Origin of the sequence: Actinomyces acetigenes (assembly GCF_031296635.1) — a bacterium.
In the GTDB taxonomy this organism is placed as follows: domain Bacteria; phylum Actinomycetota; class Actinomycetes; order Actinomycetales; family Actinomycetaceae; genus Actinomyces; species Actinomyces acetigenes.
In genome coordinates this window covers 1-57,671 of sequence record NZ_JASPFC010000016.1, presented here as the reverse complement: position 1 = coordinate 57,671, position 57,671 = coordinate 1, and the positions used below count along the sequence as shown (strand labels likewise).

Annotated in this window: 45 protein-coding genes and 1 pseudogene (1 of these 46 running past the window's edge); 25 read left to right on the top strand and 21 right to left on the bottom strand. The window is 67.1% G+C overall.

Translation table 11 applies throughout. The features are described from left to right. Both rpsR and rplI read left to right on the top strand, forming a co-directional pair. A protein-coding gene (gene rpsR, locus RIV14_RS08070) for a 30S ribosomal protein S18 (protein WP_003783656.1) crosses the window boundary here: on the top strand, positions 1-141 show its 3' portion. The gene continues 96 nt to the left of window position 1, outside the view; 141 of the gene's 237 nt are visible here — the last part of the coding sequence; its start codon lies beyond the left edge, outside the window; it ends in the stop codon at positions 139-141. A gap of 15 nt (positions 142-156) precedes the next feature. Next, complete coding sequence (rplI, locus tag RIV14_RS08065) at positions 157-612, top strand: 50S ribosomal protein L9 (protein ID WP_003783683.1); 456 nt, start codon at positions 157-159, stop codon at positions 610-612. Positions 613-782: 170 nt separating this feature from the next. Here rplI and RIV14_RS08060 read toward each other — a convergent pair whose 3' ends face one another. After that, positions 783-1,709, bottom strand: coding sequence for a type IV toxin-antitoxin system AbiEi family antitoxin (locus RIV14_RS08060; protein WP_075371987.1), 927 nt, complete (start codon positions 1,707-1,709; stop codon positions 783-785). A 281-nt stretch (positions 1,710-1,990) separates the two neighbouring features. Beyond that, entirely contained in the window at positions 1,991-3,424 is a 1,434-nt protein-coding gene (locus RIV14_RS08055; RefSeq protein WP_075371986.1) for an MATE family efflux transporter, read from the bottom strand. Between the two features lie 787 nt (positions 3,425-4,211). On the opposite strand from RIV14_RS08055, the gene dnaB reads away from it, so the two are divergent. After that, the gene (gene dnaB, locus RIV14_RS08050) at positions 4,212-5,636 is read left to right on the top strand and encodes a replicative DNA helicase (RefSeq protein ID WP_075371985.1); all 1,425 of its coding nucleotides are present in this window, start codon (positions 4,212-4,214) and stop codon (positions 5,634-5,636) included. Here dnaB and RIV14_RS08045 read toward each other — a convergent pair. The 4 genes from RIV14_RS08045 to thiD form a co-directional block, all read right to left on the bottom strand. Then, positions 5,627-6,418, bottom strand: coding sequence for a hypothetical protein (locus RIV14_RS08045; protein WP_075371984.1), 792 nt, complete (start codon positions 6,416-6,418; stop codon positions 5,627-5,629). The genes dnaB and RIV14_RS08045 overlap by 10 nt on opposite strands. After that, positions 6,415-7,404 carry an ABC transporter ATP-binding protein gene (locus tag RIV14_RS08040; protein WP_075371983.1) on the bottom strand — a complete coding sequence of 330 codons (990 nt, stop codon included), beginning with the start codon at positions 7,402-7,404 and terminating at the stop codon, positions 6,415-6,417. Before RIV14_RS08040 ends, RIV14_RS08045 begins: the two co-directional genes overlap by 4 nt. Further along, positions 7,401-7,751 carry a PadR family transcriptional regulator gene (locus RIV14_RS08035; protein ID WP_075371982.1) on the bottom strand — a complete coding sequence of 117 codons (351 nt, stop codon included), beginning with the start codon at positions 7,749-7,751 and terminating at the stop codon, positions 7,401-7,403. The genes RIV14_RS08040 and RIV14_RS08035 overlap by 4 nt, the downstream gene beginning before the upstream one ends. A gap of 297 nt (positions 7,752-8,048) precedes the next feature. Next, the gene (gene thiD, locus RIV14_RS08030; RefSeq protein ID WP_075371981.1) at positions 8,049-8,855 is read right to left on the bottom strand and encodes a bifunctional hydroxymethylpyrimidine kinase/phosphomethylpyrimidine kinase; all 807 of its coding nucleotides are present in this window, start codon (positions 8,853-8,855) and stop codon (positions 8,049-8,051) included. Positions 8,856-9,078: 223 nt separating this feature from the next. On the opposite strand from thiD, the gene RIV14_RS08025 reads away from it, so the two are divergent. From RIV14_RS08025 to RIV14_RS08010, 4 genes are read left to right on the top strand one after another with little or no spacing between them, the layout of a single operon-like run. Then, positions 9,079-10,596, top strand: coding sequence for a DUF3375 domain-containing protein (locus RIV14_RS08025; RefSeq protein WP_075371980.1), 1,518 nt, complete (start codon positions 9,079-9,081; stop codon positions 10,594-10,596). Beyond that, a complete protein-coding gene (locus RIV14_RS08020; RefSeq protein ID WP_081381799.1) occupies positions 10,577-11,407 on the top strand; it encodes a DUF4194 domain-containing protein in 831 nt (276 codons plus the stop codon). The genes RIV14_RS08025 and RIV14_RS08020 overlap by 20 nt, the downstream gene beginning before the upstream one ends. Next, entirely contained in the window at positions 11,407-14,928 is a 3,522-nt protein-coding gene (locus RIV14_RS08015) for an ATP-binding protein (RefSeq protein WP_075371979.1), read from the top strand. Before RIV14_RS08020 ends, RIV14_RS08015 begins: the two co-directional genes overlap by 1 nt. Further along, positions 14,925-16,253 (top strand): Wadjet anti-phage system protein JetD domain-containing protein, encoded by a 1,329-nt coding sequence (locus RIV14_RS08010; RefSeq protein ID WP_075371978.1) that lies wholly within the window; start codon positions 14,925-14,927, stop codon positions 16,251-16,253. The genes RIV14_RS08015 and RIV14_RS08010 overlap by 4 nt, the downstream gene beginning before the upstream one ends. A gap of 62 nt (positions 16,254-16,315) precedes the next feature. Here the strand turns inward: RIV14_RS08010 and RIV14_RS08005 are convergent, their stop codons facing one another. Continuing rightward, positions 16,316-16,927, bottom strand: coding sequence for an NAD(P)-dependent oxidoreductase (locus RIV14_RS08005; protein WP_075371977.1), 612 nt, complete (start codon positions 16,925-16,927; stop codon positions 16,316-16,318). A 122-nt stretch (positions 16,928-17,049) separates the two neighbouring features. Here RIV14_RS08005 and RIV14_RS08000 point away from each other — a divergent pair, with 122 nt between their 5' ends. From RIV14_RS08000 to RIV14_RS07990, 3 genes and pseudogenes are all read left to right on the top strand, one after another. Beyond that, on the top strand, positions 17,050-17,628 hold the full coding sequence (locus tag RIV14_RS08000; RefSeq protein ID WP_256699106.1) for a winged helix-turn-helix transcriptional regulator: 579 nt from the start codon (positions 17,050-17,052) through the stop codon (positions 17,626-17,628). Between the two features lie 376 nt (positions 17,629-18,004). Further along, entirely contained in the window at positions 18,005-20,008 is a 2,004-nt protein-coding gene (locus RIV14_RS07995) for an alpha-amylase family protein (RefSeq protein ID WP_075371976.1), read from the top strand. A 216-nt stretch (positions 20,009-20,224) separates the two neighbouring features. Continuing rightward, positions 20,225-20,589: pseudogene (locus RIV14_RS07990) on the top strand (L-serine ammonia-lyase, iron-sulfur-dependent, subunit alpha); the annotation flags it as partial. Positions 20,590-20,917: 328 nt separating this feature from the next. On the opposite strand, the gene RIV14_RS07985 reads toward RIV14_RS07990, so the two are convergent. The 5 genes from RIV14_RS07985 to RIV14_RS07965 all read right to left on the bottom strand — a co-directional run bounded on the left by RIV14_RS07985 (position 20,918) and on the right by RIV14_RS07965 (position 26,824). Beyond that, positions 20,918-22,717: a carbohydrate-binding domain-containing protein gene (locus RIV14_RS07985; protein ID WP_075371975.1), complete on the bottom strand. Its 1,800-nt coding sequence runs from the start codon at positions 22,715-22,717 to the stop codon at positions 20,918-20,920. A 72-nt stretch (positions 22,718-22,789) separates the two neighbouring features. Next, positions 22,790-23,806, bottom strand: coding sequence for a polyphosphate polymerase domain-containing protein (locus tag RIV14_RS07980; RefSeq protein ID WP_081381798.1), 1,017 nt, complete (start codon positions 23,804-23,806; stop codon positions 22,790-22,792). A gap of 52 nt (positions 23,807-23,858) precedes the next feature. Further along, positions 23,859-24,668 carry a DUF4956 domain-containing protein gene (locus RIV14_RS07975; protein ID WP_075371974.1) on the bottom strand — a complete coding sequence of 270 codons (810 nt, stop codon included), beginning with the start codon at positions 24,666-24,668 and terminating at the stop codon, positions 23,859-23,861. 279 nt (positions 24,669-24,947) lie between these two features. Further along, entirely contained in the window at positions 24,948-25,769 is an 822-nt protein-coding gene (locus RIV14_RS07970) for a polyphosphate polymerase domain-containing protein (protein ID WP_075371973.1), read from the bottom strand. A gap of 176 nt (positions 25,770-25,945) precedes the next feature. Beyond that, positions 25,946-26,824 (bottom strand): DUF4956 domain-containing protein, encoded by an 879-nt coding sequence (locus RIV14_RS07965; RefSeq protein WP_075371972.1) that lies wholly within the window; start codon positions 26,822-26,824, stop codon positions 25,946-25,948. Positions 26,825-27,503: 679 nt separating this feature from the next. Between RIV14_RS07965 and nrdH the strand changes: the two genes are divergently transcribed. Genes nrdH through RIV14_RS07945 form a run of 4 tightly spaced genes read left to right on the top strand, consistent with a single transcriptional unit; the run spans position 27,504 to position 30,944 of the window. Further along, on the top strand, positions 27,504-27,749 hold the full coding sequence (gene nrdH, locus RIV14_RS07960) for a glutaredoxin-like protein NrdH (RefSeq protein WP_003788409.1): 246 nt from the start codon (positions 27,504-27,506) through the stop codon (positions 27,747-27,749). 17 nt (positions 27,750-27,766) lie between these two features. Next, positions 27,767-28,177: a class Ib ribonucleoside-diphosphate reductase assembly flavoprotein NrdI gene (nrdI, locus tag RIV14_RS07955; RefSeq protein WP_075371971.1), complete on the top strand. Its 411-nt coding sequence runs from the start codon at positions 27,767-27,769 to the stop codon at positions 28,175-28,177. Then, positions 28,162-30,318 (top strand): class 1b ribonucleoside-diphosphate reductase subunit alpha, encoded by a 2,157-nt coding sequence (gene nrdE / locus RIV14_RS07950; RefSeq protein WP_070662658.1) that lies wholly within the window; start codon positions 28,162-28,164, stop codon positions 30,316-30,318. Before nrdI ends, nrdE begins: the two co-directional genes overlap by 16 nt. A gap of 44 nt (positions 30,319-30,362) precedes the next feature. Beyond that, positions 30,363-30,944, top strand: coding sequence for a hypothetical protein (locus tag RIV14_RS07945; RefSeq protein WP_143224184.1), 582 nt, complete (start codon positions 30,363-30,365; stop codon positions 30,942-30,944). Between the two features lie 174 nt (positions 30,945-31,118). Here the strand turns inward: RIV14_RS07945 and RIV14_RS07940 are convergent, their stop codons facing one another. Next, complete coding sequence (locus RIV14_RS07940; protein WP_075371970.1) at positions 31,119-32,213, bottom strand: bile acid:sodium symporter family protein; 1,095 nt, start codon at positions 32,211-32,213, stop codon at positions 31,119-31,121. Positions 32,214-32,337: 124 nt separating this feature from the next. Further along, entirely contained in the window at positions 32,338-33,048 is a 711-nt protein-coding gene (locus tag RIV14_RS07935; RefSeq protein WP_075371969.1) for a nucleoside/nucleotide kinase family protein, read from the bottom strand. A 498-nt stretch (positions 33,049-33,546) separates the two neighbouring features. Here RIV14_RS07935 and RIV14_RS07930 point away from each other — a divergent pair, with 498 nt between their 5' ends. Beyond that, positions 33,547-35,031 (top strand): sugar porter family MFS transporter, encoded by a 1,485-nt coding sequence (locus tag RIV14_RS07930; protein ID WP_075371968.1) that lies wholly within the window; start codon positions 33,547-33,549, stop codon positions 35,029-35,031. Between the two features lie 13 nt (positions 35,032-35,044). On the opposite strand, the gene RIV14_RS07925 is transcribed toward RIV14_RS07930, so the two are convergent. From RIV14_RS07925 to RIV14_RS07905, 5 genes are all read right to left on the bottom strand, one after another. Continuing rightward, the gene (locus RIV14_RS07925) at positions 35,045-35,509 is read right to left on the bottom strand and encodes an ImmA/IrrE family metallo-endopeptidase (protein ID WP_256699098.1); all 465 of its coding nucleotides are present in this window, start codon (positions 35,507-35,509) and stop codon (positions 35,045-35,047) included. Between the two features lie 52 nt (positions 35,510-35,561). Then, positions 35,562-35,870 (bottom strand): HigA family addiction module antitoxin, encoded by a 309-nt coding sequence (locus RIV14_RS07920; RefSeq protein ID WP_256699096.1) that lies wholly within the window; start codon positions 35,868-35,870, stop codon positions 35,562-35,564. A 160-nt stretch (positions 35,871-36,030) separates the two neighbouring features. Continuing rightward, positions 36,031-38,568: a S8 family peptidase gene (locus RIV14_RS07915; protein ID WP_075371967.1), complete on the bottom strand. Its 2,538-nt coding sequence runs from the start codon at positions 38,566-38,568 to the stop codon at positions 36,031-36,033. Positions 38,569-38,571: 3 nt separating this feature from the next. After that, positions 38,572-39,516 (bottom strand): AAA family ATPase, encoded by a 945-nt coding sequence (locus RIV14_RS07910; RefSeq protein WP_218638383.1) that lies wholly within the window; start codon positions 39,514-39,516, stop codon positions 38,572-38,574. Positions 39,517-40,176: 660 nt separating this feature from the next. Further along, positions 40,177-41,448 (bottom strand): restriction endonuclease, encoded by a 1,272-nt coding sequence (locus RIV14_RS07905; RefSeq protein WP_256699092.1) that lies wholly within the window; start codon positions 41,446-41,448, stop codon positions 40,177-40,179. A 221-nt stretch (positions 41,449-41,669) separates the two neighbouring features. Here RIV14_RS07905 and RIV14_RS07900 point away from each other — a divergent pair, with 221 nt between their 5' ends. The 7 genes from RIV14_RS07900 to RIV14_RS07870 all read left to right on the top strand — a co-directional run bounded on the left by RIV14_RS07900 (position 41,670) and on the right by RIV14_RS07870 (position 49,058). Continuing rightward, complete coding sequence (locus tag RIV14_RS07900; RefSeq protein WP_256699115.1) at positions 41,670-42,608, top strand: hypothetical protein; 939 nt, start codon at positions 41,670-41,672, stop codon at positions 42,606-42,608. An 81-nt stretch (positions 42,609-42,689) separates the two neighbouring features. Then, positions 42,690-43,637, top strand: coding sequence for a hypothetical protein (locus RIV14_RS07895; RefSeq protein WP_075371964.1), 948 nt, complete (start codon positions 42,690-42,692; stop codon positions 43,635-43,637). A gap of 35 nt (positions 43,638-43,672) precedes the next feature. Continuing rightward, positions 43,673-44,656, top strand: a complete 984-nt coding sequence (locus tag RIV14_RS07890; RefSeq protein ID WP_309325104.1) for a hypothetical protein — start codon at positions 43,673-43,675, stop codon at positions 44,654-44,656. Between the two features lie 133 nt (positions 44,657-44,789). Further along, the gene (gene nrdF / locus RIV14_RS07885; RefSeq protein ID WP_070662632.1) at positions 44,790-45,764 is read left to right on the top strand and encodes a class 1b ribonucleoside-diphosphate reductase subunit beta; all 975 of its coding nucleotides are present in this window, start codon (positions 44,790-44,792) and stop codon (positions 45,762-45,764) included. Between the two features lie 111 nt (positions 45,765-45,875). Then, positions 45,876-46,622 (top strand): hypothetical protein, encoded by a 747-nt coding sequence (locus RIV14_RS07880; RefSeq protein ID WP_075371962.1) that lies wholly within the window; start codon positions 45,876-45,878, stop codon positions 46,620-46,622. 166 nt (positions 46,623-46,788) lie between these two features. Further along, positions 46,789-48,204 carry an LssY C-terminal domain-containing protein gene (locus RIV14_RS07875; protein ID WP_256699088.1) on the top strand — a complete coding sequence of 472 codons (1,416 nt, stop codon included), beginning with the start codon at positions 46,789-46,791 and terminating at the stop codon, positions 48,202-48,204. Next, entirely contained in the window at positions 48,201-49,058 is an 858-nt protein-coding gene (locus RIV14_RS07870) for a hypothetical protein (protein ID WP_256699086.1), read from the top strand. The genes RIV14_RS07875 and RIV14_RS07870 overlap by 4 nt, the downstream gene beginning before the upstream one ends. 228 nt (positions 49,059-49,286) lie before the next feature. Here the strand turns inward: RIV14_RS07870 and RIV14_RS07865 are convergent, their stop codons facing one another. After that, complete coding sequence (locus RIV14_RS07865) at positions 49,287-50,273, bottom strand: LacI family DNA-binding transcriptional regulator (protein ID WP_075371960.1); 987 nt, start codon at positions 50,271-50,273, stop codon at positions 49,287-49,289. Positions 50,274-50,522: 249 nt separating this feature from the next. Here RIV14_RS07865 and RIV14_RS07860 point away from each other — a divergent pair, with 249 nt between their 5' ends. The 3 genes from RIV14_RS07860 to RIV14_RS07850 all read left to right on the top strand — a co-directional run bounded on the left by RIV14_RS07860 (position 50,523) and on the right by RIV14_RS07850 (position 56,946). After that, positions 50,523-53,702: a glycoside hydrolase family 2 TIM barrel-domain containing protein gene (locus tag RIV14_RS07860; RefSeq protein WP_075371959.1), complete on the top strand. Its 3,180-nt coding sequence runs from the start codon at positions 50,523-50,525 to the stop codon at positions 53,700-53,702. Next, positions 53,699-55,258 (top strand): MFS transporter, encoded by a 1,560-nt coding sequence (locus RIV14_RS07855; protein ID WP_075371958.1) that lies wholly within the window; start codon positions 53,699-53,701, stop codon positions 55,256-55,258. The genes RIV14_RS07860 and RIV14_RS07855 overlap by 4 nt, the downstream gene beginning before the upstream one ends. Before the next feature lie 293 nt (positions 55,259-55,551). After that, positions 55,552-56,946 (top strand): M20 family metallopeptidase, encoded by a 1,395-nt coding sequence (locus tag RIV14_RS07850; protein WP_075371957.1) that lies wholly within the window; start codon positions 55,552-55,554, stop codon positions 56,944-56,946. A gap of 42 nt (positions 56,947-56,988) precedes the next feature. On the opposite strand, the gene RIV14_RS07845 is transcribed toward RIV14_RS07850, so the two are convergent. Further along, a partial coding sequence (locus tag RIV14_RS07845; RefSeq protein ID WP_428978872.1) for a diacylglycerol/lipid kinase family protein occupies positions 56,989-57,671 on the bottom strand: 683 nt, incomplete at its 5' end.

The following is a 57,671-nucleotide window of genomic DNA, read 5'->3' as shown; positions in this document are numbered from 1 at the left end:
CGGAAGTTCATCTCCGACCGCGGCAAGATCCGCGCCCGTCGCGTCACCGGCGTCTCCGTCCAGGAGCAGCGCAAGATCGCCAAGGCCGTGAAGAACGCCCGCGAGATGGCTCTGCTGCCCTACTCGAGCTCGGCTCGCTGATCGGAGGCACGCGCAATGACTACCAAGCTCATCCTCACGCACGACGTCTCCCACCTCGGCTCCGCCGGCGAGGTCGTGGAGGTCAAGGACGGCTACGCCCGTAACTACCTCCTGCCCCGCAAGCTGGCCACCCCGTGGACCAAGGGCGCCCAGCGTCAGATCGATCAGATGGCCGAGGCGCGCCGCAAGCGCTCCATCGAGTCCCTCGAGCACGCCCAGACTGCTCGCGCCTGGCTGCAGGAGAACGTCGTGACCGTCTCCGCCACCGCCGGTGACAACGGCCGCCTCTTCGGTGCCGTCACCACCGCGACCCTGGCCGACGCCGTCAAGGCCGCTGGCGGCCCCGCCGTCGACCGCCGCAAGATCCAGGTCGTGCCGCCGATCAAGTCGACCGGCCGCCACAGCGCCTCCGTGCGTCTGCACGCCGACGTCGTGGCCCCCCTCGAGGTCAACGTCGTCCCCGCGCGCTGAGCGTCGGGCATCCTTCCGCTGTCGGGCCGGGTCCTCCCCGTGGGGGCTCCGGCCCGACGGCGTCGTGCTGGGTCGTGCCGGCTGTCCGGTTCGTAGGGTAGGTCTCGCGTTCGTACCCTGAACCCCCGAACGCGAGGCATAAGGTACGAACGCGCGGTCGGCGTCGGCGATCATGTCCACAGGTCTGCCACAGGGCGCGCACTGCGGACGACGGTGGCGGGGAAGAGAGCCAGGATCCGGGCGCGCAGAACGTCGAGGTGCTTGAAATCCGCCCAGATGAAGCGCTCGATGCGCCAGCCCATGCGAGTGAGGGCGTCCTGACGCTGCTTCTCCTGCCACAGGCTCTCAGGGGCCTTGTACTTGATCCGCCCGTCGAACTCCGCCAGCACCCGGTACTCCGGCCAGGCCTCATCGGGGAAGTAGAGGCGGGAAGCATCCTTGATCGCCATCTGAATGCGCGGAGCCGGCAGGCCCAGTGCGCGCACGAACCAGTGCAGCAGCGACTCACCCGGCGATTCAGTGAAGGCCGAGGCCATGGCAACGACGGCACGTGCGCGCCGTGCCCCAGCACGTCGGCCCTGCGCCGTGACGGCGGCCTGGATCTGATGCCGCGCGGCCTCAACTCGACGGCTCGACTGCGCGTACTGGTATCGCGACGGACGAGCGATAGCGCGAAGCGCCGACTCGACCACGCACACTGAGTCATGGGCGGGAAGGTCGAAGGCGCAGTCGACCGCGGTCCGCCCCAAGGTGCTTACCGGCAGGCCCGAGACGGTGGTGATGTCCTTCTGCGGCATGCTCAGGCGTCGTCGGCGCAGGTACACAGGACGCTGCGCGCCTGGCGGGAGGGGAAGCTCCTGGTGGGGATGGCGTGGCCGAGAGGGGACGACGACGCTGACATCCGGCTCACGCTCCCGCAACCACAGACCGTGAACGAGGGCCGCGGACTCGTGGCTCAGGCAGCGTGCGGACTCGACCTGAAGGCAGGCGGCCGCGCAGCGAGCCAGACTGAGGCGCTCGCCGGCCTCCCAACGGGGTAGGTCCTGCGCGCCGACATCTCCATAGACACCACGAAGGAGCCTGACGGGGTTGCGCATGGCGGCCGGTGGGCCAGCGGACGCGACAACGGGTGGAAGCTGAGGCGGTTCGGGATAGGGCTCCATGCGGCAAGCGTGACGGGCGGGCGGATGAGGTGGCCACCGCAGCATCGGGGCCCTGTGGATGCAGCAGGGCGCAACGGCACTGTGGCCACTGGGTGACGGCGTCGTGCAGGCTGTCCGGTTCGTAGGGTAGGTCTCGCGTTCGTACCCTGAACCCCCGAACGCGAGGCATAAGGTACGAACGCGTGGGGAGGGACCGGGGCGGTGAGGGAGCCCGATCAGTGGCGCCAGGCGGTACCGCGCGAGCGCAGGTAGGTGGTGGCGCCGCGGGCGGCCATGAAGACCCAGGCGAAGGCGATCCACAGCAGCACCAGGCCCGACCTCGCCCCATCGGCCCCCGGCAGCACGCCGCCCCCGATGAGCAGCGCGAGCGGCACATAGGGCACCAGCGTCACCAGGCCCGCCCGGGCCAGGTAGCGGCCGTCGCCAGCGCCCATGAGCACGCCGTCGAGCAGGAAGACGACTCCGGCGAGTGGTTGCGCGCTCGCCGCGACCAGGAGCGTCGGGGTCGCGGCCGCGATGACGCCCGCGTCGGAGGTGAAGGCGCGGGGCAGCCAGGCCGCGCCCGCCGCCATGAGCGTCCCGATGAGGACCCCCGTCCCGGCGCCCCAGGCCAGCATCCGCTTGAGGAGCTCGTCAATGGACCAGCCGGCGGTCGCCGCAGCGGCCCCGGCCTCCTCCTCGGTGAGGGCCTTAGCCTCAGCCTCCGGTGCGTTGGAGTCCGCGTCCGCCCTCTGGGCCTGTCCCAGGGCGGTGCCGATGAGGGCCTGCGCCGCCACGGCCAGCGCATCCAGGGCGAAGGCCGCGAAGCTCCACAGGGCGTTGACCACCTGGTGGGCGGCCAGCGACACCTCCCCGATAGCGGTCGCCGCCCACACGGTCGCCAGGATCGCCACGCGCAGGCTCAGTGAACGGATGAGCAGGGGCACCCCACTGCCCAGGGACGCCCGCAGGCCCCGGCGGTGGGGGAGCAGACCCACGCCGGCTGCCCGGGCCGCCCGGGTGATCGGAGTGGCCAGCGCCAGCGCCATGGCCGTCTGCGCGATCGCGGTGCCGGCGCCCGAGCCCGCGATCCCCATCCCGACGCCGTAGAGCAGGATCGCGTTGACGACAACGTTGAAGACCGCCCCGCCGGTGGCCACGACGAAGGGCGTGCGCGTATCCAGCAGGCCGCGCAGCACGCCGGTGGCCGCCAGGACGACGAACATGCCGGGCAGCCCCGGGCAGGAGGCACGCAGGTAGGCCACGGCCGCCTGAGCCACCGCGCCGTCGGCGCCCATCGCTGCGGTCAGCCAGGGGGCCGTCAGTCCCAGGAAGGCGCCCGCCCCCAGCCCCAGCAGGAGCGCCAGCCACATGCCGTCAACGCCGGCCCGCAGGCCCTCGGTGCGTCGGCCGGCCCCGAACAGACGCGCCGTCGCCGCCGTGGTGGCGTAGGCCAGGAAGACGAACAGGCCCACCGTCGTCGTCAGGATCGTCGAGGCCAGGGACAGGCCCGCCAGGCTCACCGCGCCGAGGTGGCCGACCATGGCCGAGTCCGCCAGGACGAAGAGCGGCTCGGCAATCAGCGCCCCCAGGGCGGGCACGGCCAGGGACAGGACCTGGCGGTTGAGGCTGCTGGAGGCGGGGCGGCTGGTGTCGGGCACGGCCCCCATTGTGGACCAGGGGTCCGCGCCGAAGCATCAGCGCCTCGGCGGTCCCCGGGCGGTACCGCGCAGGGAGGAGCGCGTGGCCGCCACCGCGGAGCGCCCGAGGGTAGGGTCGGGTGCCGGCTCCGAGCACGGAGGGAGACTGTCAGGGGAGATCCTCACGACCAGGTTGAGGATGAGGTTGAGGATGAGGTTGCCGGGCTGGATCGTGGACGTGACTGAGGCTATGCATCGCCGGGATTGTTCTGGGGGATCACACAACTATTCGAACCCAGGGAAAGTACTAGAAGGCTGAATATTCGCTGGAGATAAGCCTGATGAAGCCGATGTTCGGCCGAGATGGCGGGGTCTGGGGATAACTGGAACGGACCACCCTGTAGAGGAACCACAAACGGCGTGGACCTCAAGTCGAAGATGATGTTTGTCCACAGGTTTACCCACTTGTCCACAGACCACATTGTGATGTCGTGGGAAGAACCTATAGGAAGCCTGAACCCTTCGATCGCCGTGATGACGCCGAAAAGTCGCCCACCTGTGAGTGAGTCGCGCCAGGTGCGCACATCTGTGTCCACAGAGCACCCACCTCTGTCCCCAGGCTCCGGGGGTCTTCCCACAGTGGCGGTGCGGATATCCCCAGGGTGGGTGAACTTGAGAGTTTGCGGGGCCTGCTCGATGGCGTTATGGTCACGCGCGCGCTCCACGCGGGCGAGCGTCTTCCTGACACGGCGGGCCGTCGTCGGGAGCAGTAGGACGAGCCGGGACCAACCGGCGTGACAGTGCGGGAGGTGGCCGGATGGATCACGGCATGGGCGCTCAGGCCGGCTCGGGCGGCGCCGACGGCGGAAGTGTCCGCACCGACAGCTCCGCCTTCGACCGACTCCCGCCCCAGGACCTCGAGGCCGAGATGGCCACGCTCGGCGGCATGCTCCTGAGCAAGGAGGCCATCACCGACGTCATCGACGTCCTGCGCGGCCCGGAGTTCTACCGCTCGGCCCACGAGTCGATCTTCGACGCGATCGTCGAGGTCTACAACCGCTCCGAGCCCGCCGACCCGCTCATCGTCGCCGACGAGCTCTCCAAGCGCGGCGAGCTCGAACGCATCGGTGGCGCCCCCTACCTGGCCACTCTCATGGCCACCGTCCCCACCGCCGCCAACGCCGGCTACTACGCCCGCATCGTCAAGGACAAGGCGCTCATGCGCGGCCTGGTCCAGGCCGGAACCCGCATCACCCAGCTGGGGTACTCCACCGACGCCGGCGACATCGCCGAGCTCGTCACCCTGGCCGAGGCCGAGGTCTACTCGGTTGCCCACCACGAGGGGGAGAAGGAGGACTACGTCGCCGTCTCCGAGCTCCTGGGGGAGGCCAACCTGGAGATCGAGGCCGCCCAGAACCGCGACAACGGGGCGCTGACCGGGGTGCCGACCGGCTTCATCGAGCTCGACGAGCTCACCGGCGGGCTCCACCCCGGCCAGATGATCATCGTGGCCGCGCGCCCCGCCATGGGCAAGTCCACGCTCGCCGTCGACTTCTGCCGCTCGGCGTCGATCCACCACGGGATCACGAGCTGTTACTTCTCCCTGGAGATGGGGCGCATGGAGCTCATGATGCGCATCCTGGCCGCCGAGTCCAGCGTGGACATGAACAAGCTGCGCGGCTCGCGCCAGATGGAGGACCGGGACTGGACCGACGTCGCCGTGGCCTACAACCCCGTCTCCAACGCGCCGCTGTTCATCGACGACTCCCCCAACCTCACCATGCCGGAGATCCGCTCCAAGGCGCTGCGCATGAAGCAGCAGCACAACCTGGGGCTCATGGTCATCGACTACCTCCAGCTCATGAGCTCGGGCAAGCGCGTCGAGTCGCGCCAGCAGGAGGTCTCCGAGTTCTCCCGCTCCCTCAAGCTGCTGGCCAAGGAGCTGGAGATCCCGGTGATCGCCGTCGCCCAGCTCAACCGCGGTCCCGAGCAGCGTACCGGCAACAAGCCCCAGATGAGCGACCTGCGCGAGTCCGGGTCGCTGGAGCAGGACGCAGACATCATCGTGCTGCTGCACCGCCCGGAGTACTACAACAACGAGGAGCGCCCCGGCGAGGCCGACATCATCGTGGCCAAGCACCGTAACGGCCAGACACGCACCATCCCGGTGGCCTTCCAGGGACACGTGTCGCGCTTCGCCAACATGGCGCGCGACGTCACCCCCGAGCCCGCCTACGAGTAGGCCGGCCCGGCAGGGGACGGGGCCGGGAGGCGGACCGTGCGCAAGCGTAGGAAGCCCACGGCCCAGCTCGCCGCGGTCAGCAGGACGGCCATGGCGGCGCCATGCGCCAGCCCCCGGCGTAAGTAGTCGGCCGTGTCGGGCCCCAGGTTCTCCACGACGACGCTGGCCAGCTCCCGGGTCGACCACAGCGGCAGGACGCGGGTCCAGCCCTCGGAAGGATCCACCAGCACCTGCACCGCCATGACTGACAGCAGCAGAAGAGCCCCCTCCAGGTCCCGTGGAACCAGGGCGGCGGCCAGGGAACCCAGGGGAGTGGCGACGGTGGCGGTCAGCAGCAGCATGACCGGCACCGCGCTCGGGTGGGTGAGCTCGTCGCCGATCGTGGCCAGGACGAGGCCGCTGTAGAGCAGGCCGAGAATCCACCCGAGCCCGAGCACCGCGAGGTAGCGGCCCAGCAGCAGGCTCGCGGGTCGAGCTCCGCTCACCACGAGGCGGCGGTCCACTGAGCGGGACGAGACCTGCGTGAACAGCGCCAGCGTCGCCGTCGCCCAGCCCAGGCCGATCGACAGGAGCCGGATCGCGGTCCAGTGCGTCTCCAGGCGCACCAGGTAGAAGGTCAGCGGCAGGAGAGTTGCCAGCGCGAGTGCGCCGCGCCGTCGGGCGAGCTCACGCAGGGTGACGAGCGCGACCAGGCCCGTGGTCGCCGCCATCGTCCGGAACCGGGCGCCCTCGGCGCGATCCCACTCGGTCTGCGGCGTGAACTGGTCAGGCGGCGTGCTCATGCGGACTCCTTTCGCAGCGTCCGTCGGGGCGTTCGGTGGATTGTCCGGCCAGCGTCCTCCTGTGGGGCCGGCAGCTCGACGACGCGGTCAACCAGGTCGACGTCGCGCAGCAGGTGGGTGACCAGCAGGACGCCCGCGCCCGAGGCGCGCCAGGCCGAGATGAGGGCCCACAGGTCCTCGTAGGCCAGAGCGTCAAGCCCCTGGTAGGGCTCATCCAGGAGAAGCAGATCGGGGGCGTTGAGCTGGGCGAGAGCGACGTTGAGCTTCTGCTGGGTCCCACCCGAGAGCGTCCCGGCGGTCTGGTCTCCGCGAGCGGTCCAGCCCAGGCGGGTCAGGAGACGGCGGCCGGTCGAGATGGAGCGGCCTTGCCGGATCCCGCGCGCCGCCCCGAAGAGCCGGAGGTGCTCGTCCACCGTCAGCAGCGGCGCCAAGGAGTCGAGCTGAGGCGCGTAGCCGAAGTTCGGCGTCCTCTCGATGCTCCCACCGCTTGCGCGCAGCAGGCCCGCGCAGAGCTGAAGCAGAGTCGACTTGCCGGCGCCGTTGGCTCCGACGACGGCGATGACCTCGCCCCGGTGGATGGTGAGGTTGATGCCGGACAGGATCGTGCGCCTGCCGCGGCGCGCGGAGACGTCCGTCAGGCGCAGGACCACGGGGGTTGCGGGCGGAGTCTTGGTAGATGCGGTGGTGAAGTCGGTGGTGCCGAGGTCAGCAGTGGCGTGGGGTGACGAGCTGTGTGGGGCTGGGGTGGGTGCTGTTGCCTGGTAGTCCCGCAGCGCAGAGGCGACCTCGCGGGCGTAGAGGACCGCCGGTCCGTACAGGTCGCCGGGCGGCACCCCGGCCGCCTCGGCCTCCGCCCGGGTCGAGGCAGCCGTGCGCTCGACCTCGGAGGACGGCAGACCGTGGGAGGTGAGCTCCACCGTGAAGCTTCGGTACCACTCGGCCGTCGTGTTCTGTGCTGGGTCCCTGGCTTCCTCGGGCCGGCTCATGAGGAGGCCTCCGTGCGTACCCTGCGGCCCTCGATGAGAGCGCCGACCGCCGTGGAGAAGGTGCGCCATTCGGCCCGTCGTGCGGCGAGCTCGGTGTGTCCGGCGTCCGTCAGCTCGTAGTACTTGCGGGCGGGCCCGGAGGTGGAGGGGCGCCAGGAGACCGCGACGAGGCCGCGCTTCTCCAGGCGCATGAGAGCCGGGTAGAGCGTGCCGCCGGGTACCTCGTCCAATCCGGCGGCGGCGAGGCGCTGTGCCAGGGACAGCCCGTAGTCGGCGTGCTCGGCCAGCAGTGAGAGCAGACAGGGTTCCAGGAATCCGCGCAGGAGGCGCGATGCTGATGAGTCCATGGTTGATAGACTACCTAGTTACTAGGTTGTCTATCTACTGGACCGGCGTGCTGGTTCCCAGGGGCCGATCTGTCACGGATGGCGACTTTTAGGTGCGTCGGTGCTGCGTAGCGTCGGTGGGCCTGGGGCGTCTGTGCAGGTCAGGCCGGTGCGGATGGGTCGGCGGCCGCAGCCGTCCGCCTGAAAAGTCGCCCAGAGTGACAAAAACGGGTGTGGATGACGCACATCCGCCGCCGACGGGCTGACAACCGTCGGCGGCGGTGAAACGGGAGGATCGATGAGGACCCGAGGGGCGCCTCAGCCCTGCCGGTACTCGCCCTGGTAGACGTAGAGGAAGGGCATATTGCCGCGCAGGCCGTGCTGGATGGAGGAGGAGACGACCTCCTTGGCGGTGACAGCGGCCTCAAGCGGGGAGGCGCCCTTGGCGAGCTCGGCGGTCACCGCGGCGGCCAGGGTGCAGCCGGCGCCGTGGACGCGCTCGGTGCCCACGGCCTCAACCTCGAGGACCTCCAGGGTGGTGCCGTCGTAGAAGACGTCCAGGGCGGTGCCGGTGCCCAGCGACGGGCCGGCCTTGGCCAGGACATTGGGGACACCCTGGTCGTGGATGCGCTTGGCGGCGTCCTTGAGCTGCTCGACCGTGGTGATCTCCTCCATGCCCGCCAGTGTGGCGGCCTCGAAGAGGTTGGGGGTGGTCATGGAGGCGTGCGGCAGGATCTTGGTGCGCAGGGCGTTGTCCACCTCGAGCGCGCCCCCGAACTCCTGACCCTTGCAGATGAGGACCGGGTCGAGCACCACGGCGGGGAAGTCGTAGGTCTCCAGGGCCTGCTCGACGACATCGATGGTGGGCGCCGTCCCCAGCATGCCGATCTTGACGGCGTCAACGCGGGAGTGGACGGCGGCGCAGGTCTCGATCTGGTCGGCGATGACGCCGGGGTCCACCGGGACGAAGCGGTGGTTCCACCCGTCCTTGGGGTCCATGGACACGATGCAGGTCAGGGCCGTGCAACCGTAGACGCCGAGGGTGTGGAAGGTCTTGAGGTCGGTCTGGGCGCCGGCGCCGCCGGAGGCCTCGGAGCCGGCGATGGTCAGGGCAATGGCAGTCATGGGTCAAGCCTGCACCGGCCGAGGCGCACGAGCCAAGCCGAGCCGGTCGCATGGAACCGGCCCGCAGTCGGCTCGAAGCCCCGGTTCGTGTCGGAGGTGGCCGGTAGCCTGGAAGTGCGTCCAACGTCGAGGGCTGAGTGGCGTGCCCTGAACGGAGTTGACTATACCGGCGCGGGACGCCGAGAACGGCTGTGGATACGTCAGAGGAATCGGGAGGTGCGTAATGGCAGGGACCAGCGGAGTGGTTGCCAGCGCGCTGGAACTTTCCCGTCTCGTATCCGGTGAGCGGGCCGATGCCGGGCTGCATCTTCTGCGCCTGGACCTTGCACCAGTTGCCGCAGCGGTTCTGGCGGCGCACCTGGGCGGGCAGGTGCGGCGTCGACCTGTGGCCGAGCTCCATGAGCTGATCGATGAGGACCTGGCTGCTCTGCGGGAGGCGGGTCTGAATCTGCCGCAACGGGCCCAGGCCTATTGTGATCAGTGGCGCCGGGCCGGGATCCTCCTGCGCGCCTCCGTTTCCGGCAGCCGGGAGGAGACCTACGAGCTCTCCGCCCCGGCGGAGGCGGCCCTGCGCTTCCTCGCTCAGGTGGAACGTCCTCGTGCGGCCGTCACCCAGTCGCGTCTGGCTACTATCTCCAACCAGTTGCGGCGCCTGGTGCGTGACTCCGATCCTTCGCCGGCGGGGCGGCTGGCAGCGTTGCGTGCCGAACGAGACGCCCTGGATGAGGAGATCGCTCGTGTCGATTCCGGCGACTACACCCCGCTTGAGGACGATCAGGGAGCCGAGCGGCTTGAGGAGATCATCGCCCTGGCCGAGCAGGTTCCCGGAGACTTCGCCCGAGTCCGCGCCGAAATGACCGATCTCAACCGTTTGCTGCGGGAGCACATCGTGGCCATGAGTGGCTCGCGCGGCGAGGTGCTCGACGACGTCTTCCGCGGCGTGGACCGGATCGAGTCCTCCGAGGCGGGGCGTTCCTTCCTGGGGTTCTACGAGCTCCTGTCCGATGTGGAGTCCTCGGCGCGACTCGATGACGAGATCGACACGGTCCTGGATCGGGACTTCTCCTCGCGTCTGTCGCCTGAGGACAGGAGGTTCCTGCGTCACTGGCGCTCCACCCTCATGGAGGAGTCCAGCTCCGTGCGTCTGACCATGACCGGCTTCTCCCGGTCCTTGAGACGGTTCGTGCAGAGCCGGGCCTTCGAGGAGCACCGCCGTCTGTCCGTTGAGCTTGCCCAGGCTCAGCGCCTGGCCGCCCGGGTGGCGGCCGGCACCCAGCCGCAGTACCGGATGACGAAGCATCTGGATCTGACCGGTGTCTCCTTGGCCAGCGTCGGGTCCTGGCGGCTGCACAACCCGGCGGAGGGCACAGTCGATGAGGAGATCGTCCTCCATGACGTCTCGGGTCTGGACCTGGAGGCTGTGCGTGCGATCGTGCGTGCCAGCGAGATCGACATGGTTGAGCTCGAGGACGCCGTTGCCGCCTCGGTGGCGCGGCGCGGTGCGGCCACGGTGGCCCAGGTTCTTGAGGACTCGCCCGCAACCCAGGGTCTTGCCAGTGTTATCGGCCTCCTGTTGCTGGCGCGGCGTCGTGGGCAGGTGGTCGACGGCGTCGAGCGCGTGACCTGGATCTCTAAGGCTGGTCGGGAGCGTGCTGCCAGCGTTCCCCGGCTCCTGTTCACCTCCGAGGCCGGGGAACATTGTCAAGCAGAGGGAGCAGTGCATGCAGGCCAACCGACCTGAGAAGCAGGTGGCAGAGCAATCCGTGAACCAGGTCCTCGCCCAATCGGAGGGTCAGATCCAGTGCTCGGAACAGGGACCGGACGGACTCGCCCAGGGCTCCACCGGCCACGCCGCCCTGTGGGAGGGGGATGCCGGAGGGCTGGCCCGGGATACGCGCCGAGCCCTTGTCCGTCTCCTTCAGGGGCCCTACGTCAGCTCGGAGCTCCACCCGGACCTGTGGAACGCCGTTGTCTCCGATGAGCCCAGTGTGCGCCGCTACCTGGCGGACCTCTTCCTCACTTTGGTGATGGACCGTGACGTGGGCGTCGCCTTTGTGCGTAACGTTGAGGATCCCAGCGGGCAGGCGCCCTCCGTCGTGAGATCGCTACCCCTAACACTTGTGGACACGGTGCTCCTGCTGCATCTGCGCACCCTCGTGCTGCGGGGCGAGACCAGCGGGCAGCGCGCCTTCGTTGACCGCTCCGAGCTGCAGGACCACCTCGCGGTCTACCGTCCGCACGCCTCCACTGATCACGCCGGCTTCGCCAAGCGGGTCAATGCCTCGATCAATAAGATGAAGGACGCTTCGATACTGCGTACCACTCAGGTGCCTGACCGTTTCCAGATCTCCCCGGTGCTCAACCTGATCTTCGGCCCTGACGAGGTCGCGGCGATCGCCGCCGAGTACCGTCGGATGCTGGGGGAGGATGCCGGCGAGGCCGACGCCGCCGCCAGCACCGATAGCGCTGATCGTCATGGGCGCCGTAATGACAGTAATGGTGATGATGGCAGTGATGACGCTGCCGCATCGGCTGAGAACAAGGTGAAGTGATGAGCGCGGTGAGCTTTGCGAAGGGCGTGGGCGCAGGCGCTGTCCAGAGCGCCACAGCGGGGCAGCACAGACTCGCCCGGATCCAGGTCTATAACTGGGGCACCTTCGGTGGCTATCACGACCTGCCCGTCCCCCGCTCGGGCCTGCTGCTGACCGGTCCCTCGGGCTCCGGCAAGTCCTCCCTCCTGGACGCCCTGTCCGCCGTCCTGGTGCCCGCCAAGCACCTGCGCTTCAACGCCGCCGCCCAGGACGCCGGCACCAATGACCGTTCCCGCACCGTCCTGTCCTATGTGCGTGGCGCCTACAGGCGGGTCACGCAGGAGACCACCGGCGAGGTTGTCACCGACTACTTGCGGCCCGGTGCCACTCGCAGCGGCATCGCCTTGACCTTCACCCGCCTGCACCCCGCAGATACTTTGACACTGCTCAAGCTCTACCACGTGCGCAGCGGAGCGGACTCGGCCAGCCAGGTCGAGATCCTCGTCGAGGGCCAGCAGGACCTCGTCGAGCTCATAGGCATGATCCGAGAAGGGGTAGACAAACGGAGGCTGCGTCAACATCTGGGAGATAGGGCTCGCTTCTTCCAAGGCTACAGTTCCTTCGCGGCAGCCTTCCGACGACGTCTGGGACTGTCCGGTGAGGTGGCCCAGCGCCTCCTCCACCGCACTCAAGCCGCCAAGAGCCTGACCAGCCTGGACACGCTCCTGCGTGACTTCATGCTCGATACCCCCGGCACCTTCTCCTTGGCTGATGATGCGGTGGAGCAGTTCGCCGAGTTGCGTGACGCGCATGCGGCCGTCGTTGATGCCCGCAGGCAGGAGGAGATCTTGGCTCCTCTGCTGCCTTTGAGCCATACCATCAGCCGGGCGCAACAGGATCAGGAACTTAGCGAGAAACTCTCCCAGAGTGTCGATGCCTACGTCCGCCGGCTGCGCCGGGACCGGCTTGAACAGACTCGGGACCGGGCCCGTGCCGCCGTCACCGCCCTGGACGGGGAGGTTCAGAGCGCTAAGCGTGCCGAGGACAGAGCCCGGGCCGAGGTCCAGGACCTCACCACCGCCAGGGCCGGGGTGGCAGGCAGTGAACTCCCGGTGGTACAGGCTCGCCTCGAGTCCGCCCGCAAGGACCTGGCGCGAGTGGAGGACCAGCTGCGCAACCTGGCCGGGCACCTTGGCGTCCTGGGAACCGAGCCTCCGCAGACGGCCGCCGCCTTTGCCGAGCTTGCCGATCAGCTGGATCGGGAGGCTCATGAGCTTCGGGTCCAGCTGGAGTCTTTCGAGGTGGAGGCGCACGCTGTGATGCGGGACAAGCTCGAGCTCGCCGACCAGCTGAAGGCGCTGCGCGCCGAGGCTGAGCGCATCACCAGCACCCGCTCGGCCATGGCCCCGGACCTGCTCGACGCCCGCGAGCGCATCTCGCGCGCCACCGGTCAGCCGGCTTCGGTCCTTCCTTTCGTCGGCGAGATCCTCACCATCGTGGAGGGGCAGGAGACCTGGCGTGTCGCGGTCGAGGCGGTGGCCTCCGGGTTCGCCCGCACCATGCTTGTTCCCGAGCGCCTCTATCGGCAGGTCGCCGACGCCGTCGACGTCCAACGGCTCGGCACCCGCTTGTCCTACCTTCGGGTCCTGCCCGGTGGTGAGGCTCGCAGTGTCAGTCCCGACGCCTTGGCCCGCAAGCTGCGGCCAGTGGAGGGCACCGACTACGCGCAGTGGCTCGACACCGAGATCCTGCGACGCTTCGACCACCGCTGTGTCGAGGACGCCGCCGCGCTCGCGGGCGTGGAACGGGGGGTCACCCGCGCCGGTCAGGTCAAGTCCTCGCGCACTGCCCACCTCAAGGACGACCGGCGGGACCTGACCAATCCCAGGTTCTGGACGATCGGCGTCGACGCCGCCCAGCGCCTCGACCAGGTCAGTCAGGAGGTGGACCGGCTCCGGCGGCGCGAGCGCGAGGTGAATGCTCAGCTGGAGGACCTGACTCGGCGGACCCGCCAGATGCAGGAGAGACGTGACGCCTGTCTGCGGGCCGCGGAGTCGACCTGGGAGGAGGTCGATGTGACCACGGCCAGTGGCATCGTCGCTGACCTGGAGGCCCAGTGCGGCCGTCTGACCCAGGACCTGCCGGGACTGGTTGAGCTCGACACCCGTCTGGAGGCCGCCCGCGTGGCGGAGGAGCAGGCCCGCGAACGGCACATCAGCCTGCGGGCGAACCTGAAGCAGCAGCGTTCCCGCCTGGAGGAGACCACCAAGGAGCTCGAGCGCCTGGCGGTGGAGGACGAGCCCGACCTGGATGAGTCCCTGAGCGAGGAGCTCGACAAGCGCTTCAGGTCCCGCAAGCGACATCCCACCCTTGATGAGATCGGGCAGGTCGCCACAAGCGTTACCCGCGAGCTGAGCCAGGAACGTCAGCGGGCCCTGCGCCAAGAGAATGAGGCTCTGCGCGACGCCGTCAGCATTATGGTCAGATTCGGGGAGCAGTGGCCGGCGGCGGGAGCGGATGTGCGCCCCGAGCCCGCTTATCTGGATGACCACCTCAAGGTCCTCAAGGATCTACGCGCTGACGACCTGCCGCGTCATGAGCGGCGGTTCTCCGAGCTCCTCCAATCGCAGTCGAGCCAGAATATCGGCCAGCTCGCCAGCGAGATCCGTCGCGCCGTCAGCCAGGTCCGCACCAGGATCGGCCCGGTCAACGATGCGCTCCAGGACACCGAGTACTCACCCGGCCACCACCTGCGCATCGAGGTCTCCGAACGCAGGCTGCCCGTCGTCGCAGACTTCCTGGCAGATCTCGCCACGATCTCGACAGGCTCCCTGGACCTGGCCGATGAGACGCAGCAGGAGGCCGAGGCGCGCTTCGAGCTGCTCAACGCGGTGATGACACGGCTGGCCTCCTCCGAGCAGCGAGACCTGACCTGGCGCAACCAGTGCTTGGATACGCGGCTGCACGTGTCCTTCACCGCCGTCGAGCGCGATGAGCACGGTACCGCAGTGGACTACTACGAAGGGGCGGGCGGGCTCTCAGGAGGCCAGCGTCAGAAGCTGGTTGTCTTCTGCTTGGCCGCGGCTCTGCGCTACCAGCTCACCGAGGCCGGTGACCCCGTCCCCGGTTATGCGCTCGTCGTCCTGGATGAGGCCTTCGACAAGACCGACACCGAGTTCACCCGCGCCGGCCTCGACGTCTTCAGCGAATTCGGTTTCCAGCTCCTGCTGGCCACCCCTATGAAGATGCTCCAGACCCTGGAGGAGCACGTCGGCGGGGCCGCCATGGTCACCAATGACGCCGAGGGACGCTGCTCCCAGCTTTCCCTGGTCCTGTTCGAGAACACCGAGGATACCGAGAGCGTCGGGGACGCTGAGCACGTTGACGACGCCGAGAAGGAGGGGGTTGTGGCGGGGGCCGACGTCGTCGGGGTCACCGACCCGCGGGGGGCGGATACGACGGCGGCCTCGGCATCCGGCACCCACGAGGACAACGAGGAGAACCTCTTCTCAGTCTTCACTGATGAGGAGGGTTCGTTGTGAGGGACCCTGACGACCTGAGCTCGCGAGCAGCTAAGCGCTACAGGCAGGCTCTACCAACCTGGGCCGCCGATCCCAGTAACGCCCGCAATGAGCGGCTTGTTCTTCCGCTCGATGCGCCTACGGAGAAGCAGGCGTTGAACCATTCCGAGGAGGTCACGCGATGGATCGCCTCATGGCGCCAGTGGGAGAGGATGTGGGGTGATCACGGTGGTCGTCTTGAACGCGCCTCGCGGCGCTGGACCTCCATGGGTGTTCAGCAGGTTCCCGTCCGAGCCGTCCTTGACGGAGCGGCCGCCGTGGCCCGTGCCTGCGGCCGGTTGCAGCACTGGCAGCGGGCCGAACGGCGGGCATCTCGAATGCGAGATGTTCTTACTGGGTTGCGTCAATCGCTCCGTGATCAGGATGAGGATCTCGGGGCAACAGGAGAGGGCGGGGCCAAGGCGGTGCCGGGGGATGAACAGGCCGATGCTGCTGCGATCTCAGCGGCCATCGCCTCCGTCATCACCACCGTGGCGGACTACTCGGACGATGACGTCGAGCGACTCCTCGGCGCCGTCACGTGGCTTACCACTCACCCGGTCTCCGGCCTCTATCTGCGTCAGCTTCCGCTGGCCGGCATGGACACCAAGTGGCTGGAAGCCCACCGGCGTGTAGTTCTGCGCCTGCTCGGGGCGCTCCGGGGGGAGGATGCCCGCGATGTGGATCTGGGACTACTCACCCCGCCTCGGCACACGGTGCGGTTGAGGGTCCTCGATGCCGGCCTCGCGCCGTCGGGGTTGCGCGATCTGGCGGCGCCTGTTGCGGAGCTCAACCGGCTCTGGCCCACCCCACGGAACGGTAACCTGCCCCAGCGGTCGGAGTCGGTGCCCGCGACTGTCGTCATTGTGGAGAACCTGACGACCTTTCTCGCTCTGGAGGACTGTCCAGGAACTGTGGCCCTGTGGGGAGCCGGATACGCCGTCGACGCCGTTAGCGACCTGAGCTGGGTACTTCGAGCGCAGCGGGTCCTCTACTGGGGAGACGTCGATGTTGATGGGCTCGCCATCCTGGCCCGTCTGCGATCCCGTCTCCCGCAGGTTCGATCGATCCTCATGGGCCCCGAGGTCCTGGAACGCTACGCCACGCTGGTGGTCCCAGACCCGGCGGCTGACAAGCATGAGGGACGGTCGATCCCCGACGGGCTTACCGCCTCTGAACGGTGGGCGTGGGAGGTTGTGAGTACCCGAGGTATCCGGCTGGAGCAGGAACGCGTCGCCTGGCCGCACGCGAGCAAGGAGGTATGGGAGGCCCTCCAGGACCGTCCCGGCCCGCCAGTGATTGAGTGAGTCGAGGTGGGCGGGACCTCGACGATTCCGCCCACCCCGACAACACGGATGGTTCCACGGGCTCAGGCGTTGGCAATGGTCCAGCGGCGGCCGCGGTGCGCGTCCTTCTCGGCCTCGTCCACCAGGGCGACGGCGAAGTCGGCCACGGAGATCTCGCTGCCCGCGGGCTGGTCGGCGCCCTCGGTGTAGGTGCCGGTGCGCGGCTTGTCGGTGAACTCCGGGGCGGGGGAGAGCAGGGTCCAGCTCAGGGCGCTGCCGGCCTCGCGGTAGAGGTCGAGGACCTCGGCGAAGGCCAGAGCCTCGGGCTTGTACTCCTCGGGGAATCCGGGGGTGTCCACCAGGCGGGTGCCGTCGGGCGTGAGCAGGGAGCCGGCGCCGCCGACGACGATGAGCCGGCCGGTGGGGGCGGCCGCGATGAGGGCCCGGTGGGCGTCAATGACGGGCTGGGCGGACTCCCCGCGGCCGGCGGAGACCGCGATGACGGTGGCGTCGGAGCCGTTGACGAGGTCGACGACGGCCTGCGTGTCTGCCAGGGTGAGGGTGACGTCCTGCGCGGCTCCCTCGGCGTGACGGCCCGAGCGCGAGGCGGAGACGACCTCGTGGCCGCGGCCGGCGGCCTCGGTGACGGTGGCCGAGCCGACCATGCCGGTTCCTCCGATGACGGCGATCTTCATGACTTCCTCCCGGTAGGTGGGGTGCTGGTTTGAGGCGAGTGCGTCGGGTGTCGGCGACCTCGCGATGACTCGATGGTATGATTTGGATACTGAGTACCTCAAAGTAACTAAGGGAGTGTGTTGTGTCACGGACCGAGGGGCTGATGGCTGAACGGCGGGAGGCGGCACGAGGCGGCGTCAGCAGTGCGAGGAGCGCCGGCACCGGCTCTGCTCGCGGCACCGACACCGCGGGTGCGGAGAGCGCGATGGAGCTGTCCTCAGGCGAATCGGGAGAGGTAGCTCCTCGGGGGAGCGCCCCATGCTGTGCGGCTCCCGCCGGAGAGGGAGCTCAGGCGCCGGTCTTCGACTTCGACATCCTCTCGCCCGCCTGCCCGTCGCGCACGGTGCTGCGTCACGTCGTCGACCGCTGGACCCCGCTGGTGGTCATGGTCCTGGCCGATGGGCCGAGCCGCTTCGGCGAGCTGCGCGCGAGGGTCGGCGGGGTGACGCCCAAAGTCCTCACCCAGACGCTGCGATCCATGGAGCGCGACGGCCTGGTGACGCGCACCCAGCTGCCGGGCGTGCCGCCACGGGTCGACTACGAGCTGACTGACCTGGGCCACAGCCTGCAGGCACCCATCGACGCGCTGCGCACCTGGATCCATACCCACTCCGCCCAGATCCTGGCCCACCGCGAGTCCTACGACGCCGTCGGGTCCTGAGGCCCCAGGGCGCTCGGGACGTGAGTGCGCCTGTCTCTGCGGCCGGGGACATTCTGCGCGGTCGGGGGCCTTCCCGGTCAGCCGGGGACGTGTCGCGCGTCCGGGGACAGGATGCCCGTCCCCGACGGCGTCGAATGCCCCCGCCCGGAATGACACGCTCCCGGCCGCGCGCAATGTCCCCGTCGGTGGTGGGCCGGCGGGAGCGGGCGCAAGCGCTGGGCGCCGCTGGCTCAGGAGGTGGGGCCGCGCCCGTTGGTGCCCGTCGGGGGCCGACTGTGCGACCGACTGCGCTACCGCCCCGCCGATGGCCGCCCTGACCGACGGGACGATGAGGAAATCAGTACCGCGACGGCGCCGAATCGGGGACCATGGATTCATGAGCGCCGCCACTTCCCTCCCGCCCTCCCTCAACGACATCGTCTTCCACGTCCTGGACCCGCTTGAGGCGGTCGAGCGGGACATCTTCCTCACGCGCGCTGAGGCCTGGTACCCCGACCTCCTCGACGGGCTCACCACCCTCTACGGCGACGCCGCCGAGGAGGAGGCCCTCAACCTGCTGGCCCTGGCCGCCCGGGCCTACGCGAAGCGCGACTACGAGCTGCGCCGCCTGGACCTGGCCCGCACCCTCGACCCCGCCTGGGCCCAGCACCCCGGCCGCGTCGGCTACGCCGCCTACACCGAGCGCTTCGCCGGCACCCTGCGCGGCGTGGAGGACCGCATCGACTACCTGCGCGAGCTGGGCGTCACCTACCTCCACCTCATGCCCCTGCTCACCCCGCGCCCCGGCGACTCCGACGGCGGCTACGCGGTGGCCGACTACCGCACCGTGCGCCCGGACCTGGGCACCATGGAGGACCTCGAGCACCTGGCCGGCGAGCTGCGCGCCGAGGGCATCTCCCTGGTGGTGGACCTCGTCCTCAACCACGTGGCCGCCGAGCACGAGTGGGCGGTGCGGGCCCGCGCCGGCGAGCAGCGCTACCGCGACTACTTCCTCATCTTCCCCGACCGCACCGAGCCCGACGCCTACGAGCGCACCCTGCCGGAGGTCTTCCCCGACTTCGCCCCCGGCAACTTCACCTGGGACGACGGCGTGGGCGGCTGGGTGTGGACCACCTTCAACTCCTTCCAGTGGGACCTCAACTGGCGCAACCCCCGCGTCATGGCCGAGTTCGCCGGCATCGTCCTGGACCTGGCCAACCGCGGCGTCGAGGTGCTGCGCCTGGACGCCATCGCCTTCACCATCAAGCGCAAGGGCACCGACTGCCAGGGCCAGCCCGAGGTCCACGCCATCACCGAGGTCCTGCGCGCCCTGACCCGCATCGCCTGCCCCGCCGTCGACCTCAAGGCCGAGGCGATCGTAGCCCCCACCGAGCTCCTCCAGTACCTCGGCCAGGGCAAGTACACCGGCAAGGTTTCCGACCTGGCCTACCACAACTCCCTCATGGTCCAGATCTGGTCCATGCTCGCCGCACGCGACACGACGCTGGCTGTCGAGGCCCTCCAGAACCTGCCAGTCGAGCCCTCCTCCGCCACCTGGATCACCTACCTGCGCTGCCATGACGACATCGGCTGGGCCATCGACGACGACGACGCGGCCGCCGTGGGCCTGTCCGGCTACGACCACCGGTCCTTCCTGGCCGACTGGTACAGCGGCGAGTACCCCACCTCCGACGCCGCGGGCCTCGTCTTCCAGCACAACCCGGCCACCGGGGACCGGCGCATTGCCGGGACGGCCGCCTCACTCATCGGGATCGAGGCCGCCGCCCAGGCCTGGGAGGGCGTCACCGACGAGACCCCCGAGCACGAGGCCGAAGCGCTGTGGACCTGGCGCGAGGAGCGGATCCACGCCCTGCGCATGGCCCACGCCATCGTCTACGGCTGGGGCGGCATCCCCGTCCTGTGGAGCGGGGACGAGCTCGCCCAGCCCAACGACCCCAACTGGGACACCGAGCCCGGCCACGAGGCCGACTCGCGCTGGGCCGGTCGCCCCCGCCTCGATAAGGCCCGGCTGGCCAACCGCCACGACCGCTCCACCGTCGAGGGGCGCGTCTTCACCGACCTGGCGCGGATGGCGCAGGTGCGTGCCGGCCTGCCCCAGCTCGACGCCGCCGTGCGCACCCAGGTCCAGGACGTCGACGACCCCGGGGTGCTGGTGACCTACCGCGACCACCCGCGCGGCAGCTTCGTGGGCGTGTACAACGTGACGCCGCAGTGGCGCTCGGTGGCCGCCGACCAGCTCGCCCGGCTCGGCGTCATGGGGGCCACCGACGTCCTGACCGACACGGTCCCCTTCGGCTCCACCACGCTGGACGGGGCGGGGGACGGCCGTGTGCCCGTGCCGCCCTACGCCGCCTGGTGGCTGGTACGCCCCACGGACTGACGGTCTGGGCTTTCATTAACCACGCCCGGAGCGACGAGCGGGCTGTTGTGTCACAAATGGCGACTTTTCGGTCGGCAGCTGTGCTCACAGGGTCGATGCTGAACGCATATGCGCAGGTGAGAAGCCTGCCGGTAGAGACCAGACGAACGACTTGTGTATGAAAAGTCGCCAATCGTGACACCGAAGGCCTATTCGGGGCTGAGATCGCAAAGCTTGGGGGCCGAGGTGGGCTGCCAGGGGGAGGTTGGGTCGGCCTCCTCGATGGCGGCCGCCGGCTTGGCCGAGGCCCTGGGCGGGACGCCCGCCCAGGTGGAGAACGCCGCCGAGATCGCCATGGAGCATAACTTGGGGCTCACCTGCGATCCGGTGGGCGGGCTGGTCCCGATCCCCTGCATCGAGCGCAACGCGGTGGCCGCGGTCAAGGCCATCAACGCCGCCCGCATGGCCCTGTGGGGTGAGGGTCGGCACGCCGTCAGCCTCGATACCGTCATTGAGACGATGCGCCAGACCGGCGAGGACATGCTCGCCAAGTACAAGGAGACCTCCCGCGGCGGCCTGGCCGTCACGTCGTGGAGTGCTGAATAAGTCGCTCTGCAGGAGATAGAGGCGACCATAGGGGCAGTGGTGAGCGCCGAGTCGTCGAGGTCGTACCTTATGCCTCGCGTTCGTACCCTTAACCCCCGAACGCAAGGCCTACCCTACGAACGCGACGGCGGCCTACGCTGTGTTGTCTCATGACATCTGAGACACTGAGGCTTATTCACAGCGTCCGCCGAAGGTGCTGTGACCTGCGCAGATGTCGGCGCCGGCTAGTCCTGTGAATAAGCCTCCTCGACCTATCGTGAACCGACGCGCTTCGGGGGCCGCAGCGTTGCGCTGCGGCCCCCCACCTTCAGTGTCCAGCCCAGGTCAGCTGCTCTGGGCGGTGCTGGACTGACTGCTGGACTGGCTGTTCTGGTTGCTCTGGCTGCCGGACTGCTGGCCGTTGGACTGCTGCCCGCTACCGGACTGCTGGCCCTGCCCGCCACCGGGCTGACCGCCCTGACCGCCCTGGCCTCCCTGACCACCACCCATGGGACCGCCCGTCCCGGCCGACAGCGCCGAGGCCGTCCCCGTCGCCGAGCCGCCCGACGACGTCGCCACCGTGTACTGCTGGCCCTCGGTGAGCCCCAGCACCGTGATCGCCTCGGCCGTGAAGTCCACCTTGAGCGAGGCCACCTGCGAGCCGGAAGCATCCGTGACGGTGAGCGTGTCCCCCGCGCTCACCGACGGCGAGCCCGTCAGCCCCACGAGCTGGCTCTCGCCGTTGGCGTCCACCGAGCCGTCCATCGCGCCGGCCTGACCCGAAATCACCACGATCCCGCCCTTGACGTAGGCCGAGCCGTTGGAGTCGATACCGTCGGAGGAGGCGTAGGAGACCTCCACCTCGCCGCCGCTGATCGTCAGCACCGAGCCGTCGTCGGACTCGGAGTCGGCGTTCTCATGCCCCTCAATGACGTGGTCGCCGTTGGAGGCGTTGATGCCGTCGTCGCCGGCCGCGATGGACAGCTCCCCTCCAGACACGTTGATGAACGCCGCCTGCAGCCCCTCATCGGCCGCGTTGACGGTGACCTTCCCGGAGTCCTGCGTGTAGCTCACCCCGGCGTTGATGCCCTTGGGTGAGGGCGTCGAGGATTCCGTCGTCGACTCCTGCCCGGGCGGGGCCTGCTCCTCAACGGTGGCGTTCGCCTGGCCGCCGCCGGCCGTGATCGTCAGGGTCGTGTCCTTGACGGTGACGTCCGTGGTCGCCGAGATCGCGTCGTCGGTGGAGGTCAGCGTGACGCTCGCCTTGCCCAGGGAGACGAAGCCCTTCGTCTCATCGTCGCCCTCACTGGACTTCAGGGCGTCGTCGCCGGCCTCCACCGTCAGCGTCCCGGACTCGACCACCAGGTAGTCCTTGCCGCGCAGGCCGTCGTCGGCGGCCTTGACCTTGATGGTGGTGCTGCCGGTGATGATGAGGCCGTTCTTGGAGGAGATGCCGTCCTTGTAGGAGCCGGTCACGTCCAGCTGGCCGGTCCCGGTGACGGTGAAGGTGTCGGAGGAGAACAGGGCCGCGGTGGCCTCCTGCCCCGAGGCGTAGCTCGCACCGTCGGTCAGCGTGTTCTTGGAGTCCTTGGCCAGGACCACGATCGCGTTGCCGGCGTCCTGGATGTCGATGGCCGGCCCGTCCGAGCTCGTGATGCTCGCGCCGCTGAGGACCAGGCGCACGTCCGCCTTGGGGGCGTTGACGACGATCCGCCCGTTGCTGAGCTCGCCGCTGATGACGTAGGTGCCACCGCCGCTGATGGTGACGGTGCCCCCATCGACCTTCACGTTGCTCGACGCCGACCCGCTGGCCGAGGCCGACGACCCCGACAGCGTGATCGTGGTGGCCGACGACGTGTCCGGGGTCCCGGCGTCGTCCGCGGAGCTCGAGGCGTCCTGCACCGAGGCGTTCGCCCCCAGGATGTCGGAGACGCTCGCGCCGGTCGACGCCTTGGCGACCGACGAGGAGATCGTCGTCCACGTCGTGCCCGACTCACTCGAGCCCGAGGCGCTGGCGTTGCCGGAGGCCGAGGAGGTCGAGCAGCCGGCCGCCAAGGCGATCGTGGCCAGGAGCGCGACGGCTCCGGTCGCCCGGCGGCGGAGTCGGTGGAGGGGCTTGGTCATCATCGTCTTGGTGGTTTTCATGGTGTCTGGGCCTCTTCTTCTCGGGTTCTTCTCGGGTCCGGTGTCGGATCGTGGGTGGTCTGGGTGCGGTGCTCAGGCGGCGCTCGCGGTGGCGCGCGTGGCGCCGATGCTCTCCAGGCTGGAGCGGTCGGTGCCGAACAGGTCGGCGAGCTCGTGGGTCAGGGTCCGGTACCACCGGTTGGCGGGCAGCTCGGGGTGGAGCAGTGCCATGCCGGTGGCGTACTTCGAGATGCGGGTGGGGCGGTGGCCGGCGTCCCACAGGGCGCGGTCCGCAGGTGAGGGTGTGGCCGGGTTCTTCGTCTCGACGACGGCGACACCCGCTACCGCCACCGGCTCGCCGTCGTCGATGGCCGCGGTCAGGTGGGCCGGGCGCAGGGCCTGCGGGGCCCCGGCGCCGACGGCGGTCCTCTCGCGTGCCACCGGCGTCAGGCGCCGCCAGGTCAGGGCCGTGTCGATGGTGGCCCGGGCCTCGGCCTCAGGCAGGTGCAGGGTGGTGCGCTCATAGGTGGTGGCCAGCACCGGCCGCAGCGCGGCGGCGACCTGCTGGGCCGCGGCCGGGCCGGTGACCCCCGTGCTCGCCAGGCAGGCGGCCACGAAGGCGCGCCCCGAACCGGTGAGGCGGGAGGCGTCGTCGGGGTGGTAGCCCATGCGCCGCTTGACGGTGGTGCCGCGTGCGCCACGGGTCTTGACCTCCAGGAAGCACAGGCCGGAGTCCAGGTAGGTGCGGGTGCGCACCTTGAAGCGCCGACGCCGCTTGCGAGCCGCGAGCATGAAGGCCTCCAGCCCCGGGGTGTCGAAGTAGGTCGAGGCGTAGGAGAAGCGGCGCCTCCCGTCGATGTCCAGGACCCGGGCGTCGGAGGTGAGGCCGTCCACGAGGCTCTGCGCGCGCTCCAGCGGCACCAGGTACTTGCGGTCCACCCGGGTCAGCAGGCCGGCGGCGCCGTTGAGCTCGGCGAGACTGGTGGAGGCCAGGTGGTCGGCGCTCAGGGGGGCCGACGTCGGAGCCTGAGGCGCCACGGAGGAGGCTGCCGGGGAGGGGCTCGCGGTCGTCATCGAGATCCTTGTCGAGATCGTCGTCGAGGTCATCATCGGGGTCCTTGTCTGTCCTGGCCTGTCCTGTCGGGCTCGTTCGGGCCAGCGGTCAGCGCGAGGCCACGGCCGTGGGTGAGGCCGCCTGGCTGCTGGAGCGAGTGACGTACTGGGCGGCCGGCGCCATGGTGAGGGGCTGGGCCTGGACGGCCTGGGGGCGGGCGCCGGTCTGCGCGGCGTTCAGGCGCGTGCCGTTCCAGGACTGGGCGGTCTGCGCCTCGCGGGCGGCGGCGCCGACCGGCTCGGTGGCCGACTGCGGGGCGGGGACGGCGTCGTCGAAGGCCGGGGCGGTCTCGAGCTCGGCGGGGGTGTGACGCGGCACCCGGAAGCGGACGTCGACGGTGGTGGTGTCGTTGACCAGGTCGAGACGCTGGACCTCCACCGAGCGGACCTGCCCGCCCAGGGTGTGCTCCAGGTGGGCGATGAGAGCGGTCTCGTTGGTGATGGCGTGGTCGAGGACGATCACCTGGTGACGGTTGCGGTGCATGAGCGCGGGGTGGTCGCCGATCCACAGGGCGGCGACGACGGTGCCCATGAGGGCCGCCACCATCCCGATGGGCGCGGTCTGGATCCCGCCGAGCAGGCCCAGGGCCAGGGCCGCGAAGAAGTAGGCGACCTCGTGCTGGGCCAGCTCGGTGGAGCGCAGGCGGATGATGGACAGGACGCCGAAGAGCCCCAGGCCCAGGCCGGCCGCGACGCTCGCCGTCGACAGCAGCAGGGTGACGGCCAGGACGCCCACGTTGACGCCGATATAGGCGGCCATGAGGTCCTTGCGCGAGTGGCGTGGGGCGTAGAGGGCCCCGACCAGGACGGTGAGGGCGGTCAGGTCGGCGGCGATGTAGGTCAGGGTGGTCAGGCTCATCGGGAGGCTCCTGTCGGGTCTTTTTCGGACCGGTGACGGGGCCTGACCGCGGGGTAGGCAGCAGGGGTGCGCCCTCAGCGCGCCGCGGCGTTGTGCGGCTCCGTCCGTTGAGAAACAGTCAACGGGCGCATTCCATGAGCGCGCTGTGAACAGGGCATGGGGGAGGCATGACTTACCGCGCCGCGGCATGAGGCGGCCAGCAGCGCCTCCGCAGGCGGGTGGGGCCCGTAACCTTCGGAGGCGCTGGTAAGAGGTGAGGTGGAGGCGTGACGGCGCTGCTCAGGCCGCGAGCTGGCGCGACTGGACCTGACGCCAGTAGCGCCCCAGGTTCCGCTTGATGGTGCGGTTCCACCGGTTAGTGGGCAGTTTCCCGTGCAACAGGGCCATGCCGGTGGCGTACTTCGAGATGCGGGCCGGCCGGTGCCCCTGGTGCCACAGGAGGCGGTCCGTGGGGGAGGCCGTGGAGGGGTTCTTCGTCTCGACGACGTTGAGGTGGCCCACGGAGACACCCCGTTCGAGGCGCTTGCCGTCAGGGCCGAACAGGTCCCAGGTGAGCTGGGTGTCGAAGGTGGCGCGGGCCTCGTCGTGGGGCAGGTGCAGGGTGGTGCGGCTGTAGGTGGAGTCCATGACCGGGACGAGGGCATCGGCGATCGTGCGCGCCTCGTCGGGGGTGCAGGTGCCGGACTCCACGAGGCGCTCGATGACGAACAGGTGACCGTCGGGCGTGATGCGGTCGGCGTCGTCGGGGTCGTACTTGAAGCGGTCCTTGACCGTGGCCTCGCGCGACCCGTTGGTCTTGACCTCCAGGAAGCACAGGCCGGAGTCCAGGTAGGTGCGGGTGCGGATCTTGTAACGCCGACGGCGCTTGCGGGCCGCCAGGAAGTAGGCGTCCAGGCCCGGGGTGTCGAAGTAGGTCGAGGCGTAGCGGAAGTGGCGCAGGCCGTCGATCTGGAGGACCCGGGCCCGCGGGGCCAGGTGGCTGATGACGTGCTGGGTGTCACCCGGGGGCACTAGGTACTTGCGGTCCATGCGAGTCAGGAGACTTGCCTCGGAGTTGAGCTCGGTGAGGGTGATCGTGTTGATGCCGTCGGTGTTCAGCACGGTGCAGTCCTTTCCGGGATCGGCAGTGGCGAGGTGGGGCCGGTGCTGCCGGGCAGCAGCGGTGGCGGTGGTGGGGGGAGGAGGTGGCCGCGTGACGGGCGCACGGTGGGTGCACTGGATGTGCTGGGTGCGCGGCGTTGACGCGGTGGCGCCGCAGGTGAGGCGGGCCGGCTGGGTCAGTTGTAGCGGGGCTGCACCATGGACGGAGGGTTGCCCACCTGAGCGTGCTGCTGGGAGGCGTGCTGCCGGCGGTGGCCGGTGATCCAGTCGTACCGGGGTGGGGCGGTGGCTGCTCTCGCGGCGCTGTCGGCCACGGGGGCCTCGGGCCAGAGTTGCTGGCTGGCGGGCTGAGCCTGAGTGGCGGCCTGAACGAGGGCCTGAGGCGGAGCCTCCCGGACCAGGTGGGGACCCTGCGCCACCTTCTCTTGCTGCACCTGGGTGGCCGGTTGCTGAGCGGGCCTGGCTGCGCGGGAGCGAGGACGCAGCCGGTAGTGGACCTCGACGATGGTGGTGTCATTGACCAGGTCCAGGCTCTTGAGGTCAACGCTGCGCACCTGGGCGCCGAGCAGGTCCTCGAGCTCGGTGATGAGCTCGTTCTCGTCGCTGATGGCCCGGTCAAGGGTGACGACCTGGTTGCGGTTGCGGCGCAAGAGCGCCGGGTGGTCGCCCACCCACAGGGAGGCGAGGATGAGGAGCATGAGGATGGCGACGATGATGAGGTGGCTGATGTGCTTGCCCTTGATGCCACCGAGCAGGCCCAGGGCCAGGGCCGCGAAGAAGTAGGCCACCTCTCCCTGGGCGAGGGAGGAGGAGCGCAGGCGGATGATGGACAGGACGCCGAAGAGTCCCAGGCCCAGGCCGGCTCCGACGCTGTCGCTCGTTGACAGCAGCAGGGTGACGGCCAGGACGCCGACGTTGACGCCGATGTAGGCGGCCACGAGGTCGCGGCGGCCGTGACGTGGAATGTAGAGGGCTCCGACCAGGAGCGCGATGGCCACCAGGTCGGCACCGATATAGGCCAGTGTCAGTGGTAGATCGTGCAACACCTGCTGCATGAGGATGTCCTTGGGGGAGGCGGGTCGAGAACCGTATTATTACGGTAACATAACAATATGTCCACCTATATAAATCATGCTAGGGCGTCGGTCTCGTGCTCGGTGTGAGGCTGCATACCCTGGACGGCCTCCTTGCCTCCCACGACGTCTCCCGGCTTCGTGTTGTAGGTGTGAGGTGCTGGTCGGAGCAATCGCCTTCAGCTGCTTCCGGTCTCGACTGCTTGCTGGGTGTTCGCTGGATGTGACGACACGCCGAACGGGCGTGTCTGAAGGGGTGAATTCTGCGTCTCCGTCCCCAGGGCTGGGGGTAGAGCGCCGACAGCGACCGGCCCTGCCTGTGGCTAAGGCTCGCGAATAGATGTCGTACCCGTGTAGGACCATCGTTGTGCGGATTGCGGGGATGGGGTCGAGGGCCTCTGGCGGGGTGCCCACGGACTGTCTCCACCAGCCGTCCACAGTGAGGTCAGGGTTTTCCACAGAGGGGAGGGGTGGTGTGCACAGGGCCACGTTAGACACAGCATCTTGGGGTGATGGACCCGGATCACCCCAAGGGGTAGTGTCTTGCTCTGCGGGGCCATTTTGGCCTCCCGTGAATGACAAGCGTGTGGTGCCGCCGGCGCAGTCCCTGTCCGGGGACGGGCCGCAGTCACCGCCACCCGATCCTGAGGAAGAGACGGACATGGCGATCACCATCTACAGCAAGCCCAACTGCGTCCAGTGCACGGCCACCTACCGTGCCATGGACAAGGCCGGCCTGTCCTACGAGACGGTGGACATCTCCTTGGACGCCCAGGCCCTCGAGCAGGTCAAGTCCCTGGGGTACGCCCAGGCTCCCGTCGTCGTCGCCGGAGAGGACCACTGGTCCGGTTTCCGTCCGGACAAGATCAAGACCCTTGCCCTGGCCGTCGAGTCCGTCGCGGTCTGAGGCCGCGGGGGCGCGCCGTGAGTAGCGGGCCTCTGCTGGTCTACTTCTCCTCCACCTCGGAGAACACGCACCGATTCGTGGGCAAGCTCGGCTTCCCGACGGCGCGTATCCCCCTGAGGCGCACGGATCTGCCGTTGACCGTGCACGAGGAGTACGTCCTGGTCGTCCCCACCTACGGTGGCGGCTCCGTCAAGGGGGCGGTGCCCAAGCAGGTCATCGCCTTCCTCAACAACCCGGACAATCGGGCGCTGTGCCGGGGCGTCATCGCCTCGGGCAACACCAACTTCGGCCAGGCCTACTGCCTGGCGGGTGACATCATCGCCAGCAAGCTGGGGGTGCCGTTCCTGTACCGCTACGAGCTGCTCGGCACCCCCACGGACGTTGCACGCGTCAAAGAAGGATTGGAAGACTTTTGGCAGACACGCTGACGGACACCGGCTCAGAGACCGTGTCCTCCCCGGAGCTGGACTACCACGCGCTCAACGCGAAGCTGAACCTCTACGACGCGCAGGGCAGGATCCAGTTCGACGCCGACCATGAGGCGGCCCGGCAGTACTTCCTCCAGCACGTCAACCAGAACACGGTCTTCTTCCACGACCTGGAGGAGAAGCTCAAGTACCTGGTTGAGGAGGGCTACTACGAGGGCCACATCCTGGACAAGTACTCCCCGGAGTTCGTCAAGTCCGCCTTCAAGGCCGCCTACGCCCACAAGTTTCGCTTCGAGACCTTCCTGGGCGCCTTCAAGTACTACACGTCCTACACGCTCAAGACCTTCGACGGGAAGCGCTACCTGGAGCGCTTCGAGGACCGCGTCACCATGGTGGCCCTCACCCTGGCCGACGGCGATGAGCAGCTGGCCCTCGACCTCGTCGACGAGATGATGTCCGGCCGCTTCCAGCCGGCCACCCCCACCTTCCTCAACGAGGGCAAGGCCCAGCGCGGGGAGCCCGTGTCCTGTTTCCTGGTGCGCATCGAGGACAACATGGAGTCGATCGCCCGCGGCATCAACTCCGCCCTCCAGCTGTCCAAGCGCGGCGGGGGAGTGGCCCTCCTGCTGAGCAACCTGCGGGAGATGGGCGCCCCCATCAAGCGCATCGAGAACCAGTCCAGCGGCGTCATCCCCGTCATGAAGCTGCTGGAGGACTCCTTCTCCTACGCCAACCAGCTCGGGGCCCGTCAGGGTGCGGGGGCGGTCTACCTGCACGCCCACCACCCCGACATCATGCGCTTCCTGGACACCAAGCGTGAGAACGCCGACGAGAAGATCCGCATCAAGACCCTCTCGCTGGGCGTCGTCATCCCGGACATCACCTTCGAGCTGGCCCGCAACAACGAGGACATGTACCTCTTCAGCCCCTACGACGTCGAGCGCGTCTACGGCATGCCCTTCGCGGACATCAACGTCACCGAGAAGTACCGCGAGATGGTGGACGACGGGCGCATCAAGAAGAAGAAGATCAACGCCCGCACCTTCTTCCAGACCCTGGCCGAGATCCAGTTCGAGTCCGGCTACCCGTACGTCATGTTCGAGGACACGGTCAACAAGGCCAACCCCATCAAGGGCAAGGTCGTCATGTCCAACCTGTGCTCCGAGATCCTTCAGGTCTCCGAGCCCAGCGAGCTCAACGAGGACCTCACCTACGCCCACGTGGGCAAGGACATCTCCTGCAACCTGGGCAGCCTCAACATCGCCAAGACGATGGACTCCCCGGACTTCGCCCGCACAATCCGCACCGCCGTGCGCGGCCTGACCGCCGTCAGCGACCAGACCCACCTGCCCAGCGTGCCCTCGATCGACCGGGGCAACCACGAGTCGCACGCCATCGGCCTGGGGCAGATGAACCTCCACGGCTTCCTGGCGCGTGAGCGCATCCACTACGGCTCCGAGGAGGGCCTGGACTTCACCAACGTCTACTTCGCCAGCGTCCTGTTCGCCGCCCTGACGGCGTCGAACGAGATGGCCGTGGAGCGTGGGGAGAGCTTCGTGGGCTTCGAGGACTCGACCTATGCCAGCGGCGAGTTCTTCGAGAAGTACGTGACCCAGGACTTCGTGCCGGTCACCGAGCGCGTCAAGGAGATCTTCGCGGCCTCCAGCGTGCACGTGCCCACACGTGAGGACTGGGCCGAGCTGGCCGAGAAGGTCAAAAAGGGCGGCCTGTACAACCGCAACCTGCAGGCCGTGCCGCCCACCGGCTCGATCTCCTACATCAACAACTCCACCTCCTCGATCCACCCGATCGTGGCCAAGGTGGAGATCCGCAAGGAGGGCAAGATCGGCCGCGTCTACTACCCGGCGCCCTTCATGACGAATGACAACCTCGAGTACTACCGGGACGCCTACGAGATCGGCCCGGAGAAGATCATCGACACCTACGCCGTGGCCACCCAGCACGTGGACCAGGGGCTGAGCCTCACCCTGTTCTTCCCGGACACGGCCACCACCCGCGACGTCAACCGCGCCCAGATCTACGCCTGGCGCAAGGGCATCAAGACCCTCTACTACATCCGCCTGCGTCAGGCCGCCCTGACCGGCACCGAGGTCGAGGGCTGCGTCTCCTGCATGCTGTGAGCCGGAGTTGGTGGGCCTCTTTAAGGAAGTGGAAAGGATCTTGAGTGGGCCGCGTTGCCTACGGGGATGAGAGTGTTCGCCGCTCTGGTGTCTCTGAGTCGGTGTATTTTCTAGGCACATATATTGCAGATGAAGATCAATCCGATCTTGCTGATGCGCTCTCTGTGTATGTGCGTCAAGGTGGAAAACTACATTGGAGAGATCATACACCTCGCACGAAGCGAGCGGTCTGTGAGACTATCAGTGAGCATAATGCAAACTATCTTGTCGTTGCAGCCTCTCCTATTCCCGAGGGGAAGGGTGAGGAGCGTGCTAGGCAGCAGGCGTTGCACTGTTTAAGTGTGATGCTTGAAGGGGATTTTGGTGTGGATTCACTTATCCTCGAAAGAAGGCAGCAAACTCAGGATGAAAAGGACAAGAGGACGATTGCCTTAGCTCAGCGTAATAAGGTGTTGACGTCGGGATTTCGTTTGACTCACAGGTTTGGTCATGAAGATAAGCACCTATGGGTTCCTGATCAGGTGATCGGAGCGCTGGGCGATCATTGGGCCGGCTCAGATGCTGGCGATAACTGGAGCATGATCGCTGACCGTGTGTGGGTTGAGCGTATTGATCCCCGTAGGTAGCGCGAACGCCGGGCCCACATGACGACACGGGTGCACCGGCGCTTACTTCCTCTCCGCGCCGTAACGCGGCGGCACACCAACTGTACGTCAGACTTGTAGGTATTGCCAGCAGCTGCGGCCATTGCTGGCAATAGCGGCATAGGTCACACGTTTCCACCCCTTCTTGCAGCGCCATTAGCCGGCTGCAGCCGAGGACTCCTCGGCTCGACGGCGCAGCTCGCGCACGGTGGCATGCGGATCCTCGCCGGCCGGGAACCCGCGCAGGCGCCAGTACATGGCCAGCAGGGAACCGGTGATCGTGTGCCAGAAGGTCGCCACCGCGCAGGGTGCGGCCACCGCCGCGCTCAGGTACTGCAGGGCGAGCGTTGAGCCGAGCCCCGCGTTCTGCAGGCCCACCTCAATACCGATCGTGCGCCGGTCGGCCCGCGAGACCCCGAAGGCTCGTGCCGCGGCGTAGCCCAGGGCGTAACCGGTCGCATTCTCCAAAGCGATCGCGGCGAACATGAGCGGCCCCGCGGCGGCGATGAGCGGCTGGCTCTTGGAGGCCACGGCCGCCACCACCGCGGCGATCGCCACGACTGAGACCCAGGGCATCGCCGGCTGGATCCGCGCCACCTGCCGGTGGAAGAAGACGTTGCAGGCCAGGCCCGTCCCCACCGGAAGCAGCACGATCTGCACGATCGACAGTGCCATCGACCCGGCCGGCACCTGCATGTAGGTTCCGGCCAGCCACAGGGTCAGCAGCGGGGTGACGATGGGGGCGAGCATCGTGGAGAAGGCAGTCATCGACACCGAAAGGGCCGTGTTGCCCTTGGCCAGGTAGCTGACCACGTTCGACGTCGTCCCCCCGGGCACGCAGCCGATGAGGATGATGCCGACCTTGAGCTCGGGGGACAGCGGCAGCAGGTTCGCTACGCTCCAGCCCACCAGCGGCATGATCGCGTACTGGCTGAGCACGCCCAGAATGACCGGCTTCGGGTGACGGGCGATCATCGTGAAGTCCGGGATGGACAGGGTCATCCCCATCCCCAGCATCGTGACGGCCAGCAACGGTGTCATGTAACCGGCCAGCGGCACGAAGGTGGAGGGTGAGAAGAAGGCGGCGAGGAAGGCGCCGAACATGATGAGCGGGAAGACCGTCACCGCGATGCGGGCGCTGCGGTCCTGCCTCTTCTCGGAGGCCGCGTCGGCGGAAGCCTCGACGTCGGGGGCCGCGCCCGTGGACTCCTTGGAGCGCGGTGCGGTGTCGGTGTCGGTGGGGGCTGTCATGGGATGCCTCGGATCATTGGTGGAGCATCAGCGGGGATACGCCCGGCGACAATAGTCCGAGGAGTGATACGTCGCCGTCTCAGTCCATCGTACGGACACGCTTCAGGTTCCGAGGCCCGAGGCGTTATTCGAGCTCGTCGTCAGTGTCAACGTCGTCGGAGTCGGGCTCGTCCTCGGGCTCACGCCATACCTCGTCGCAGCGGTGGACGCTCGTGGCGATGAGGCGCGCGTTGGGCAGGTCCACGGTGCGCACCCAGTGGCCGGCTGCCAACGGGTTCTTGCCGAAGTCCTCGTGCCGGTTGATGAGTCGCAGCACGAGCACCTCCTCGGGCACGTCAATGTGGATGAGCAGGTCGATCCGCTCGCGCGCCGCGCCCCAACCGCGCGTCTCGAGCGCGAGATAGTTGCCCTCGGTGACGACGACGCCGGTCCCGCTCACGATGCTCCCGGCTGCCACGGACTCGTGGAGGTCCCGCCGGTACACCGGGACGAGGACCCGTGGGGCGCCGTCGGCCCGCACCCGGTCCAGGGTCGTCAGGTAACCCTCGACGTCGAAGGTGTCGGGCGCGCCCTTGCGGTTGCCGCGCCCCAGCTCGTCCAGGACGGCGTTGGACAGGTGGAAGCCGTCCATAGCAACCAGCCCGGCGAAGATGCCCGCCGCTTTCAGCTCGGTCTCCAGCTGCGCAGCAATCGTTGATTTTCCCGAACCGGGAGCTCCCACAAGCCCGACGACGAGGCGCGCGGGTGCGTCGTCGGCCGCCAACCGCTGCCTGAGCTGGTCGACGAGGCTGCTGACAAGGGTGGGGGTTTCGCCCACCCGAACCGTTGGGCTCATGGAACTATTATCTCAGTCAACTAAGTGGCTGAGGCCTGGAGGCGGTATCTGTATCCATTGTGATGCTTTGCCGTTCCTCGTCTTCATGGGATCGGGCTCTCTCAGGAAAAAGACAGCAGCACCTCTCTCCTGACGATGTCGACGGCGGAAGTTGACGGGAGTTGAAGCCAGCTGAGGCAAGGCCGGGACCTCAGGTGGGCATCAGCGTCTGCGGGGTCCAGGTCCTGCAGGACTCGGCGGATGGTCGTTTCCGACGGCAGGGCCTGGCCCGCCGCTAGTCCCCGGGGCCGTAGGTTGGCGGCGGTCAGGTCGGTGGCGTGCTCCCGTGCCGCCGTCGGGCTGCGCCAGCCCGCGAGCGCTCCGGTCATGGCCAGGGACAGGACTGGGACGAAACGGCTATTGTGATGGCGGGCACGGTCGTAGTCTGAGGGAGTCCGCCATGCCGCGCGGCACGAAGTGGGTGCCGTACGCGACTCTTCCGACGTCAGGAAACACACCATGGCAGAGTCCTCTCAGTCGTCACCGTCCTCTTCCTCCCTGCCGCCGGCCACCTCCTCACCCGCCTCGACCTCGGAGGAGGCCGGCTCGACCGTCAGCCGCATCAACGCTCGCATCATCGGCATCTGCGTGGCTGCCGCCCTGGGCGGGTTCCTCTTCGGCTTTGACACGGCCGTCATCAATGGCGCCGTCGACGCCCTCTCTGACCAGTTCGCTCTCAGCGATGCGCTCAAGGGCTTTTCCGTCTCCTCGGCGCTCATTGGCTGCACGGTCGGCGCCTGGTTCGCCGGGCCGGTTTCCAACCGGATGGGGCGGGTGCCGGTCATGCTCATCGCCGCTGTCATGTTCCTGGCCTCCGCGCTCGGATCGGGACTGGCCTTCGGCGTCATCGACTTCATCGTGTGGCGTGTGGTGGGCGGCCTAGGAGTGGGGGCGGCCTCCGTCATCGCCCCGGCCTACATTGCCGAGGTCTCTCCGGCGAGCGTGCGCGGCCGTCTGGGCTCCCTCCAGCAGCTGGCGATCGTCGTCGGCATCTTCTCCTCCCTGCTGGCCGACGCCTGGTTCTCCGGTCAGGCCGGCGGGGCCGCCAAGGAGCTGTGGCTGGGGATGGAGGCCTGGCGGTGGATGTTCATTGCCGAGGGGGTGCCGGCCCTCGTCTACGGGCTTTTCGCCTTCCGGCTGCCGGAGTCCCCACGCTTCCTGGTGGCGCGCGGCGACTACGACAAGGCCTCCCAGGTGCTCTACGACTTCACCGGAATTATCAACGTCAACCTCAAGATCGAGGAGATCCGCTCCACCATTGACTCTGAGAAGCGCGAGTCCCTGTCCGACCTGCGCGGCTCAGCGCTGGGGCTCAAGCCGATCGTGTGGGTAGGTATTCTGCTGTCCGTCTTCCAGCAGTTCGTGGGCATCAACGTCATCTTCTACTACTCGACGACGCTGTGGCGCACTGTGGGCTTCCAGGAGTCCGACGCCCTGACCATCACGGTCATCACGTCGGTCACCAACATCGTGGTGACGATCCTGGCGATCCTCCTGGTGGACAAGGTGGGGCGCAGGCCCATGCTGCTGGCCGGCTCGTTCTTCATGACGATCTCGCTGGGGCTCATGGCGCTGGCCTTCTCCTTCGCCAACGTCAGTGGTGGTGAGGTGACCCTGGAGGCGCCGTGGTCGCCGATCGCGCTGGTGGCGGCGAACCTGTTCGTCGTGGCTTTCGGGGCGACCTGGGGGCCGCTCGTGTGGGTGCTGCTGGGCGAGATGTTCCCCAACCGGATCCGTGCTGGGGCGCTGGCGGTGGCGGCTGCGGCCCAGTGGGTGGCGAACTTCTTCATCTCCACCACGTTCCCGACCTTCTCCAGCATCAGCCTGACCTTCGCCTACGGCTTCTACGCAGTCTTTGCGCTGCTGTCCCTCATCTTCGTCTTCTTGCGGGTGCCCGAGACCAAGGGCAAGGAGCTCGAGGAGATGGAGGACCTGGCGGTCTGAGGCGAGCTGGAACCTACGCAGCCAGGCTCGTGATCGTCACCTTTCGCTTGAGGCTGTGCCCCCAGGCGTAGTCGCCGGTGCGATGCTGTGCCTGTCCCAGCACGATGCTGGGGGCGATCCCTAGCTCCTTGGCAAGTGCTTTCACCTCGTCGAGGTTGCGATGACGGGGGAGCCTGTCCTCGTAGTCCTCCGGAACGAGGAAGTGGGAGGCGTAGGCGTCGGCCTCCTTTTCAAGGGCGTCATGGTCATTGTTGAGGTAGAGGCCATTCGACTCATGGAGAAGGACGTGAGCGATCTCGTGGAAGAGCGTGAACCAGAGCTGGTCGTCGCAGTCCCACAGGTCTGAGAGCTGGATGAGGGGGTGCCCTTGGATCCAGCGGGTGGCACCGTGGGTGCCGAGCCCCGGCACCGCTGGAACTAGTGTGAGTGCCACTCCGCAGTTGCGCAGAAGAGCCTGGGCTCTCTGAATGGCCTGCACGGGATCCTCGACTGTGAGGGAGCGGAGCTCGGGAAGGGCTGCTTCCAGCTTGTCACGATCGTAGGCGGGGAAGTCTCCTAGGGTGCAGCTTCGCGTCCGCAGCCTGGCGAGCCAGAGCCGCCTGGTACCCGGTCTCATGGAGGTTCCAGATGCGGGCAGGGACACCGGTGGTGTTCTCCAGCCTGAGCGCCATGTCGTGGCTGAGTGGGGCTTTGCCTCGGAGCAGCTCGCTGATGTGCTTTCGGCTCACATCAAGTCGGCGGGCAAGCTCAGCGGCATTGATGCCTTCCTCTTCCATCCACTCCTCGATGAAGTCCCCGGTAGGCACGACGTAGTCGGGGTGTGCGGTGTACGTGGCCATGCCTGCCTTCCTTTCAGGTGCTTCGGTGGTCTAGTGGTAGTCGACGATCTCGATGACGCAGGCGACGACAGGAGTGCCGCCTTCATCGGTGACGATGAGTCGCCAGTTGGTAGTGATCCGGGCTTGGTTGATTGTCGGGGCTTGGACCTGCGTAAGCCTGTCATACCTCGATGGGCACGGCGGTGACGGGGACGCTGAGCTGTGTCGCGATCGGAGTGTAGAGATCGGCTCCCTGTGCGGAGGTGCTCAGCGAGACCAGGAGTGCGTACCGGACGGGTAAGTCACGGCGGTCGCGTCGATTGTTGTTCTTCCACCAGCCACCGACGGGGTAGACGGCGATATGGTCGCATGCTGCGAGTTCTGCGCCGGTGCCCTGCCACTCGTCCTGGTGGAGTGAACCGTAGTGTCGTGCCCGCGTGCCGAGTAGCCAGTGATTCGAGTGGCTATCTGTGGACGAGTAGGCCTCGTCCTCTTCTTCCTGAGCCTGTCGATTCACTCGCGCGAGGAAACGCTTCACGTTGATGTCGGTCGGGGCTTTGAGGTCGAAGCGGAGACCGTAAGAGGCATACGTGTACTTCCCCTTCCAGCCGCGCCGTGTGGCGGAAGGCTCGATGAAGTAGGACAGCGTGATGCGTAGGCGCACGTCGGCTTCGCCAAGTGACTGAAGGACCTCGCGAGGCCAGGGCAGGGAGTGAAGTCGAAGCTCCCGCATCGCATACGTCTCATCGAAAGGGTGGAACTCGTCTTGAACCACCATGGTGACTGCACGGTGAGATGACGTGAGGACCGCTTCCTCCGTCGGTACTCCCCACCCGTAGCGACGCAAGAGCCGTGCGCGTTTGCTTTTCTTCTTGCCGCACGCATTCAAATGTTCTTGCATTGGCCTTGTCCACCTGGCCTCATGAACCAGAAGAGCCCGTACGGTCTCTGGCCAGTAGGAGGGGTAACGGCTCATGGTGAGTGCTGCTAGCCGGGCGGCTTGCGCGGTAGCGGCGCTCGTCGCATTGGCCGATGTCAGGTCCACATCGTTCCTGATACCGGTGGACCTGAGAGAAAGAAGAGGGTGCTTGGGTTCTGCAAAACCCTGCCTGTCCAAAAGAACATTGCCGCCCTCCAGGCATATCTCTGGCTTGATGGGCCATGGTTTGTCGCCAAATAGTAAAGAAGTCCGACTGTGGGGGGAGAGTTCTCCGGCGGGTGCTACCAGAGAGTAACTATGAAAGCTCGGGTCGCTCGGAACCTGATCGAGTTGAGTAAAAGCACCAACCGTTAGTGCATTCCATGACTGTCCGGGATCTCGGATTGGGGACATGTCTGAGTTGTCTAGGTGATTAATCTTGTAGGAGTTCGCGTCCACGTTCGCCGCAGAGACGATAATGAGACGTTTTGCATCGGGGTCTGGTTTCGAGATGAGAGAAAATCCGTCACTGTGAACTTGAATATCTGTGCCTACGGCGAGGGCATCTACCGTTGCCGACCAGAGTGTCGGCCGGCCGGGGTTGGTGTCAGACTTTGTGCTGACAGGCATGCAGAAGGTGCGTCGACGAGAGGACCCAGCCTCCGGAATGGAAATCGCATGAATGGTGGCGCTGGCATAGTCGCGCTGCTGAGCTCTTGCAGGAGTGGGGAAGATTTCTACAGACTCTAGGCGATGCTTTAATCTGATTGTTTTTGTTCCTAGAAGAAGATCATCCAGGTGCTCACCGTAGAGCGCAATTCCTGCCATTGATGTGCCATGGCCATGACGATCATGACCGGTTGAAGCTGTGAAGATCGAGTGCTGGTCGCTGCTTGCCAAGGATCCCTCGAGGAGGGTGTGCGTTCGGAAGACTCCGGAGTCGAGGTGGCACACAACTGGAGCCCCCACTTCCGCTGGAATAACCCTTGTGGAGAAATCAAGAACATATTCGAATCGCTCACTGTCGGAGAGGTCCTCGATAGTGTCAATGAACGAGGGTGTGCGAATCTCAGTGAAAGGCAGGTCTGTTACAACAAGTGTCTCAAGTTGTTGTCGTGTGGCTCGGATGTGCACGATCAGCGAGTCTCCAATTCGTAACTGTCGATCAGAGATCTCGAGACTAAATGACTTTATAATGCGCTCGAGCAGGCCGGGGCGCTCTCGGCGCTGGTCAAGCCACAGCTCCCACCAGATCGCTCCTCCGTAAGGAGGATTGCCTTCTGATGTCCACAGGTCATTGAGATAAGTTTCCCGAATGTGAGAAATATTGGCAATCAACGCATTGTTTTTAGGTTGATTTTTTTCGTCACTGGTGACGAGATAGTCCTCAAAAAGCTTAAAAAACTGATGTCGAAAATCGTCGGCAACCCATATATTGGCTCGTTCAGGAGAGTCCTCTGTGGCAGGGTGAACCGATAGAAGAAGCCACTTCGGTTTTCTTGATGTCTTACCCTTCCGCGTCAACTGTGTCAGAGAGTCAAGTTTCAGTTCGAAGTCGGCGCTGACGCCCTCAAGTGTTAGGTACGTCCCATTGGCTTGTAGTACCGGATCAAGATCCTGGGAGTCCCGGGCTTCCTGTTCTTTCGTAAATACGGCATCAATCTCTTCGATGAGACGCTTGCCGTGAGTCTGGCGATCTACAGGTCTGATAGCAGTCGTTCCCATGCCGCGTGCGGTCCGTGGCCTGGACCCAACATAGCCATTGACGTACAGGTGATCGAGGCGGGGCGACTCGGACATGACCTACCCCAGGCTGGCGGAGCGGCGTGCGGCAAGTGCCAGCTCAAGATCTGCTCGCGTCACCACAGCATCTCCTCTCATGAGCGCAGCCTTGGCGGCTGACTCGGCTGCCTTGACGATATCCGCATGACTGAGTCCCTCTGTGCGCGAGGACAGCCCGGTGAATGAAACGCCCTTGGCAAGTGACCCCAGGCGCTTGCGGATGACTGACTGAGCTTGCCTGCCACTCGGCAGCGAGTAGGTGAGGACGGCGTCGAAGCGACGGAAGAGTGCGCGATCCAGGATGGAGCGATGGTTTGTGGCCGCGACCACGATCGACTCCGGGCTCGCTTCCTCCAGGAACACCAGGAATGAGTTGAGGATGCGTCGCGCTTCGCCGACGTCGTTGCCGCTTCTGTCCCCGCCTAGGGCGTCGAACTCGTCGAAGAGATAGACCGCGCGGTGAGTTGCGACCTCGTCAAACACTGTCCGCAGCTTGGAGGCAGTCTCGCCCATGAACTTGCTGAGCAGGCTGTCCAGACGCACGGTGTACATCGGAAGTGAGAGCTCGGAGGCGATGACGGAGGCGGTCATGGTCTTGCCGGTACCAGGCGGGCCCTCGAGAAGAAGGCGATGCATGGGGGTGAAGCCATGCTCGATCAGAACGGAGCGCTGCCGCTGCTCTTGGATGACCTGCGTGATCTGCTCGCCAAGCTCGGGCGAGATGACGAGGTCGCGCAGCCGTACCTGTGGCTGAGAGATCTCAACCAGACCGGCGATGTCTCCCTCGGGGCGCGGAAGTGTGGCTACCGTCGCAAGGGGTGAGCGTGCTCGTCGACGAGAGGAGTCGACAGCCTTCTTGATGTCAGAGGCGAGTCGGTGGTGCCCCTGGCGGGCTTCTCGAGCGGCGACCTGCAGGGCGACGGAGTAGAAGGCGTCCTCGTCGCCGGAGGCGTGACTACGAACCATGGCTGTGATGTGTGCACCGTGACCTGCCACAGATGGCCTCCCTTCCGTGTTCGCCTGAGCTGTCACCGTCATCGTACGGCACGCCAGTGACACATTCCCCGATGCCGCGCTGGGATCGCTCTCACGTCCACCGTCGGTTTGCGCTTACTGCGGACGAAGCGGCTTTCACGCTGCATCGACTTGCCTGGCGCAGAGATGCGTCCAGGTGGGTCTATGTGATTGCTGGGGTCAGTCGACCGGAAGAATAGGGTAGTTCTATTTCGTAGTGCTTGATCGCATCTATCGGGCTCTCGTGCAACTGCCCCACGGCGTTTCGTAACCAGTGTACTCCGTGTGCGTCAGTGAAGGCGATCTCTACGCCAGGGCGGGCGCTCATCCCTCGCCATCTCTTCGGGGCGACAAGCTGTCATTCACCTGGTGGAAGCGTGGTGAGGATTCTTCGATATTCCGCTGGATAATGGCTCCCATTCTGTTCGTTGATGACGAAGATTGCAACACAGTGATACACAGGAGGGAAGGATTGATTGCTGATGCATATAATGTTCTTCTTTTATATGCCCCGACTTCTGGTCGGTCGGAATCCAGGCAGTGATGCGCACCGCTTGCTTCCGTTTCTCGTCTTCACTTCTTTGTCTCTCGTCTTCGCGCCGCCACCGAGCCTCACGTCTTAAGTTCAGCGCGGTAAGTACAGTTGCGAAGATGGTCCCTAGTGCGGCTGCCCAGGCGGAACAGCTCCTCACCGTAAGTCTCGACGTCGTCCATGGAGGCCAGGATCGCGTTCCTCTGACCGGCGCGAGCCTTGGTCGAGTCGTCATAGATGCGGGGAGTCGCCGTCATGTAGAGGCGCTTGGAGGCGTGGATGTAGTCGACGTTGTGGACGCGGACGAAGGCGGACTCATCCGTGCCCAAGGCGGTGGCGCCGGTCGTGCGATGGGCCTCGTCGCAGATCACCAGGTCGAAGCCGGGGGCGCCGAGCTTCTGGGCCTGGGCGACGGCGTCAATCGACTGGTAGGTGGAGAAGACCACCGTCATCGGGGCCGTCCCGTTGACCGGGGCTGGACGGCGCGTCAAGCGGTTGGCGAGCGCCGCGCCGTCCGTGGTGGCTGGGATCGCCAGGTCCACCACCGAGATGTCCTCGCTCAGGCTGGTGCGCTTGCGACCCTTGCCGACCTTCGTATCCGAGCAGACCGCGAAGGAGCGCAGCGGCACCTCCGACTCAGCGCTCCACTCCATGAGCGTCTGCGACAGCAGGGCGATGGAGGGCACCAGGAACAGGACCCGACCACCGGAGCCCGCCATGGCCTCCGCAATGCGCAGAGACGTGAAGGTCTTGCCGGTGCCACACGCCATGATGAGCTTGCCCCGGTCCGCCGTGGACAGTCCGGTAGTCACCGCGTCCAGGGCTCGCTTCTGGTGCTCGCGCAGGCTCTTGCCACCGGTGCGAACCATGACCTCGGGGGTCTCCAGGCTGAAGGAGTCCCAGTCGATCGTGGAGTTGAACAGGTCCTCCAGGCCGATCCGGGAGACCGGGATGGCCTGACGAGACACCGTCTCCTCCGCAGCGGAGTTCCAGTGCTCCGTGGTGGACACGAACAGCCGGGAGGTGAACTCTCCCGTCCCCGACTCCGCCAGGAAGGAGTCGACGTCTCCCTTGGTGATGACGCCCGTGTCGGGGTCATAGAACTTGCACTGGACGGCGCACAGCTCGCCGGTCTCGCGCTCGCGGGCCACCAGGTCGATGCCGCGGTCCGGGCGCGCGCCCCGCTCCGGCCAGTCGCTCCACATCCACACCTCGTCAAAGCGCTCCGCGTAGCGCGGATCCGTGAGAAGGAACTGCCGCACCAGGCGCTCGAAGGCCGTGCCCTTGCCTCGTTGCGTCCGCGTGTCGAAGTACAGGCCGTCCAGGATCACTTTGATGCGCGACTGACTCACGGGGAGAAGCATACGGTGAGAAAGGTGGGGTGCTGCCGTCATGAGACCACGCGTGACAGGACTGTGTCGGAGCCGCGCGGGCTGGGCAGGGGAACGATCCCCATCCCGTGCGTCGGAGCGAGGACCTAAGGTGGCACCATGGCTTATCGTCGACGCAACATCCTCCGCTTCCTGTTCACCGCGCTCTTCCTGGCGCGTCCGGGTGAATCGGTCCGGTTGTGATGGGGCTGGTGGGAGGAAAGGGCCTCCCGAGGCGCACGATTCTGGTCGGCGCCGGAGTTTTGGCGCTGCTGGCGATGTCGGGCTGTGGGTCGCTGACCCCGGGAAATATCCAGGCTCGCCGTCGGATCAAGCGGTCCTTGAAGAGCTTCGATGTCGTCAAGTCAGTGAACGCGGAGGTGGAATACAATTTCGAAATAGGTGACTCCTGGACGGTCCTGATCGTTCTCAACGATGATCCCGGGCGAGAAGAGACTCTCGCTGTCCTCAAAGACGCCTATCGTCTGGTCAAAGAGGCTGTGGGGAGGAGTTACGTCAGACTGTCGGCGTCCTGGAAGCAGAATGGCGCCTCTGTGTCGTGGTCTCTCTCGGAGAACGAGCCGAATGAGGCGGCGCTCGATTATCTTCGGGATCTGGCGAAGCCCAGCCTGAAGTCCATGGATGGTGGAGGTCGTCATATCTCGGTGAATCGAGGCGAAGTAAAGAAGTTTCCGGATGATGTGATTATGATGCCACGATCCGGCGTTGGTGTGGATGACAGTTTTGATCTTGGTGGCATGACTGTTAAGGTTAATGCCGACACTACTGACTTCAGTTCTGTTCCGCTCCGCGAGGTAGTGGATGCCATCGATTCAAAGTATCGGAAGGAGGCCAGAGTTGAATTGACGGACGACTCTCATGTGTATGAGAAGCCAACACTCGAGGTTTCTGCTTTTGGGACGGTGTCGGATGGCCTCGATGTCGCCGCGGCAGCGAAAGTGCTCAATATCGTCTCAGGGAATCAGGCGCTTCAGTCGCTTTACGTCTCGACCGTGTCGGACCAGAGTTCTGGCGGGACGGAAGGCGTGCGCTTCCAGATGGATGCGGGTACCTTCGATGCCGGATACCCTCCTGAAGAGGGTGCGAAGGTTCGGGCAGCAGCCCGGGAGTCCGCTTCTTAGTCGTGACGGGAGTGTGAATCTGATGGTTCCCTGTGACAGGAGAGTGCGGCAGGAGTTCTTGACGCAACGGAGTGGGGTCTGATGAATGCTCGACGTCGTGAGGCGCTGGCGTTCGGCCTCGTGTCTCTTGCTTTCGCAGTGGCCGGGTGCTCGCCCATGGCCATGGCGCGCAAGAGGCGGGAGCGGAAGGTGCATCAGTACCTCTCCGGGCTCGACGCCGTGGCGTCCGCGCGGGTAGAGGTGCACCCGGAGTTCACAGAGCCGGATCGTTGGACCGTGGATGTGCGGCTCAAGGACGATCCGTCCGCGGAATCGGTTGCGACAGTTGTGCGGGACGCCTACGCCAAGGTGCTGAACCTGACCGGGGCCAATGAGGTGAGGATGGTTGTCTCCTGGGTCAAGGGGAAGACCTCCGTCTTCTGCTACCTGCCGATGAAGGATGCCGATAAGGCTGCCTCCGCCACGGTGGAGGTGTTGTCACCCGGCATGGAGCGAGTCCAGATCGAGGAGGAAAGAATTTCCTTCGAGTACCGGACTACTGAGACTCTCCCGGATGATTTCATCCTGCCGCCCACCTCTGCGGTGCTGCGCCTCGGGTCCCTGAGGGTCGAGCAGAGTATCCTGGTTGGACGGTCTCACTGCTTTATCTCCCATGCCAAGGGTAAGGACCTCACATCTGTGCCGATCAAGCGTGCGCTGGAAGCCATTCCTTCCGACAAACGGTACGGAGCGGTCCTGAGCCTGGAGGCGGAGGATTATAACAGTCACCAGGCCCGTCTCATATTCAAGAAATGGGTCAATGACTGGCAGGATGAGGATGTTCAGGCCGACGCTGCGGTTCTCGCCACAGTCCTCGGCAACCAGGTGCTTCAGCGGGTGGAGCTGAGTACCTCAGTGGAAAGCAAGGTCCAGCCCAGGGTGGTTGGCTTTGACATGAAGTCCGGCACTGTGGTCGGCCAGGGAGATCCGCCTGAGAAGGGTGCGCCCATCCTTGCCGCGGCCCAGCAAATGGTTGCCTCGGCATCCTGATGGGTCCGAACTCGAGGGCGTCTCTGTCTGAGCACATGCCAGACATCATCAAGGGAAGGGCAGTGAGGTCGATGAGTGTTCGACGTCGTGAGGTGCTGGCACTGGGTGCAGTGTCTCTTGCTTTCGGGGTGGGCGGGTGTTCACCTTTCGCTCCGGCTCTCAGTAAGAAGAAGAGGAAGGTGCGCAAGTATCTATCCGGTCTTGATGGTGTCACGTCTGTCGAGGTGCATGTTGACTCAGACTTCGTGTCGGATGATCGCTGGGATGTGGTCGTCAACCTCAAGGGTGATCCCGGGCAGGATGCAGTCCTCGCAATCATTCGCAACGCACGAAACGAGGTAGTGAATCTGGTTGATTCTGACAAGGTGGATCTTGATGTCAGATGGGATCAGGGTGTGACGTCGATGGCCTGTCACCTGCCAATGGATGACTCTGAGAAAGCTGTACTGGCTGCCATGAAGGTGGTCTCCTCCGACCTGGAGCACGTGGGCATCTCCAAAGAGAGAATCACTCTCGACTATCAGAACGGAACAAGCCTTCCTAACAATGCCATCCTGCCGCCGACGTCGCCGATTGTGGGGATTGGTTCGCTCCAGACCGAGCAGGACTACTTTGTGGGTGGATCCTATTGTTTTATCACGCATTCTCAAGGAGTGGATCTCACATCCGTTCCGATCAAGCGTGTTATCGATGCCATCCCGGCAGATAGGCGAGTTCATGCGACGGTAATTCTGAATGCGCACGACGACGTCAGCCAGGTGACTCAGCTGACCGTGCGAGGGCTCGGTGAGGACGGGAAGGGTGTGGATGTTGCTGCGGCTGCCCCAGTTCTGGCGGCCGTCCTGGGGAATCAGGTGCTTCAGAGGGTCGAGTTGACCACCGCGCTGGACGGCGATCAGGACTTTGAGGAGGTCGTCTTCGACATGCAGTCGGGTGACGTGCTTGGTCAGGGCGACCCGCCTGAGAAGGCAGCTGCCATCCTCTCCGCCGCCCGGCAGGCCGCGGCCTCCTCGTCGTGACGGTAGCGACGGCGTCGGACCGGACCAAAGGGAGCGCGGCGGGCACCACAGTCCCGATCGGTCGGGCGACACTGCCGGCCGTCGTCGTCGTCGGTAGCATGAGGCCGGATCACCCAAACCCCGGGAGGAACTGATGCACGAGCCCATCAAGCTGGTCGACCGCGTCCAGGCCATCAACTGGAACCGCCTGACCGACGACAAGGACCTCGAGGTCTGGGACCGCCTCACCGGCAACTTCTGGCTGCCCGAGAAGGTGCCGCTGTCCAATGACGTGCAGTCCTGGGCCACCCTCAACGAGGCCGAGAAGAACATGACCACCCGCGTCTTCACCGGCCTGACGCTGCTGGACACGATCCAGGGCACGGTCGGCGCGGTCTCCCTCATCCCGGACGCCCGCACCCCCCACGAGGAGGCGGTGCTCACCAACATCGCCTTCATGGAGTCGGTCCACGCCCGCTCCTACTCCTCGATCTTCTCCACCCTCATCTCGACGGCGGAGATCGACGAGGCCTTCCGCTGGAGCGAGGAGAACGCGAACCTCCAGCGCAAGGCCCACATCATCCTGGACTACTACCGCGGCGACGACCCCGAGAAGCGCAAGGTCGCCTCCACCATGCTGGAGTCCTTCCTCTTCTACTCCGGTTTCTACGCCCCCATGTACTGGTCCAGCCACGCCAAGCTGACCAACACCGCCGACCTCATCCGCCTCATCATCCGTGACGAGGCCGTCCACGGCTACTACATCGGCTACAAGTACCAGCTGGCCGTGCGCGAGTCCTCCCCCGAGCGTCAGGCCGAGCTCAAGGACTACACCTTCGAGCTGCTCATGGAGCTCTACGACAACGAGGAGCAGTACACCGAGGACCTCTACGACGAGCTCGGCCTGACCGAGGACGTCAAGAAGTTCCTGCGCTACAACGCCAACAAGGCCCTCATGAACCTGGGCTACGAGGCGCTGTTCCCGGCCGACGCCGTCGACGTCAACCCGGCGATCCTCGCCTCCTTGTCCCCCAACGCCGACGAGAACCACGACTTCTTCTCCGGCTCGGGCTCCTCCTACGTCATGGGCACGGCCGAAGCCACCCAGGACGAGGACTGGGACTTCTGAGGGGCAGGTAGGTGGAGACGGGGAGTGCTCCCCCGGGCGGCCTCCCCATGGCAGAGGGCTCGCGCATGGCGCACACTTTCGCCATTCCCAGCGTGCCAGAAAGGAATCCCCATGCGCTCCTCTGTCAAAGTCCTCTCCGTTGCCGCCGCCCTTGCCATGGCTGTCGGACTGTCCGCCTGCGATGAGCAGGAGGTCTCTCAGCCCTCGGCCGGCGCCTCCTCGTCGGCCTCCGCCAAGGCGGACTCGGACGACTCGGATGCATCCCCCTCCGAGGACTCCAAGGATGCCAAGGAAGACAAGGACTCCAAGGGCTCCAAAGATGACAAGGACTCCAAGGACTCCAAGAGCAAGAGTGGTGAGACCACCAAGTCCGGCTCCACCATTCAGAACATCAAGCCGGTGACCTTCAAGGACGAGGAGATCGGTCTCACCCAGACCTGCGACAAGGTGGTCGAGGACTACGCCGCACCGAAGCTCAAGCAGAAAGGTAAGACAGACACCGTCTACCTGCTTCACTGCACGCTCGATTTCAACGGAGACATCGCTTACAGCAGCACGCTCTCAGACTCCACCTCGCTCCAGGACAAAACATCATCCAAGCCCAAGACGGTTCAGTACGGAGCAAACGTGGCCGACGACCTGAAGGACGACGGTCTTGACGTGATTGACACCGAGGACGCCGGCTCCACTCACGTTGAGGGCTGGTTCGCCTACATCGCCGTGTCGGACTCGACCAAGCTGAAGCCCTTCTCCGAGGGCACCACCAGCATTGCCTACGACCGTGCAGCCGGAAAGGGCACCCAGTCCGGCAAGCAGTACGCGGCCTACTCCGACACCCAGGACCTCGTACTCAAGTGATCTCATAGCACTGTCTCCTCGGCGGCCTCGAGAATCCCGCCGATGGTATTCCCCTGCTGCCGCGCCCTCCGTTCCACAGGAACGAAGGGCGCGGCAGCGCGTGAGGGGGGTGGCTTATGACGGTAGGGCCGCCTCCGGCGTCGAAGGCATTCGGTAACGTGCTGTCATGACGTCATCCGAGGTGACTCGCCCCCGTCCGACGGCGCCGCCCGTCTACCGGGACGGACCGTCCAAGATGTCGGAGGTCGACGCCCGCTCCTGGAGCGTCGACGACGTCCTCGACGCCGTCTTCTTCGCCATCGCCGCCGTCGCCACGCTGTGGCTGGCCTGGCTGCTCATCGGCTCAGGCTGGCACCTCAATGCGGTGCTTGTGGTCAACTCGCTGCTGTTCTGGGCGGTCCTGGCCTACCTCGCCCTGCCGCGCCTCCACCAGGTCCTCACCTGGCTCTACGTCCCCGACTACTTCATCGGCCGCACCCGCACCCCCGACGGGCTCCTGGGCGACCCCGTCAACCTCGCCGTCAAGGGCGACGAGGAGGACATACACGAGGCGATGATCGCGGCCGGTTGGGTGCGTGCCGACCCCATCACCCTGCGCTCCTCCTGGCGCATCATCGTCTCCTCGCTGCTGCGCCGCTCCTACCCGGCCGCCCCCGTCTCCAACCTCATGCTCTTCGGACGCAAGCAGAGCTTCGCCTACCAGAAGGAGGTCGAGGGCAACCCCGCCCAGCGCCACCACGTCCGCTTCTGGTACTGCCCGCCCGGCTGGTCGCTGCCCGGCGGCGGGCACGTGGACTGGCTGGCCGCCGCCACCTACGACCGCGCCGTCGGCCTGAGCGTCCTCACCCTGCAGGTCACCCACAAGATCGACGCCGACATCGACATTGAGCGCAACTACGTCGTCGACGACGTCCGCTGGGCCAACGAGACCGCCGAGCTCCAGATCTGGCCGGACTTCTTCACCTCCTACCACGACAAGAACGGGGGAGGGGACCGGGTGGTCACCGACGGCGCCCTCCACGTGCTCGACCTCAACGAGGTCGTCCCCGGGTCCGACGCCGGCCTCTCCCTGCAGCAGGCCCGCCTGGCCGACCTCCAAGCCCGACGGCGCCGCCCCAGCCAGCTCGTCATCGCCCTGGTGCTCATCGGGCTCATGGTGGCGGTCGAGATTCTGCGCGTCGCCCGCATCGACATCACCCAGGTGCTGGAGACCGCCCCGATCCCCGAGGAGAACCCGGGGGTGGTCACCGCCGTCGTCGCCCTCATCGCCACGGTGTCCGCCGGACTGACGATCCTGACTGCCACCCTGGGAGTGGCGGCCTGGCACGGGCACCCGCGCGGCCGCATCGCCCTCATGGCGACCCTCGTCCTGGGCATTGTCACTGACATGGGTCAGGTCTCCAGCCTTGGGGTCCGGCAGGCGACTGTCGGCCTGGTCGTCACCAGTGCGCTCCAGGTCCTGGCTCTGTTGGCGCTCTCGGCCCGGCAGGTCCACCAGTGGGAGCGCGCCCGCAAGGAGGAGCGTCTTGCCGGCCGCGCGAGCGCACGGGGTGAGCGGGCGGCAGTTAGGCTGGGTTCATGAGCGAGTACCTGGCAGGGCCGCAGGACAATGGCGCCGGCGGCGCGGAGCCGGCGAGTCTGTCCGGCCGGCGCACCAGCCACGTCAGTCACGTCGATAAGTCCCGTCCCGTCGACGGCGACCGCGAGCACGTGCGCTTCGGCATCCCCTTCAACGGGGTCCTGCCCATCTGGCACGACGACGCGACCATCACCTGGCACCGGCCCGCTGACGACACCGACCTGTCCACCGTCCTGGGCATGGGGCTGGTGGAGTCCGAGCCCGGCCCCGCTCAGGCCCCGGCCGGGTGGCAGGAGCGCGTCGAGACCGGCGTCCTCACCGACTCCGGCCGCCTCCTGCTGCTCAAGGCGGCCACGCCGTCGGGCCGCCGCGCCATCAACGACCCTGGCGATGGTGCCCCCATCCCCCTGGAGGCGCCGCTGGGCTACGCGGAGGCCATGGAGGGGGTCTTCGACATCGTCGGCTTCGGCATCCACATCGGCCGCGTCATGCTGCGCGCCGCCCGCGACGGCGGCATCATCCTGTTCACCCTGCGTGCGCCGCGCGACCCCGAGCCGCACCACATCCTGTCCGTGCCCGCGCAGGTCGACGACCACGGCGTCATGAGCTTCCACCTGGGGACTTTGCAGGAGATGGAGGGCGGCGCCTGGGACTCCGCCACCCACCAGGACGGCATGGCCCTGCTCGACCTCACCATCCCCTACTCCGACCTCGTGGCCGAGGCCGGCCCCAACGGCGAGGAGGGGCTTGACGCCGACAGCGTCCTGGAGATGGCGCAGCCAGTCGTCCAGTGCATCCTCAAGCCCGGCTACCCCTTCGCCCTGGGGGCCTCCATCCTCCTGCCGCAGGCCGGCTGAGACGAGGACGCCTGAGCCGCAGGCCGGGCCGGGCCGACGCCGGGCGCTGACTGGCCTGTACTGCACGAGGGTCGGGTGCTACTGGAGGAGGGTCGGGTGCACTTCGGGTAGGTGGGGCCTTCGTGCAGTACGCACAACCCTTGACTAGTAGATCCCCACCCTCGTGCAGTAGGCCGACTCGGGGCGGGCTGCGAGCCGGCCCGGGCCGGAGCCGGCGTCGCGCCGCGCTCAGGCGGCCGGCGGGGCGGTCGAGCCGCGCACGAGGAACTCGGTGGGGATGATGACGCTGCGGCCGCCGTCCCGGATCCCGGAGCCCGCCTGCTCCAGCACCAGGCTCACCATCTCGCGGCCGTGCCGCTTGAAGTCCTGACGCACGGTGGTCAACGGAGGGAAGGTATACTCGCCCACGGCCAGGCCGTCGAAGCCGACCACCGAGACGTCGGCGGGAACCTGCCTGCCCTGCTCGTGCATGGCCCGGATGAGTCCCAGGGCCAGCTCGTCATTGGCGCAGAAGACGGCCGTCACCTCCGGGTCCGCGGCCAGGCGCAGGCCGGCCTCATAGCCCGCCGCGGCCTCCCAGTCGCCGGTCACCGCCTCAGGGACGTTCCTGCCGGCCTCCCGCAGGGTCCTGGCCCAGGTGGCCTTGCGGATGAGGGCTGACTGGGAGTCCTCGGGCCCGCACACGTGGTGGACGGTGCGGTGCCCCAGCTCCAGAAGGTGCGTGATGGCGTTGCGCACCCCGCCGACCTGGTCGGCGCTGGCCGAGGGGTAGTAGTCCACGAGCGTGGAGTCCGAGACCGCCACCGGCATCGAGGGCGGCAGGGCCAGCTGTTCGCGCCCCGCCCGCCCGGCCTGCACGACGACGAGCCCGTCGATGGCCTGGTGGGAGAGCCGGTAGACGGCCTCACGCAGCTCCTCGGAGGCGGGGTGCTCCACCTGGACGAGGTTGACGGCGTAGTCGACGGCGGTGGCGGCCTCCAGCACGCCCGCGGTGGTCAGGGCCTCCCCGGTGCGCTGGATCTGCTGGGTCAGCACGCCGATCGTCTTGAAGGAGCCGCGGCGCAGGGCCTGGGCGGCGCGGTTGGGGGAGTAGCCGAGCTGGTTCATCGCGCGCAGGACCCGTTCGCGGGTGTCGGGACGGACGTGCTCCGAGCCCGCCGCCACGCGGGACACCGTCTGAGCGGAGACTCCCGCCAGGCGGGCCACGTCGCTCATCGACGGCGCTCCCTGCGCGCCCCGGCTCTGCCCTGGCATGGCGAGAGGCTATCAGGAGTGTCAGGGGTTTCCACATCCTGACGTTGTGGTGACGTTATCACAATGATCCTCCTCAGGGAGTGATGAACCTAGGAATTGTCGGTGATATGTCTAGCGAAGTGGGCTCCCATCTAGTATGTTAACGTCACCACGCAGACGTTGCACTGCTGCGCGTCCTCTGTTCCCGTCAACCCCCTGGGGAGCCGAACAATGATCGTTCCGAGACACTTCGAGGACCTCGATGTCCTCCACGAACACACGCTGCCGCCACGCTCCTACTACGTGCCCGCATCCCGTCCCATCGCCACCAGCCCCTGGAGGCGGGAGGACTCCGACCGCTTCCACCTGCTCAGCGGCCAGTGGGCCTTCCGCTACCTGCCCAGCATCCACGAGCTGACCGAGCCCTTCTGGGAGCAGGGCGCCCCCGCCGCCACGGTCGACGGCGACGAGCCGGGCCAGGCGACCCCCGTCCGCCTCCCGGAGGGCTTCACCATGATTCAGGTGCCCAGCACCTGGCAGCACCTGGGCTACGACCACCACCAGTACACCAACGTCCGCTACCCCATCCCCTTCGATCCGCCCTACGTCCCCCAGGACAACCCCTGCGGTGCCTACATCCGCGACTTCGACTACACCCCGGACCCCGCTGCCCCCAGCACCTACCTGACCTTCGAGGGCGTGGACTCCTGCTTCTACGTGTGGCTCAACGGCACCTACGTCGGCTACAGCCAGGTCTCCCACGCCTCCGCAGAGTTCGACGTCACCGAGCTCGTCCGCCCCGGCGCCAACCGCCTGGCCGTCCTGGTGCTCAAGTGGTGCGACGGCACCTACCTGGAGGACCAGGACAAGTTCCGCACCAGCGGCATCTTCCGCGACGTCTACCTCCTGAGCCGCCCGGCCGCCGTCCTGTTCGACTACGTCACCACCACCTCGCTCGGCCCGCTGGCCGGCACCGGCCTCGACGCCGCCCCAGCCACCGCCCTGGTCAGGATCCAGGGCGCCTACCGGGGCGGGGCCGTCCCTACCTGCGTCGAGCTCATCGACCACGCCGGCGCCGTGGTGGCCGCCGGCGAGCTGGAGCCCTTCGCCGGCGACGACGGCTACACCCACCGCGCCCGGCTCACCGTCGAGGCCCCCCACCTGTGGAGCGCCGAGGACCCCTACCTCTACACCCTGGTCATCACCACGCCGGGTGAGGTCATCACCGACCGGGTGGGCATCCGCGAGGTCGCGGTGAGCGACGCCGTCGTGCACCTCAACGGCCGGCCCATCACCCTGCGTGGCGTCAACCGGCACGACTCCGACCCGGTCACCGGACCCGTCGTCGACCTGGAGCACATGCTGTGGGACCTGCGCCTGATGAAGGAGCACAACATCAACGCGGTGCGCAGCTCCCACTACCCCAACGACCCGCGCTTCTACCAGCTGTGCGACGAGCACGGCTTCTACGTCATGTCCGAGGCCGACAACGAGAGCCACGGCACCCAGAGCCGCTTCCTGGCCGACCCCTCCTGGGACAACCAGGTCGAGCACTGGAACGAGCCCATCGCCGACAACCCCGAGTGGACCCAGGCCACCGTCGACCGCATGAGGCTGTGCGTCCACCGCGAGAAGAACCGCCCCAGCATCATCTCCTGGTCCGCCGGCAACGAGTGCTCCTACGGCTGCACCCTCGAGGCGGCCCTCTTCTGGGCCAAGGAGTTCGACCCCACGCGGCTGACCCACTACGAGAGCTCCTACTACCGGGACTCCAAGCGCCGCTACGACTACTCCTGCATCGACCTGTACAGCCGCATGTACCCGGCCATCGAGGAGATCCGCGACTACCTGGACTCCGACCCCGACAAGCCCTTCATCCTCGTGGAGTACTGCCACGCCATGGGCAACAGCCCCGGCGACCTCGAGGACTACTGGGAGATCATCCGGGCCGACGAGCGCATGTGCGGCGGCTTCGTGTGGGAGTGGTGCGACCATGCGGTCACCGCCGGGACCAGCGAGGATGGCCGGCCGATCCAGCTCTACGGCGGCGACCACGACGAGGCCGTCCACGACGGCAACTTCTGCGTCGACGGGCTCGTTTCGCCCGACCGCGTCCCCCACCCCGGCCTGGCCGAGCTCAAGAACGTCCAGCGCCCCGCCCGCGTCGTCGAGTACGACCAGGAGGAGGGCCTGCTCACCATCCACAACGACCTCGACCACACTGACCTGTCCCAGTACCTGCGCATCTCCTACGAGGTGCGCTGCGACGGCGTCGTCGTGGACCGCGAGGACCTCGACCTGGTGGAGCCCGTCCCACCGCACACGAGCGTCATGCTGCGCTGCGAACCGAAGGTCCCGCCCACCGGGCGCTGCCACCTGCTGGTCACCTACCGGCTCGCCCGCCCCGACACGCTGCGGGCCGCCGGCCACATCCTGGGCTTCGACGAGATCGCCCTGCGCAACGCCGACAGACGCCACCGGTGGGTCGCCGCGCTCGCCGACCGCCCCATCGGCGAGACCCGCCTGCCGGTCAGGCGGGAGGGCACCCGGATCGAGGTTGACAGTGACGGGCTCAGCTGCGCCATCGACACGCGCACCGGCCTGCCCGTGTCCCTGTCCTCGGAGGACCGCGAGCTCCTTCAGCGCCCGGTGGAGCTCAACATCTGGCGGGCACCCACCGACAACGACCGCCACGCGCGCCTGGAGTGGGAGCGCGCCCACTACCACCAGGCCGCGGCCCGCGCCTACGGCGTCGACGTCGACGAGAAGCCCGGGCGGGTCACCGTCAGTGCCGACGTCGGCCTCGTGGCGCCCTCGGTCCAGCCGGCCCTGCGTGGACGGCTCGTCTGGACCCTCACCGACGACGGCGTCCTGAGCTTGAGCCTGCGACTGCGCCGGACACTGGGCTTCCCCAGCCTGTCGCGCCTGGGACTGCGCCTCTTCCTGCCCGAGTCCATGAGCCAGGTCGACTACTACGGACTGGGACCGCAGGAGAGCTACGTCGACAAGCACCGCGCCAGCTACCACGGGGCCTTCAGCGCCGACGTCGTCGACCTCCACGAGGACTACATCAGGCCCCAGGAGAACGGCAGCCACGCCGACTGCAACAAGGTCCTCCTCTCCGGAGGCGGGCTGAGCCTGGCGGCCGTCGGGCCGACCCCCTTCTCCTTCAACGCCTCCCGCTACACGCAGGAGGAGCTGGCCGCGCGGCGCCGCAACACCGAGCTGACGCCGTCGGGCAGCACCGTCCTGTGCCTGGATGCCGCCATGGCCGGCATCGGATCCAACAGCTGTGGGCCCGCCCTGCGGCCCCGCTACCAGGTCGACAGCCAGGAGCTGGGGATGGAGCTCCATCTCCTGCTCAACCCCCTCATCACCCACACCAGCACTCACAACGAGGTGAAGCCATGAGCAGCGAGTCCGCCGCCAAGAAGGTCGGCGCCCCCACCGCAGGAAGCGGCCTGGAGGCGGCCAGTGAGAGGAAGTACCTGAGGTGGTACAACAAGGTGGGCTACGGATCGGGCGACGTCGCCGGCAACGTCGTTTACGTCCTGCTGACCTCCTTCGTCATGATCTACCTGACGGACACCGTCGGGCTGGATGCGGGCGTCGTCGCCACGCTTCTGATGGTCTCCCGCATCTTCGACGGATTCTCCGACCTCATCTTCGGGACGCTGCTGGACCACACCAACACCCGGATGGGTAAAGCTCGCCCGTGGATGCTGTGGGGGTTCGTGGGCTGTGCCATCCTGATCATCGCGATCTTCGCGATCCCCACGAGTCTGGGGAACACTGCTAAGTACGCCTGGTTCTTCATCGCCTACACGCTGCTCAATGCCGTCTTCTTCACGGCCAACAACATCGCCTACTCCTCTCTCACCGCGCTCATCACCCGCAACGGGGCCGAGCGTGTGCAGATGGGCTCCATCCGCTTCATGTTCGCCTTCGGAACGAACCTGCTCATCCAGAGCGCCACCGTGGGCGGTGTGGCCCTATTCGGCGGCGGCGCCGTCGGCTGGCGGACGATGGCGATCATCTACGCGCTGCTCGGCCTGGCGGTTAACACGCTCTCAGTGTTCTCGGTCAAGGAGCTGCCGCCCGAGGAGCTTGAGGAGGAGCCCGAGGAGGACAAGCTCTCGGTGGGTGAGTCGGCCAAGATGCTCGTATCCAACAAGTACTACCTCATCATCCTCATCGTCTTCCTCCTCACCCAGATCTTCACGGCGATGCTCAACATGGGCATCTACTTCATGAAGTACGTGCTGGGCGATGCGGACCTGCTGAAGACCTTCGCCTGGTCCATCAATGTTCCCCTCATGATCGGGCTCCTCATCACGCCGTTGGTGGTGAGTCGCTTCGGCGGCATGTACCGGATCAACATCATTGGCTATGTCATCGCGACCCTGGGGCGGCTCGGGGTACTCGTGGCCGCATACATGGACAGCCTTGCGCTCATGCTGTTCTTCTCCGGGGTCGCGGCTCTGGGTATGAGCTCGCTGCAGGGCACGCTCAACGCCCTCATCGCCGAGGCCTCGGAGAACACCTGGCTGCGCACGGGCAAGCGCATCGACGGGCTCATGTTCTCCTGCACCTCGCTCGGTGTGAAGGTGGGCGGAGGGCTCGGCGCGGCCATCTCCGGGTGGCTGCTGGCCGCCGCCGGGTACGACGGGAACCTCAAGGTCCAGCCGGAGTCCGCCATCCAGATGATCTACGTCATGTACGTGTGGTTGCCGCTCGCGGCCAACGCGCTCATCCTCTTCCTGCTCATGCGGCTCGACGTCGAGAAGGTCAACACCCGGCTCAAGGAGGAGGCCGACGCGCGGGCCGAGGTGGAGGTCGGCGCCGGGGCGACCGGCGGGGGCTCCGTGGCCACGGGGCGGACCGGTGACGCCGTCGGCGGTAGCGATGCCGTCGGAAGCTCGGATGACGCGGCGGGCACTGGCGAGAGCGAGGACTCGACGAGCTGAGGCTGCACGAGCGGCTCGACTCATGGGTGGGGGCGAGGCTGAGGCGACGCCGACGGCGCGCCCTCGCCCCCTCACGTGTGCAGTGAGTAGGCCCGGAGGCGGCTCGGGTGGGCCGGGGTGGTGGCTGCGGTTCGCGCCGGGGACGTACTTTCCGATCGAGGACTGCGTTTCCCTACAGGCTACTGGGGTCTCCCCGTCGCCATCTGGGGGACAGCGCAGTCCTGGTGGCGAAAGTAAGACCTCGATGGGGGCGGCGGCTCCCGCAGCGGGGGCGGCTGGGCCAAGATGGAGCCATGCGCGACCTGAACGACCTGACCCGCCCCACCGTCCCCTCCGGCGCCATCCAGGAGCGCATGCTTGCTGAGACCGAGGAGCGCCGCGGCGTCGTCGGCCCGGCACCGGCCCTGCTTGACGACGCCGGAGCCCCCACCGCCCTGCGCACCGCCCTGGGTGAGGTCGTCGCCGAGCTGGCCCCGCAGATCGTCGAGCTCTCCCATGACATCCACGACCACCCCGAGACCGGCTACGAGGAGCACCACGCCGTGGCCACGGTCGCCGAGCTCCTGCGCCGCCACGGCATCGAGCCAGAGGTCGGCGTCTACGGCATGGACACCGCCCTGCGTGCCGAGATCCCCGGGGCCGGGGACGCGGACGCGGCGGTCGGAGGCGCCGGCGAATCAGTCGGCACCATCGCCATCCTCGCCGAGTACGACGCCCTGCCCGGTATCGGCCACGGCTGCGGCCACAACGTCATGTGCGCCAACTCCGTGGGAGCCTTCCTCGCCCTGGCCTCCCTGGCCCGCACCCGCCCCGGCGCCCTGCCCGGCCGCGTCGTCCTGCAGACCACGCCCGCCGAGGAGAACTCGACGGCCAAGGAGATCCTGGCCGTGCGCGGCATGCTCGACGGCGTCGACGCCGCCATCCAGACCCACTCCTACGCCCACGACGTCACCCACCAGACCTGGCTGGGCGTGCGCCGCCTGCGCGTCATCTTCCACGGCGTGCCGGCCCACGCCGCCTCCCAGCCCTTCATGGGCCGCAACGCCCTGGACGCCGCCACCCTGGCCCTGACCGGCATCGGCTTGCTGCGCCAGCAGATGCTCCCCATGGACCGCCTCCACGCCATCATCACCGACGGCGGCCAGGTCCCCAACATCATCCCCGAGCGCACCGAGCTGTCCATCATGGTGCGCTCCAAGTACCTCGAGACCCTCAAGGAGATCGCCGAGCGGGTCGAGGAGCTCCTCCACGGCGCCGCCCTCATGACCGGCACCGGCGTCGAGATCCTCACCTCCGAGTACTGCAACGAGGTCCCCGTGCGGGACAACGGCCCCCTGTTGACCTCCTGGGTGCGCTCCCAGCGCGAGCGCGGCCGCGACCCCCTGGCCGCCGGCGTCCTGTCCGAGACGATCGCCGCCGGCACCGACTTCGGCAACGTCTCCCAGCGCATCCCCGGCATCCACCCGCTCATCAAGGTCACCGACCGGCCCGACGTCGCCCTCCACACCCCCGCCATGACCGAGGCCGCCGGCGCCCCCACCGGGGACGCGGCCGCGCTCGACGGCGCCTACGGGCTGGCCGCAGTCGCCCTGGACTGGCTGCACGACGCCGAGCTGCGCCGGGCCGTGCGCGCCGACTTCGAGGCCAGCGGCGGGGCGATCGACGTCGCCGACTTCTGGGAGGAGTGAGGCGGGCTCAGGCCGCCCCGGCTGCCCCAGTCGCGTTGGCTCTCAGACCGCCGGGCGGCGGATGAGCAGCGCCCCGGGGTCGATGCGCACCCGCATGCCCTGCGTGGGTGCCAGCAGGTCGCCGTCGACCTCCACCAGGGCCGGCGCCGAGAGCCGGACGGCCACCTCCCCTCCACGGCGCAGCATCACCCGTCCCAGGGAGCGGCCCGACTCGGAGTAGCGCGCCGCATAGGGCGGCAGCACCTGGCGCGCCAGCGAGCTCCAGCCCGCCAGACCGGCCACCGTGTCGATGACAGCGACGTCGAGCATGCCGTCGTCGGTGCGCGCCTGCGGCAGCAGGGTAATCCCGGCCGGCAGGCGCCCGCCGTTGGCCACCAGCAGGTTGCGGGCCCTCAGGCGCTCCACGCGCCGTGCGCCGGCCTCGTCCCGGAGGCTGAGCACCAGGTCCATGCGCGGCGAGCCCAGGTTCTCCATGGCCGCCAGCGCGTAGGCGCCCCAGCCGACCCGCGCCTTGAGGGCAGGGCGCGTGGAGGCCACCAGTCCGGCGTCGAAACCGATCCCGGCCACCACCATGCAAGCGTGCTCGTCGCCGAGTGTGGGCCGGGTCCACTGATGCGCCCTGCGGGTCGCCCTGTGGATCGTGCGCACGGCCCGGGCCGCCTCAGCCGACAGCTGCCGGGAGTCGGCCGGTGCGACCGGGGCGGGCGGGGAGTCCGGCGGGGCTG

Coding starts and splice junctions, on each gene's coding strand:
- RIV14_RS08035 (WP_075371982.1), bottom strand. CDS start 7,751: ATGGACTCATCAGCATCGCGCCTCCTGCGCGGATTCCTGGAACCCTGT.
- RIV14_RS07900 (WP_256699115.1), top strand. CDS start 41,670: ATGGGGCTGGTGGGAGGAAAGGGCCTCCCGAGGCGCACGATTCTGGTC.
- RIV14_RS07985 (WP_075371975.1), bottom strand. CDS start 22,717: ATGAAAACCACCAAGACGATGATGACCAAGCCCCTCCACCGACTCCGC.
- RIV14_RS07850 (WP_075371957.1), top strand. CDS start 55,552: ATGCGCGACCTGAACGACCTGACCCGCCCCACCGTCCCCTCCGGCGCC.
- RIV14_RS08045 (WP_075371984.1), bottom strand. CDS start 6,418: ATGAGCACGCCGCCTGACCAGTTCACGCCGCAGACCGAGTGGGATCGC.
- RIV14_RS07995 (WP_075371976.1), top strand. CDS start 18,005: ATGAGCGCCGCCACTTCCCTCCCGCCCTCCCTCAACGACATCGTCTTC.
- dnaB (WP_075371985.1), top strand. CDS start 4,212: ATGGATCACGGCATGGGCGCTCAGGCCGGCTCGGGCGGCGCCGACGGC.
- RIV14_RS08020 (WP_081381799.1), top strand. CDS start 10,577: ATGCAGGCCAACCGACCTGAGAAGCAGGTGGCAGAGCAATCCGTGAAC.
- RIV14_RS07875 (WP_256699088.1), top strand. CDS start 46,789: ATGACGTCATCCGAGGTGACTCGCCCCCGTCCGACGGCGCCGCCCGTC.
- RIV14_RS07935 (WP_075371969.1), bottom strand. CDS start 33,048: ATGAGCCCAACGGTTCGGGTGGGCGAAACCCCCACCCTTGTCAGCAGC.
- RIV14_RS07910 (WP_218638383.1), bottom strand. CDS start 39,516: ATGGTTCGTAGTCACGCCTCCGGCGACGAGGACGCCTTCTACTCCGTC.
- nrdH (WP_003788409.1), top strand. CDS start 27,504: ATGGCGATCACCATCTACAGCAAGCCCAACTGCGTCCAGTGCACGGCC.
- RIV14_RS07940 (WP_075371970.1), bottom strand. CDS start 32,213: ATGACAGCCCCCACCGACACCGACACCGCACCGCGCTCCAAGGAGTCC.
- nrdF (WP_070662632.1), top strand. CDS start 44,790: ATGCACGAGCCCATCAAGCTGGTCGACCGCGTCCAGGCCATCAACTGG.
- RIV14_RS07895 (WP_075371964.1), top strand. CDS start 42,690: ATGAATGCTCGACGTCGTGAGGCGCTGGCGTTCGGCCTCGTGTCTCTT.
- rplI (WP_003783683.1), top strand. CDS start 157: ATGACTACCAAGCTCATCCTCACGCACGACGTCTCCCACCTCGGCTCC.
- RIV14_RS07880 (WP_075371962.1), top strand. CDS start 45,876: ATGCGCTCCTCTGTCAAAGTCCTCTCCGTTGCCGCCGCCCTTGCCATG.
- RIV14_RS07870 (WP_256699086.1), top strand. CDS start 48,201: ATGAGCGAGTACCTGGCAGGGCCGCAGGACAATGGCGCCGGCGGCGCG.
- RIV14_RS08055 (WP_075371986.1), bottom strand. CDS start 3,424: ATGGGGGCCGTGCCCGACACCAGCCGCCCCGCCTCCAGCAGCCTCAAC.
- RIV14_RS07920 (WP_256699096.1), bottom strand. CDS start 35,870: ATGGCCACGTACACCGCACACCCCGACTACGTCGTGCCTACCGGGGAC.
- RIV14_RS07855 (WP_075371958.1), top strand. CDS start 53,699: ATGAGCAGCGAGTCCGCCGCCAAGAAGGTCGGCGCCCCCACCGCAGGA.
- RIV14_RS07980 (WP_081381798.1), bottom strand. CDS start 23,806: ATGATGACCTCGACGACGATCTCGACAAGGATCTCGATGACGACCGCG.
- thiD (WP_075371981.1), bottom strand. CDS start 8,855: ATGACTGCCATTGCCCTGACCATCGCCGGCTCCGAGGCCTCCGGCGGC.
- RIV14_RS07890 (WP_309325104.1), top strand. CDS start 43,673: ATGCCAGACATCATCAAGGGAAGGGCAGTGAGGTCGATGAGTGTTCGA.
- RIV14_RS07975 (WP_075371974.1), bottom strand. CDS start 24,668: ATGAGCCTGACCACCCTGACCTACATCGCCGCCGACCTGACCGCCCTC.
- RIV14_RS08060 (WP_075371987.1), bottom strand. CDS start 1,709: ATGCGCAACCCCGTCAGGCTCCTTCGTGGTGTCTATGGAGATGTCGGC.
- RIV14_RS08040 (WP_075371983.1), bottom strand. CDS start 7,404: ATGAGCCGGCCCGAGGAAGCCAGGGACCCAGCACAGAACACGACGGCC.
- RIV14_RS07865 (WP_075371960.1), bottom strand. CDS start 50,273: ATGAGCGACGTGGCCCGCCTGGCGGGAGTCTCCGCTCAGACGGTGTCC.
- RIV14_RS08005 (WP_075371977.1), bottom strand. CDS start 16,927: ATGAAGATCGCCGTCATCGGAGGAACCGGCATGGTCGGCTCGGCCACC.
- RIV14_RS07860 (WP_075371959.1), top strand. CDS start 50,523: ATGATCGTTCCGAGACACTTCGAGGACCTCGATGTCCTCCACGAACAC.
- RIV14_RS08015 (WP_075371979.1), top strand. CDS start 11,407: ATGAGCGCGGTGAGCTTTGCGAAGGGCGTGGGCGCAGGCGCTGTCCAG.
- RIV14_RS07930 (WP_075371968.1), top strand. CDS start 33,547: ATGGCAGAGTCCTCTCAGTCGTCACCGTCCTCTTCCTCCCTGCCGCCG.
- RIV14_RS07915 (WP_075371967.1), bottom strand. CDS start 38,568: ATGTCCGAGTCGCCCCGCCTCGATCACCTGTACGTCAATGGCTATGTT.
- RIV14_RS07965 (WP_075371972.1), bottom strand. CDS start 26,824: ATGCAGCAGGTGTTGCACGATCTACCACTGACACTGGCCTATATCGGT.
- RIV14_RS08025 (WP_075371980.1), top strand. CDS start 9,079: ATGGCAGGGACCAGCGGAGTGGTTGCCAGCGCGCTGGAACTTTCCCGT.